General features: G+C 60.8%; 50 protein-coding genes (1 of these 50 running past the window's edge). 31 read left to right on the forward strand and 19 right to left on the reverse strand.

What is annotated here, in order from left to right; translation table 11 throughout:
* Positions 1-853: 853 nt before the first annotated feature.
* The gene (locus tag HUU46_14705) at positions 854-2,011 is read right to left on the reverse strand and encodes a YjgP/YjgQ family permease (GenBank protein NUM54894.1); all 1,158 of its coding nucleotides are present in this window, start codon (positions 2,009-2,011) and stop codon (positions 854-856) included.
* A gap of 188 nt (positions 2,012-2,199) precedes the next feature.
* Here HUU46_14705 and HUU46_14710 point away from each other — a divergent pair, with 188 nt between their 5' ends.
* From HUU46_14710 to HUU46_14720, 3 genes are all read left to right on the forward strand, one after another.
* Positions 2,200-3,501: a hypothetical protein gene (locus HUU46_14710; GenBank protein ID NUM54895.1), complete on the forward strand. Its 1,302-nt coding sequence runs from the start codon at positions 2,200-2,202 to the stop codon at positions 3,499-3,501.
* Between the two features lie 79 nt (positions 3,502-3,580).
* On the forward strand, positions 3,581-4,045 hold the full coding sequence (locus HUU46_14715; GenBank protein NUM54896.1) for a bifunctional nuclease family protein: 465 nt from the start codon (positions 3,581-3,583) through the stop codon (positions 4,043-4,045).
* 29 nt (positions 4,046-4,074) lie between these two features.
* A complete protein-coding gene (locus HUU46_14720) occupies positions 4,075-5,067 on the forward strand; it encodes a Gfo/Idh/MocA family oxidoreductase (GenBank protein NUM54897.1) in 993 nt (330 codons plus the stop codon).
* Here the strand turns inward: HUU46_14720 and HUU46_14725 are convergent.
* Complete coding sequence (locus HUU46_14725) at positions 5,057-8,134, reverse strand: DUF2339 domain-containing protein (GenBank protein NUM54898.1); 3,078 nt, start codon at positions 8,132-8,134, stop codon at positions 5,057-5,059. The genes HUU46_14720 and HUU46_14725 overlap by 11 nt on opposite strands.
* Before the next feature lie 68 nt (positions 8,135-8,202).
* Between HUU46_14725 and HUU46_14730 the strand changes: the two genes are divergently transcribed.
* The 9 genes from HUU46_14730 (at position 8,203) to HUU46_14770 (ending at position 16,535) form a co-directional block, all read left to right on the forward strand.
* A complete protein-coding gene (locus HUU46_14730) occupies positions 8,203-8,835 on the forward strand; it encodes an NUDIX hydrolase (protein ID NUM54899.1) in 633 nt (210 codons plus the stop codon).
* Positions 8,836-8,840: 5 nt separating this feature from the next.
* Positions 8,841-9,416 carry a nicotinamidase gene (locus HUU46_14735; GenBank protein ID NUM54900.1) on the forward strand — a complete coding sequence of 192 codons (576 nt, stop codon included), beginning with the start codon at positions 8,841-8,843 and terminating at the stop codon, positions 9,414-9,416.
* Positions 9,413-10,876 (forward strand): nicotinate phosphoribosyltransferase, encoded by a 1,464-nt coding sequence (locus HUU46_14740; GenBank protein NUM54901.1) that lies wholly within the window; start codon positions 9,413-9,415, stop codon positions 10,874-10,876. Before HUU46_14735 ends, HUU46_14740 begins: the two co-directional genes overlap by 4 nt.
* Before the next feature lie 81 nt (positions 10,877-10,957).
* On the forward strand, positions 10,958-11,707 hold the full coding sequence (locus HUU46_14745; GenBank protein ID NUM54902.1) for a hypothetical protein: 750 nt from the start codon (positions 10,958-10,960) through the stop codon (positions 11,705-11,707).
* 64 nt (positions 11,708-11,771) lie between these two features.
* Positions 11,772-12,635 (forward strand): NgoFVII family restriction endonuclease, encoded by an 864-nt coding sequence (locus HUU46_14750; protein ID NUM54903.1) that lies wholly within the window; start codon positions 11,772-11,774, stop codon positions 12,633-12,635.
* Positions 12,636-12,764: 129 nt separating this feature from the next.
* Complete coding sequence (nadE, locus tag HUU46_14755) at positions 12,765-14,705, forward strand: NAD(+) synthase (GenBank protein ID NUM54904.1); 1,941 nt, start codon at positions 12,765-12,767, stop codon at positions 14,703-14,705.
* A 48-nt stretch (positions 14,706-14,753) separates the two neighbouring features.
* Entirely contained in the window at positions 14,754-15,011 is a 258-nt protein-coding gene (locus tag HUU46_14760) for a hypothetical protein (GenBank protein NUM54905.1), read from the forward strand.
* 19 nt (positions 15,012-15,030) lie between these two features.
* Positions 15,031-15,882 (forward strand): hypothetical protein, encoded by an 852-nt coding sequence (locus tag HUU46_14765; protein ID NUM54906.1) that lies wholly within the window; start codon positions 15,031-15,033, stop codon positions 15,880-15,882.
* Between the two features lie 14 nt (positions 15,883-15,896).
* Positions 15,897-16,535: a phosphoribosylglycinamide formyltransferase gene (locus tag HUU46_14770; GenBank protein ID NUM54907.1), complete on the forward strand. Its 639-nt coding sequence runs from the start codon at positions 15,897-15,899 to the stop codon at positions 16,533-16,535.
* On the opposite strand, the gene HUU46_14775 is transcribed toward HUU46_14770, so the two are convergent.
* On the reverse strand, positions 16,536-18,323 hold the full coding sequence (locus tag HUU46_14775; GenBank protein NUM54908.1) for a hypothetical protein: 1,788 nt from the start codon (positions 18,321-18,323) through the stop codon (positions 16,536-16,538).
* A gap of 451 nt (positions 18,324-18,774) precedes the next feature.
* Between HUU46_14775 and thyX the strand changes: the two genes are divergently transcribed.
* The 4 genes from thyX (at position 18,775) to HUU46_14795 (ending at position 23,849) form a co-directional block, all read left to right on the forward strand.
* Positions 18,775-19,557, forward strand: a complete 783-nt coding sequence (thyX, locus tag HUU46_14780) for an FAD-dependent thymidylate synthase (protein ID NUM54909.1) — start codon at positions 18,775-18,777, stop codon at positions 19,555-19,557.
* A gap of 58 nt (positions 19,558-19,615) precedes the next feature.
* Positions 19,616-21,709 (forward strand): fused protease/ribonucleoside-triphosphate reductase, encoded by a 2,094-nt coding sequence (locus HUU46_14785; GenBank protein NUM54910.1) that lies wholly within the window; start codon positions 19,616-19,618, stop codon positions 21,707-21,709.
* A gap of 91 nt (positions 21,710-21,800) precedes the next feature.
* On the forward strand, positions 21,801-22,781 hold the full coding sequence (locus HUU46_14790) for a PmoA family protein (protein NUM54911.1): 981 nt from the start codon (positions 21,801-21,803) through the stop codon (positions 22,779-22,781).
* A 291-nt stretch (positions 22,782-23,072) separates the two neighbouring features.
* On the forward strand, positions 23,073-23,849 hold the full coding sequence (locus HUU46_14795) for an MBL fold metallo-hydrolase (protein ID NUM54912.1): 777 nt from the start codon (positions 23,073-23,075) through the stop codon (positions 23,847-23,849).
* A gap of 202 nt (positions 23,850-24,051) precedes the next feature.
* Here the strand turns inward: HUU46_14795 and HUU46_14800 are convergent, their stop codons facing one another.
* Together HUU46_14800 and HUU46_14805 are read right to left on the reverse strand one after the other, a co-directional pair.
* Positions 24,052-26,004 carry a serine/threonine protein kinase gene (locus HUU46_14800; GenBank protein NUM54913.1) on the reverse strand — a complete coding sequence of 651 codons (1,953 nt, stop codon included), beginning with the start codon at positions 26,002-26,004 and terminating at the stop codon, positions 24,052-24,054.
* Between the two features lie 11 nt (positions 26,005-26,015).
* Entirely contained in the window at positions 26,016-26,360 is a 345-nt protein-coding gene (locus tag HUU46_14805; GenBank protein ID NUM54914.1) for an STAS domain-containing protein, read from the reverse strand.
* 565 nt (positions 26,361-26,925) lie between these two features.
* Between HUU46_14805 and HUU46_14810 the strand changes: the two genes are divergently transcribed.
* Positions 26,926-28,638, forward strand: a complete 1,713-nt coding sequence (locus HUU46_14810; GenBank protein ID NUM54915.1) for a methyl-accepting chemotaxis protein — start codon at positions 26,926-26,928, stop codon at positions 28,636-28,638.
* A gap of 195 nt (positions 28,639-28,833) precedes the next feature.
* Here HUU46_14810 and HUU46_14815 read toward each other — a convergent pair whose 3' ends face one another.
* From HUU46_14815 to HUU46_14830, 4 genes are all read right to left on the reverse strand, one after another.
* Positions 28,834-29,556: a pyridoxine 5'-phosphate synthase gene (locus tag HUU46_14815; protein NUM54916.1), complete on the reverse strand. Its 723-nt coding sequence runs from the start codon at positions 29,554-29,556 to the stop codon at positions 28,834-28,836.
* 22 nt (positions 29,557-29,578) lie between these two features.
* On the reverse strand, positions 29,579-30,097 hold the full coding sequence (locus tag HUU46_14820; protein ID NUM54917.1) for a hypothetical protein: 519 nt from the start codon (positions 30,095-30,097) through the stop codon (positions 29,579-29,581).
* Positions 30,094-30,960, reverse strand: coding sequence for a tetratricopeptide repeat protein (locus HUU46_14825; protein NUM54918.1), 867 nt, complete (start codon positions 30,958-30,960; stop codon positions 30,094-30,096). The genes HUU46_14820 and HUU46_14825 overlap by 4 nt, the downstream gene beginning before the upstream one ends.
* Positions 30,961-31,041: 81 nt before the next feature.
* Positions 31,042-31,857 carry an RDD family protein gene (locus HUU46_14830; protein NUM54919.1) on the reverse strand — a complete coding sequence of 272 codons (816 nt, stop codon included), beginning with the start codon at positions 31,855-31,857 and terminating at the stop codon, positions 31,042-31,044.
* A gap of 202 nt (positions 31,858-32,059) precedes the next feature.
* Between HUU46_14830 and greA the strand changes: the two genes are divergently transcribed.
* The 4 genes from greA to HUU46_14850 all read left to right on the forward strand — a co-directional run bounded on the left by greA (position 32,060) and on the right by HUU46_14850 (position 38,142).
* Positions 32,060-32,527, forward strand: a complete 468-nt coding sequence (greA, locus tag HUU46_14835) for a transcription elongation factor GreA (GenBank protein NUM54920.1) — start codon at positions 32,060-32,062, stop codon at positions 32,525-32,527.
* A 218-nt stretch (positions 32,528-32,745) separates the two neighbouring features.
* On the forward strand, positions 32,746-36,003 hold the full coding sequence (gene carB / locus HUU46_14840; GenBank protein NUM54921.1) for a carbamoyl-phosphate synthase large subunit: 3,258 nt from the start codon (positions 32,746-32,748) through the stop codon (positions 36,001-36,003).
* A 52-nt stretch (positions 36,004-36,055) separates the two neighbouring features.
* Complete coding sequence (gene rsmI / locus HUU46_14845) at positions 36,056-36,892, forward strand: 16S rRNA (cytidine(1402)-2'-O)-methyltransferase (GenBank protein ID NUM54922.1); 837 nt, start codon at positions 36,056-36,058, stop codon at positions 36,890-36,892.
* Complete coding sequence (locus tag HUU46_14850; GenBank protein NUM54923.1) at positions 36,889-38,142, forward strand: PAS domain S-box protein; 1,254 nt, start codon at positions 36,889-36,891, stop codon at positions 38,140-38,142. The genes rsmI and HUU46_14850 overlap by 4 nt, the downstream gene beginning before the upstream one ends.
* 392 nt (positions 38,143-38,534) lie before the next feature.
* On the opposite strand, the gene HUU46_14855 is transcribed toward HUU46_14850, so the two are convergent.
* The 5 genes from HUU46_14855 to HUU46_14875 form a co-directional block, all read right to left on the reverse strand.
* A complete protein-coding gene (locus tag HUU46_14855; GenBank protein ID NUM54924.1) occupies positions 38,535-39,437 on the reverse strand; it encodes a DUF1559 domain-containing protein in 903 nt (300 codons plus the stop codon).
* A 101-nt stretch (positions 39,438-39,538) separates the two neighbouring features.
* Positions 39,539-39,859: a DUF2946 family protein gene (locus tag HUU46_14860; protein ID NUM54925.1), complete on the reverse strand. Its 321-nt coding sequence runs from the start codon at positions 39,857-39,859 to the stop codon at positions 39,539-39,541.
* Between the two features lie 225 nt (positions 39,860-40,084).
* Positions 40,085-40,456: a MerC domain-containing protein gene (locus HUU46_14865; protein NUM54926.1), complete on the reverse strand. Its 372-nt coding sequence runs from the start codon at positions 40,454-40,456 to the stop codon at positions 40,085-40,087.
* 76 nt (positions 40,457-40,532) lie between these two features.
* Positions 40,533-41,414, reverse strand: coding sequence for a DUF1559 domain-containing protein (locus HUU46_14870; GenBank protein NUM54927.1), 882 nt, complete (start codon positions 41,412-41,414; stop codon positions 40,533-40,535).
* A gap of 742 nt (positions 41,415-42,156) precedes the next feature.
* Positions 42,157-42,360, reverse strand: coding sequence for a hypothetical protein (locus tag HUU46_14875; GenBank protein NUM54928.1), 204 nt, complete (start codon positions 42,358-42,360; stop codon positions 42,157-42,159).
* Positions 42,361-42,438: 78 nt separating this feature from the next.
* Here HUU46_14875 and HUU46_14880 point away from each other — a divergent pair, with 78 nt between their 5' ends.
* The 5 genes from HUU46_14880 to HUU46_14900 all read left to right on the forward strand — a co-directional run bounded on the left by HUU46_14880 (position 42,439) and on the right by HUU46_14900 (position 47,074).
* The gene (locus tag HUU46_14880; protein ID NUM54929.1) at positions 42,439-43,035 is read left to right on the forward strand and encodes a carbohydrate-binding protein; all 597 of its coding nucleotides are present in this window, start codon (positions 42,439-42,441) and stop codon (positions 43,033-43,035) included.
* Between the two features lie 38 nt (positions 43,036-43,073).
* A complete protein-coding gene (locus tag HUU46_14885; protein NUM54930.1) occupies positions 43,074-44,516 on the forward strand; it encodes a hypothetical protein in 1,443 nt (480 codons plus the stop codon).
* Between the two features lie 106 nt (positions 44,517-44,622).
* Positions 44,623-45,015, forward strand: coding sequence for a hypothetical protein (locus tag HUU46_14890; protein ID NUM54931.1), 393 nt, complete (start codon positions 44,623-44,625; stop codon positions 45,013-45,015).
* Positions 44,985-46,352, forward strand: coding sequence for a radical SAM protein (locus tag HUU46_14895; protein NUM54932.1), 1,368 nt, complete (start codon positions 44,985-44,987; stop codon positions 46,350-46,352). Before HUU46_14890 ends, HUU46_14895 begins: the two co-directional genes overlap by 31 nt.
* 47 nt (positions 46,353-46,399) lie before the next feature.
* The gene (locus HUU46_14900; protein NUM54933.1) at positions 46,400-47,074 is read left to right on the forward strand and encodes a prolipoprotein diacylglyceryl transferase; all 675 of its coding nucleotides are present in this window, start codon (positions 46,400-46,402) and stop codon (positions 47,072-47,074) included.
* A 15-nt stretch (positions 47,075-47,089) separates the two neighbouring features.
* Here the strand turns inward: HUU46_14900 and HUU46_14905 are convergent, their stop codons facing one another.
* A complete protein-coding gene (locus HUU46_14905; GenBank protein ID NUM54934.1) occupies positions 47,090-48,544 on the reverse strand; it encodes a hypothetical protein in 1,455 nt (484 codons plus the stop codon).
* Between the two features lie 407 nt (positions 48,545-48,951).
* On the opposite strand from HUU46_14905, the gene HUU46_14910 reads away from it, so the two are divergent.
* From HUU46_14910 to HUU46_14930, 5 genes are all read left to right on the forward strand, one after another.
* Positions 48,952-50,358, forward strand: a complete 1,407-nt coding sequence (locus tag HUU46_14910) for a hypothetical protein (GenBank protein NUM54935.1) — start codon at positions 48,952-48,954, stop codon at positions 50,356-50,358.
* Between the two features lie 31 nt (positions 50,359-50,389).
* On the forward strand, positions 50,390-51,928 hold the full coding sequence (locus HUU46_14915; protein NUM54936.1) for a sugar isomerase: 1,539 nt from the start codon (positions 50,390-50,392) through the stop codon (positions 51,926-51,928).
* A 112-nt stretch (positions 51,929-52,040) separates the two neighbouring features.
* Positions 52,041-52,733, forward strand: coding sequence for a class I SAM-dependent methyltransferase (locus HUU46_14920; protein ID NUM54937.1), 693 nt, complete (start codon positions 52,041-52,043; stop codon positions 52,731-52,733).
* 114 nt (positions 52,734-52,847) lie between these two features.
* Positions 52,848-53,753 carry a TIM barrel protein gene (locus tag HUU46_14925; GenBank protein NUM54938.1) on the forward strand — a complete coding sequence of 302 codons (906 nt, stop codon included), beginning with the start codon at positions 52,848-52,850 and terminating at the stop codon, positions 53,751-53,753.
* A gap of 78 nt (positions 53,754-53,831) precedes the next feature.
* Positions 53,832-54,440: a hypothetical protein gene (locus HUU46_14930; protein ID NUM54939.1), complete on the forward strand. Its 609-nt coding sequence runs from the start codon at positions 53,832-53,834 to the stop codon at positions 54,438-54,440.
* Here the strand turns inward: HUU46_14930 and HUU46_14935 are convergent.
* From HUU46_14935 to larB, 4 genes are all read right to left on the reverse strand, one after another.
* On the reverse strand, positions 54,422-55,558 hold the full coding sequence (locus tag HUU46_14935; protein ID NUM54940.1) for a site-specific DNA-methyltransferase: 1,137 nt from the start codon (positions 55,556-55,558) through the stop codon (positions 54,422-54,424). The genes HUU46_14930 and HUU46_14935 overlap by 19 nt on opposite strands.
* Positions 55,559-55,653: 95 nt before the next feature.
* A complete protein-coding gene (gene coaD / locus HUU46_14940) occupies positions 55,654-56,142 on the reverse strand; it encodes a pantetheine-phosphate adenylyltransferase (protein ID NUM54941.1) in 489 nt (162 codons plus the stop codon).
* Positions 56,143-56,304: 162 nt separating this feature from the next.
* Positions 56,305-57,480, reverse strand: a complete 1,176-nt coding sequence (larC, locus tag HUU46_14945) for a nickel pincer cofactor biosynthesis protein LarC (protein NUM54942.1) — start codon at positions 57,478-57,480, stop codon at positions 56,305-56,307.
* Between the two features lie 98 nt (positions 57,481-57,578).
* On the reverse strand, positions 57,579-57,671 hold the end of the coding sequence (gene larB, locus HUU46_14950) for a nickel pincer cofactor biosynthesis protein LarB (GenBank protein ID NUM54943.1). Its footprint extends 666 nt past the window's final position; the window shows 93 of its 759 coding nt (coding positions 667-759); its start codon lies beyond the right edge, outside the window; its stop codon occupies positions 57,579-57,581.

Raw genomic sequence — 57,671 nt, forward strand, 5'->3', positions numbered from 1 at the left:
TCCGTCTGCTGGGTCACCAAAACCTCCGTCCCTCGACTGAATCCAAGCATTATGTTTATCGGCAGTTTCCATAAATGCTTCACTCGGCTAAAGAATTACACATTTCCGAGTTCCGCGAACTATTTGTTTACTATGTGTTCCTCCTCTATGCCGTTCGGCTCGCTGCTCGTCCTGCGACTACGTCTAAATGAATCACTTTGGGGCGGTGCAAATCGAGTGTGCGATTACGAGTCGTCATGAACAGAGTTCCCCCTGAGATTATGAAGACTTGAGCGGTGCGCTTTCCGCGCGCGGTGAAAGGGGCGTGGACAATTTCCACGGGCGATCCCCCTGGCTAGGGTTGCGTTGCGCCATTGGCGCGCGGAATGAACGGTGCGTTTTCGGAGTAGCCGTCATGCCCTTTCGGGTAGTCAGAAGCCATGAAAATGCAATTTCAGATTTGAAATCTCGTATTTCAAAGCAACACGATCTGGATGTCTTAAGAACTTCTAGCAATAACGACGTCTTTGCGTTTACCCCGAAGGGGTTTCGGCGCGCAGCCCAGGGTTGGCCCGCCGAAGTCGCTTCGACGTAGGCGGGGCTACCCTGGGTACCAACCAGAATGTACCCTGAAGGGGTTTCGGCATTAATGTTAGAGGCTCTAAAGGTCTACTTTCGGAACAGGACGATTACGATTACGAGAAATCCGCACGCGATTATTTGCAGGGACGAGTAGATTGCGGGATCGATTGTGCGACTACGTAATTTACGTAATTGCCCCGGCGCCGCAGGTATTCCGTCCATTGCGATCGCAGCCGCGCGCTCGAGGGAGTCGGAATCGAAGTTGCGCAGGGGAAAACACTATGTTCCGTCACTACACGCGGTCGACGCGCCAGAGTGCCCACACTCCCAGGGCGGCAAGCACGGCGTTTGGCAGGAATCCGCGGACGAGGTAGTCTTCCAGGGGGTGGACGGACTTCGTTTCGAGAAGGATACGCATGAGGTAGTACCCGCCGAGCAGCAGGATGCCGATCGCGAAGCTGTAGGAACGCCCGCCCCGCCGCGCGCGCGCGGCCAGGGGCGCCGCGGCGAGGCTCACCGCGAGGCACGCGAACGGTAGCGTAACGCGGTTCGCAATCTCGGTGCGGATTTTGCGCAAATCTTCGGCATTGGGTTTCGACCGGTTGCTCTTGTAGCGCCGCTCCGTTTCTTTTTCGTCGGCGATCAGTTCCCGAATCGTCATTTCTTCGCGCCGCCCCGGCGCGGGGGCAAGCGGGTTCGCCGTCAACGGGACCATGACATTTTCGGAGAACTGTGTGGTCACGTCGTCACCGGGTTGCGGCTGTACCATGTGACACTTGGTGAGGACAAGTTGGGCGCGTTCGCCTGTGGGTTGGAACTCCGCCTTCTCGGCGTAGTAGATCGTGTCGCGCCCGGATTCCTGCTTGACGACGACGACGTCGCGCAGCGTCTTCGTCGCTGTATCGCGGTCTTTGAAATAGACGCGCACGCCCCCAAACTCGTTCATGACTCCGACCGGCAGCACGTCGAGTGTGATGCGTTGCGGCAATTCCGAATACAGCAGATCGTTGGCGCGGCCAATGGCGCGTGGCTGGACGCGGTCTTGGAGGAAGTAGGTCGCGACGCTTAGCAATGCACCGACGATGACGACCGGGGCGACGAGTCGTTTCACCGGGATGCCCGCCGCTTTCATCGCCGTGATTTCATTGTCCTGTGCGAGCCTGCCGAAGGCGAGCAGGATGCCCATCATGAACGCGATCGGGACCAGATACGCGACGAGCGTTGGGCTGTAGTACAGGATTAGGCGCGCGACGTCCCACGCGTCAATGAATTCGAGTTGGATCACCTGGCGGCGTTCGCGGAGCTCGTTTGCGACGCCGACGAACCCGATAATCAGCATGGCCAACACGGCCGGCACCGCGATCTCCGACAGACAATACCGGCTCAAACGATCGAAGACGACGCGAAATCCACGCGTGCCCGGCTCCGCCGAAGGCGAGGAAGTTAGCATAGTTGTGCCGCGGTGCGCCCCATACGTGTTTGCGCGATTATACGCGGGGCGCGCGGTACCGCACCACTTTTCCCGATCCGCGCGGCCGGCACCGGGCTAAAGTCCGCGGCGCATCCGCCGATAAGGAGTACGGCGTTATTAAGGGATGACGTAGGGGAAGGGCCGCTCACGGCCCGGAGGGCACCGCTATGGGTACCGGCGTATTGTCATCGGCGTTGAATCCGTCGTTATTCAACAAGCCGTTCACCGCGCACTTTCCGCTGTTCGGCCAAGGGCCGCTCTTCTCGAAGACCGGACCGCTCGACGCGGCTGCCAGCGGCGAGCAAGAAGACGCCGTCACTTCCGATCATTCGAATGCCATCGCCGATCAGTTCGAGGGCATTGTGTATCGATCGCAGGTCGAGCGGTTGTCGCTGAGCCTCGCGTATCACGAAGCCGCGGCGAAGCTGTCCAATGATGGCGAGCAGACAACGGCATCGGCCACCGCGAAGCAACTCACTTTCGAGTTCCTCGCGGAGTCCCGTACGGAGGAACTGGTCCGATTCAACTCCCGCACGGATGCCGTCGCGGACGGACTGTCCGGCGGGCAGCGCGCGCAGTACCTCGAGGCGAGCCGCCTTGTCGCGCAGCGGTTTTCGTTTTCGCTGACGATCTCCGGCGCCACGCTGAACAGCTTCGCCGGAGCGTCCGAAGAATTGCAGCAGGCGAACAGCGCGGACGGAATCAACGAACTGCTGAAACTCACCAACGAAGCGCTGACGGACAGTGACGATGTCTTGAACAAGATTTTCGACTTGCTCGACGCCTTCTTCAACAACAGTACCGACGACTTTCAGACCCGCTTCCAAGAGCTATACGAGGGCCTGACCGGCCTCGGTCTGGTCGGATCGCCGTCCGGCACGGCGAACGGGACCGCGCGGTTGCAGGCGACGAGCTTCTCGCTTCAACTCGAGTTCAGCTTCGAGTCGGTGGAATTCACACAGGTGCAGCAATCCGATCCGATTGTACTCGACCTTGACGGCGACGGGTTTGAGATCACACACCACAACGACGGCGCGCGGTTCGATATTCGCGGGAACGGCAAGGCGGCGGCTACTGCGTTCGTAAACGGCGGAGATGCATTTCTGGCCCTCGACCGCAATGGAAACGGCCTAATCGATAGCGGCCGCGAACTGTTCGGCGATCAGCACGGCGCGGCGAACGGCTTCGAGGAACTGCGCAAACTCGATTCAAACGGCGACGGCGTGATCGACGCGAACGACAAGGGCTTCGACAAGCTACTCGTCTTTCGCGACAACGGCAACGGCAAGACGGAACCCGGAGAATTGCAGTCACTCGCCGAGGCGGGGATTAGCCAGATCGATTTGCGATACGCGAACGTGGACGAACACGCCAGGGGCGGGAACAGACTTGCCCAACGCGCGTCCTTTAGCTACGCCGATGGCCGACGCGGCCACGCCGCCGACGCGTTGCTGAACTTTATCGCGTAGCGACACGGGAAACCGTTCCAACTCAAAACGTGACACGACCGCCTTTCGGGGTATAAGATGCGCCGGAAGGAGATCGGTCATGATTAAGCTTGATGTGATGGGCGTGAGCATGGACAGTCACCACCAGCCGGTGGTGCTGCTGCGCCACGAAGACCGCGTTCTCCCGATCGTAGTGGGCATGTTCGAGGCGGAGGCGATCCACGCCGGTCTCGTGAACAAAGACTATGGCCGTCCCATGACGCACGACCTCATCCGCAACCTGCTCGCCGGCCTGCGCGGCACGGTGCAGTCCGTCACCATCTATAAACTCGAAAACGAAACCTTCTACGCGCACGTCAACATCGAACAGAAATCGTCCGGCGGGCAAGTCGAGCAAGTGCTGCGCGTCGATTCGCGTCCGAGCGACGGCATCGCGATCGCCTGCAGGACCGACGCGCCAATTTACGCTACGCAAGTCGTCATGGACGCGGCGTCGCAGGACATCTCGATTCTTGGCGGTTCCGAAGAGAACGAAGAAGGCGAAGACCCTGAGTTCGATTCGTGAGCGCGGAAATTTCGTGAAGGGTTCCTGTAATGCGTGAGTTGCGCGTTGGACTTGTCGGTTGTGGCCAACACGCATTGATGTACCTCCTGCCCGCGCTCCACTATGCGCCCATCCAACTGGTGTCCGTTTGCGACACGAACGCGGAGCGGCGCCTCCGCGCGAAGCGCCAATTCGGCGCGGAAGCGGACTTCGAGGGGATCGGCGCAATGCTGCGCGGGCCGACGATCGACGCGGTGATTGCATGCGGTCCGCCGGATATGCATCGCGCGGCGGCGATCGCCGCGATGGACGCGGGCCTGAACGTGTTCGTCGAAAAGCCTCCCGCGAACGATCTGGCGGGGGCCATGCAGATTGCCGAGGCCTCGCGCGCGAACGGCCGCCATTGCATGGTCGGGTTCATGAAGCGTTTTGCGCTGCGCTACAGGCAGGCGCGCGAACTCGCGCAGCGGCGCGCGTTCGGCAAGACGACGCATGTGTCCATCAAGTACGCGCACTGGAACTGCCCCGACCTGCATTGGATGCTTGTGTATATGACGGTACACACGCTCGACTTGATGCGGTTCTTCGCGGGGGAACTCGCGCGCATGTCGATCGAGCGCGCGGAAACGGCGGGGCAATTCACGTTCACGGTGCAGGCGGTCTCCGCGTCCGGCACACTGGTTTCGCTCGTCACCAGCAGCCAGGAACCGCGCGTGAAAGAGCATGTCGAGATCACCGGTGAAGGAGAAGTCGTCGTCGTCCGAAACGTGATCGAACTCGAATACCACCGGCGCGTCAGCCCGACCAAGCTGTTCACGTCCGACTTGCACGACGTACAACTGCTGCGTCCCGACTTCGCGATACCGAACCCGGAACAAAACACCCTCTTTTTACAGGGCTACGCAGGAGAGATGCAGGAATTCGCGAGCGCCTGCATCGAAGAACGCGCACCATCGGTGACAATTGCGGATGGCGTGCAAGCCATGCGCCTCGCGCAACTCCTCGCGAGGAATACCACCGGCAGCTTTGACCTCATGGAGTAGGCGGCGGCGCGGGTGGGACCGGTGGCGGGGCCGTGTCGTGCGCGCCATCACCGTCCCCATTGCCGTTGAATTTGCGCGCGTCGATCAATCTCGAGGCGTAGTAATAGCCGAAGCTCACGATGAGCATGAGTATTGCCAAACCGATGAAGGCCAGTGGACGATAGATACCCTCGAGATTGCGCGCGTCGTAGAAGAGACGCGCAATGCCCAACAGGAACACGGCCAGCGCCGCGTAGCGGTAGAACCGCTGCCACGTGAGCAGCGCCGCTCCAAACAGCGCCATTCCCAGCACGCCCCAACTGATTGCCAGAAAGTTCGCGGAGAGGCTCGGCACGCGTTCAATCATGATTACGAGCAACAACGATGCTACGCCTACGCAGACGCCACACAACGGATCGACGAAGGGTTCGAGTTTCTTCGATTTCGATCCCGCAACCATTTGTTCGCATAGCGCCCAGAACACGGCGAGAGCGGCGAACGCGCACACCAGTGGAAGCGTACCCGGTCGGTCAACGGCGCGATACGATTCCGTGACGGCCGCAAACGAAACGAGGGCCCCGTTCAATGCAGCCAGTGCGATAGCGGTCCGCGAACGTGTGAGCGCCGCATATCCCGCGAACGCGAAGGACACCATCGCGAGCGCAAACGGCTCCCAGTCGGAATCGAAGTAGCCGAATCCCTCGATGGGCGCGCCGGCGCTCGCCGTGCCGAGCGACGCCACGTATCGAAACGCGATTGGCCAGCTCAACACCAACGCCGCCGATCCCCACGGGGACAACGCCGGTTCCCCGCCGCGCGCGAAGAACCGGTCTGCAAATACGCATGCGGCCGCCGCTGCCACGGCGCACAGGTGCCATTCGCCCGAGGCGACAGCTTTCCACTCGCTCAGCCATGACAAGGTGCTGAATGCGAGCAGCATGATCGCCGCAGTCGCCACGGCGCGCCGGTGCAACGCGACGACGAGCGCCGTCGCGGCCGCGCCCGCAATTGCCAGGTAAAGCGCGGCGCGCACGTTTGTGCCGGCGTGCGCGATGACGGACACGCCAAGCATAAGCGCCGACGCGCAATACAGGAGGTACGGCGCGGCGCGCATCTGGTGAAAAGCGAGGCCCTCGCGCTCGCCGGTAATGCGCCGATCGGCGAAGACCGCGGCCGCCACGATCGTTCCCACGGAGATCGCGATCAACCAGTGCGGCGTCTGGTCCTTGCCCGCCGTGGAAAGTATCGTGCCTGCCACGGTTGGCAGCAGCCCCAACATCGCGACGAGGCTGAACGGCCGCGATTGCAGTGCGCAGCCTGCGAGTGTCACGACCACCACAAACGCGGCGAACGACGCGACCCGGTGCGCGTCGTGCACCAGCATCGTCGCATACGCGTAGTACAAGATGCAGCCGCCCATCGCGTACACGAATGGGAATTGCAGGCCGCCGTACGGTTTCTTGCGGCCCTGCGTGCCGGGTCCCGCGACGAGATCGAGGTCCCAGAGCGAATCGATTGTGGATCGGGAGAACGGCAGCGTCTTGGGCGCGCGCACCGACCAGTCCGTGCGCTGATACAGTTGCGACGCCGCGAACAAGGCCGCCACGGCGAGTCCCGATTCCACAACGCGGCGCCAATACAGCGGATCGGCATACGGCACGGACCACGTGGTGAATACGATGAATAGTCCGTGTGCGATTGACAGTGCCGCGACGCCGAACGCCAGCACGCGCGTGACCACGAGCCCGGAGCGGCGCGACGAGTACAACAGCGCCACGCTCTCGACCGCCATCGACGCGGTAAGCGTGCCCTGTCCGTAGCGCACCGCCAGGAACAGCGTGAATGCGGATACCGCTTTCGTAAGATACGCGTTGTACAGCGGATCGGCCTTGCGCAGCCGCAAGTACCCCAGTCCAATCAGCGAAAGCACTACGGCGTACAACGCGAGAAAATCGTCCCGATACGCCTCATACATGTCCTCGTACCGCAATAGCGTCAGTGTGGCGAGGACGAAGAAGAAGACGGTGTTCGTGGTGACGAACATGGTCCGGAATTTGGTGGGAATCGTCGAGCGCCGCAGGTCTTCCCCGCAGAACAATTCGGCGAGCGCAAATGTCAGCATGTAGACCCACAGGAAACCGAACGAAAGCCGGAAGCTTGGAATCGGCGATGCGTCGAGGAAGTGCAGCGTCCATAGCGCATCGTTCAGGTAGCAGCCGACGAGGCCCACGACGGCGACGTAGTACCAGCGGTTGTACAGCAGGAAGAACGCGCTGCCGAAGCCGAGAATGGCAACGCCGGCGATCGAGTACTTCGCGAGATCGCCGGTCGTGAAGAACGCCAACCCCATCGTCAAATGGCCGAGCATCGTTACGAGCGTCGCCACGATTCTTGATTTGCGCACCTGCGCGACAATGCCCCATGCGACGACAACCGTCACGAGCAGGCCGATACCCGCGGATTCGCTCTCGATGACGCGCGCGGCGGAGATGTAGTGCGCGGCGAACGACACGAAGTAACTGACTCCAATCGCCGTGGCGTACAGTACGCGGGCGTATTGGAGATACTTCTTCTCGAGCCACCAGCCCACGCCGATCAACGCGATGGATACGGCATACCCAAAGCCGACGCGCATCAACGGCGTCGTGAGCGGACCGACGTAATACAAGGCCCACGCCACGCCGACCGCCAACACGACGCTTGCGACCCGCGGCATCCAATACTTCCATATCCGCTCCTCGACACTCGCTCGCGGCAGCGCGGTTTCCGCTTCGCGTTGGAATTCCTTCGCCTTCGGTTTTTCCGGGGCGGCCGTGAACGAAGGGCTTTCCGCCGCCGACACCTTGGATGGGGTTGGAATGACGATCGCGGCTTCTTTGGCCGGAGTCGTTGACGGAAGCGGAGGCAATGGCGGCGGTTGGGCCGCGGGGGCCTGCGGTTCGACGGGCGGTTCCGCGTGCGCGCGCGAGATGGATTCGAGTTTAATCTCGCGCTCGACTGCCGCGATGCGGTTCTTCAAACCCGCCGCGCGGTTCAACAGATCGTCGAGATCGCGCCGGAGCGCCTGCAATTCGTCGTCGTAGTGCATGAACGGCCCCGAATCCCCTTAGACCAACCCCAGTGGATCATACGGCAGCCGGAGATCATTCGCAACGAATGCGCGCGAAGTGGAAACACGCGGCGCGCCGCATTCACTATGGTGTGAACAATTCAGGAGGCCGAATGTCATCTGCCGCATACACGTATTCGCACCCGCGTCCCATACTTGCCGCCGACTCCGCCGTGTTTACGCTGCACGACGGGGCGTTGAGCGTTCTCCTGATCGAACGCGGGCAACCGCCGTTTATCGGCACGTGGGCTCTTCCGGGCGGCTGGGTGGAAGAAGAGGAACCCGTTGACGAGGCGGGCGCGCGCGAACTTCGTGAGGAGACCGGACTTTCCAACGTTGACCTGCGCCAGTTGTTCACCATCGGCGACCCGGGGCGCGACCCGCGCGGATGGTGCGCCACCGTTGTGTACGTGGCGCTGATTGATCACCGGGACCATCCCGTCCGCGCGGGCGATGACGCGGCGCACGCGGCGTGGTTTTCGCTCGATGAACTGCCACAACTTGCGTTCGATCACGATAAAGTGATGCGCGTCGCGGTCCAACGCCTGTGCACGCACTTCGCCAATCCCGGCGCTCGCCTTGTGTCCACCCCGGAGCGGTATACTGAAGACGAGCTCGACGCGCTCTGGCGCGATGCGGAGCGTTTTCTGCGGAGCCGCGCGGCGGGCGACGAGGGGTGACCGCGATGAATATCAATCCCACCGACGCGCTGATCGTGGTGGATGTTCAAAATGACTTCTGTCCCGGCGGGGCGCTCGCCGTCGCGGATGGCGACGGTGTCGTGGCGGGGATCAACAGGTTGTTGCCCTTGTTTTCCGTCACGGTGTTCACGCGCGATTGGCACCCCGCGAACCATTGCAGTTTCAGCGATCATCCGGAATACGTTGACAAGAGTTGGCCAGCGCATTGTGTCGCGAATACGCCGGGCGCCCGGTTCCATACCGATTTGACCTTGCCGGATGACGCGATGATCGTCAGCAAGGGCACCGATGCGTCGAAGGAAGCGTACAGCGGGTTCGACGGTACGGCGCTCGCTGAATCGCTTCGCGACGCAAACGTGGGCCGCGTGTTCGTGTGTGGTCTTGCTACGGATTACTGCGTCAAGGCGACGGCATTGGACGCGGTCCGCAACGGGTTTGAGACGTACGTCATCGACGATTTGTGCCGTGGCGTGGATATTCCACCGGGCACGGCGCGCGCCGCGATCGAGGCGATGATGTCAGCGGGTGCGCACGTTATAGTTTCCGGAGAAATCGCATGAATCCATCGCACCCGTGGCGCACGCGGGAGGGCCTCGCGCTGCTTACCGACTTCTACGAATTGACCATGATGGCCGGGTATCTGAAGGAGCATCGCGCGGAAGGCCGCGTCTGTTTCGAGTACTTTTTCCGGCATCTGCCGCCGAACGCGGGGTTCGGCGTCGCCGCGGGGCTGGGTCCGTTTCTCGATTACCTCGAACACCTTCGTTTTGCCGACGATGATATCGAATACCTGCGATCGCTCAAGATGTTCGACAGCGGTTTTCTCGATCATCTGCGCCAGTTCAAACCGGCGTGTACCGTCCGTGCCGTGCCCGAGGGCACGCTGGTCTTTCCGCACGAGCCGATCGTTCAAATCGAAGGCGCGATATTCGAGGCGCAACTCCTCGAAACGGCGCTGCTCAACATGCTCAATTTCCAGACGCTTATCGCCACAAAAGCGGCCCGCGTGTGCCTTGCGGCGGACGGCGACCCGGTCATGGAATTCGGACTGCGCCGCGCGCACGGTCCGGACGGCGGCCTCAGCGGGTCGCGCGCGGCGTATATCGGCGGTTGTTCGTCGACCTCCAACGTGCTCGCGGGGAAGATTTACGGCATTCCCGTTGCGGGCACGCACGCGCACAGTTGGGTGATGAGTTTTCCGAACGAGCTCGATGCGTTTCGCGCGTTCGCGCGGAACTATCCGGAGCGGTGCGTGCTGCTAGTCGACACCTACGATACGGTCGAGAGCGGCATTCCCAACGCGATTCAGACGTTCAAGGAAATGCGCGCGAACGGATCGAACGTGCGCCCGGCGATCCGGCTCGATTCCGGAGACCTCGCGCGCCTCAGCAAGATCGCCCATCGCATGATGCGCGAAGCCGGCTTCGAGGACCCGCTCATTGTCGGCTCGAACGATCTCGACGAAGACCTTATCGCCGATCTGAAGCGGCAGGGCGCGAAGATCAACGCGTGGGGCGTCGGCACGCACCTTATCACCGCAAGCGACAGCCCCGCGTTGAGCGGCGTGTACAAACTCGTCGCGATCGGCGACGGCGGCGCGTGGCAACCGCGCATCAAGATTTCCTCGAACATCTCGAAAGCGACAAACCCCGGGCGCAAGCAAATCGTCCGTTACTACGATCCGAACGATACGCCGCTCGGCGACGTGCTGTACGATATCGACGAAACCTATCCGCACGACGGACGCATCGATGGCCGCGACGCAACGCTCCCGCACCGCGAGACACGTCTGCGCAACACGGCCCGCGCCGAAGTGCTCTTCGATACCGTTTTCGAAAGTGGCAAGCGCACCAGGCCCCAACTGCCCATTCGCGATATTCGCGCGCGATACCTCGCCCAACGCGCCATGCTCCCCGACGAATACAAGCGTCTGCGCAATCCCGAAATCTACAAAGTCATGCTCTCGACCAAGATCGGCGAATTGAAGGAAGAGTTGTTGAAGAACCCGGATAACCAATGATTCCAGATGCATTGCTGTCCGTTGGTTTCTGGACGATGCTTGTTCCGAAAAGTCATACTATGAACGGACAAAGGTAGAAATATGACCGCATCAAGACATCGTTTGGCCGAACATTTTGGTCATGTTGCCAACGACATGACAGACGTTGCGGAGCGCTATCGCTTTAACCGGCTATGCCCGTATAACGGAGATTTGCCGAGTTGTACATGGCAAAAGGCAGTGAGCCCCCTAGGTATATGCAGCATGTACCACGGTGGCGAACCGGAAATCGTCTGTCCGAAACGCTTCAGGCAAGACTGGATTGTCGCTGTTGATGCTGCTTCGTTTTTCTTTCCGCCAGGCACAAAATGGAGTTCTCTGACAGAGGTAGCGTTGAGTGACCCAATAGGTAATTCAGCAGAAACTTTCGACTTAGTGTTGGTTGCGTATGACGGGTTTGGCGCAACTCTTGATTTTGGTGTATTGGAGATGCAAGAGGCATATCATACGCTGGTCTCCCGCGACGAGCTTTTACCGAAGCTCCCAAAAGCACCAATCTGTCCAGTACAAGATCAATTCTCCGAATCACGCAAGCGCCTGAACCAGCGACTGCTGACAAAAGGCGTAGTAGTGCATCGCTTGAAAAAGAAACTGGCTTTGGCTATCGACAAGCGATTCTTTAGCGCGCTACCGAATATGGCGAAAGTCCCCAAGGAGGGAGCGGATCTAGCTTGGTTGATCTATGAACTTATTCCTCAGAAGAAGGGCGGACATGTTTTTCGGTATCAGCAGAGAAAGGTCAGGGAGGTCTACACCCGCTTCGAACAAGTTCTATCGGTTCTAACTCAATAGATATCAAGACGTGACCAGTCGATGCCGGACTTACTGTGACTGCAATAGGAATTGAGAGCACAAATTGTTGAAAGTAACGAACAGAGCTCTGGTCTCTCCATGGACCGAGGCCTTTGACGAATTACTGAGTCAAGCGTCAAAGAATTTGTTAGTATGCTCCCCCTACATTGGTAAGGGGCCATGTAAGCGAATTCTTACGCTCCTTCGGGAAAGAAACCGCACGGGCATCTCGGTGCAGTTGCTCACCGATCTTTCACGCGAGAACATGTTGAGCGAAGCAACTGATGTAAAGTCCATCCTTGAACTATGTGGCGCGCTGCCAAACATGGATATACGCTTCTTGCCAAGAATTCATGCCAAGGTGTACGTGGCGGATGAACGTACTGCGATCGTAACTTCCGGAAACCTGACGGATAGCGGCCTAAGCCACAATTTTGAGTACGGAATTTATCTAACCGATAAGCGTTTGGTTCGGCGGATACGATGTGACTTAACGCAGTATCATTCACTTGGAACAGTCATCCAGCAATCACAGCTTAAGGTTTTCGATGAGATTGTAACTGAACTCAAGGGCATGCAGCAGAAAGCCGAAAAGAGCCTAAAATCACGGCTTCGTGAAGAATTTGAGGCGAAACTTCTGATGGCGGACGAGGAAATTCTCAGAGTAAGGGCAGAGGGATTGAGTGCACATGCGGCGTTTGCTGACACTATCGTCTACATCTTGAGGCGGGGACCCCGAAATACGAAGGGTATATACGCGGAAATGAAAGCAATTCATCCGGACTTGTGCGACGATACAATGAAGCTCGTGATCCGGGGTCAAGCGTGGCCTCAAGCGCAATGGCGCCACAGAGTACGGCATGCGCAGTTGTATCTTGCAAGGCAGGGAAGAATTGTTCGTAAAGACGATAAATGGCAACTTGTCTAATGTCGAAGCTCAATTATTGGATAAAACTCGTGAGGACTTGCCAATAGGGTGTAGAGTGAAGTGTTAGTCACAAAGTCGACTTCCAACGTGTCGTGCGTTTCGCAAAAAGGTTAAGAAGGAACACTCGCAGTGCGATTGGTGCGCATAGGTGTTGCGGCGGTTTCGGTGAAGGTGGGGGATTTTGCCGGGAACGCGGCGCGGCTAAAGGCGATTATCGCCGAGGCGAAGCGCCGGAAGGTGCACCTTCTGGTGACGCCGGAGCTATGCGTGTCGGGCTACAGTCTCGAAGACCGCGTGTGGTGGCCGGAGATTTCGAGGCGCAGTTGGGAATCGCTGCTCGATCTTGCGAAGGCGTGCAAAGGGATCACTGCATTTTTCGGGTTGCCCGTGCGCATCGACTCGCTCATGTACAACGCCGCCGCCCTCGTTCATGACGGGAAGCTGCGCGGCGTCATACTCAAGAAATATCTTCCGACCTACAGCATTTTTTACGAAGGGCGCAACTGGACCGCGTGGCGGCGCGGCGTCACCGAGGCGGGCGGAGTGCCCGCGGGCGACCTCGTGTTCGATCTACCGTTCGGCAAGGTGAGCGCGGAGATTTGCGAAGACCTCTGGTCGACGAATTCGCCGGCGCACGCACGCGCCCGTGCCGGCGCGGAAATCATCTGCAACGCCAGCGGCTCGCCGTTTACGCCGCTGAAAAACGAACACCGCCGCAAACTTATTCTTGGCGCGTCGAGCAGCCTCGCGTGCGTGTACGCGTACTCGAATATCCTCGGGCTCGATAACAGCCGCCTCGTGTTCGACGGCGGCGGCATCATCGCCACGCCGGAAGGCGTAGTCGCCGAGGGGCCGTTGTTGTCCAAGCAGTATTGGACACTCACCACCGGCATCGTCGATCTCGACGACATCGCGCGGCAGCGTTCGGAAAACACGACGTGGCGGCTGGACGCTACGGCGCCGGGTACGCGCGACGGCATCGAACTCGTCGACGCGTGCGACGGTACATTTATCCCCGCGTCGGTGAAGGACTACGCCGCGCAATTGCCCAAGAGTTTCTATGTGCCTGGCGCGTCGTGGACCGTGAACGATGCGACAAAGTATCTGGATGAACTGTTCGACGCGCTGGTTCTCGGTTTGCGCGATTACTTCGAGAAAGTCGGCGCGTTCGACAAGTTTCTGGTCGCCCTGTCCGGCGGACGCGATTCCGCGCTGTGTCTGCTTCTGGCCGTACACGCGGCGATGGCATTGCGCGAAGGTAAAGACAAGAAGACGCACTGGGACCGCGTCGAGACGGTGTACTTGCCCAACAAGGCGTACAGCAGCAAAGCGACGGAAGACGCGGCCCGCGCGCTCGCACACGAGTTGGGCGTGCCGTTCAAGGTCGTGTCCATCGAGGAGGAGTCGGGAATCGCACTCAAGAAAGCGGGCGAGATGGCCGGCAGCCCGAAGAAGGTTTCTGCACTCGCGAAACAGAACTTGCAGGCGCGGGTCCGCGGCAACATGATGCTGAACTGGGCGAACAGCGCGAACGCGTTGCTGTTGGTTACGTCCAACCTCAGCGAAGCCGCGGTCGGCTATACGACCACCGGCGGCGACAACCAGGGCGGATATTCGCCGATCGCCAACGTGCCGAAGACGCTGGTCTCGCGGCTCATCGAACACATTGCGCACAGGGACGGTATCAAGTCGATCCAGAAAATCCTCGATATCCCGCCGAGCGCCGAGCTCGCGCCCGATCAAAAAGACGAAGCGGACCTGATGCCCTACGTCGTGCTCGACGACTTGCTCTATCTTTTTGCGCGCAGGCGCATGTCGCTCACGGACTGCTGGCGCGTTCTCGTGCATCGCCACCCCGGCCACTCGGCCGATCAACTGAAACAATGGACCGCGCGGTTCGGGAAGCTCTTCGTTTACAGCCAGTGGAAACGCGAGCAACTGCCCGTGACGATGAAAGTGCTCGACCTCGATCTAGATCCGAAGACCGGCTTCCGCTTTCCCGTTACACAAAGTATCGACGACGAATTGCGCGATCTTGCGAGTGCAAAACTGGAACCGACGCGGCGCTGATACTGCCAAGCGCTATGGGGACCGATGACACGCAATATTGGAAGGGTCTTGTCCCTCATAGTTGCGGCGTCGTTTGTAGCCGCCGCTTACCGCTACTCCGGCGACGAGAACGCATTCAAATGGGCGATGTTCTATGTTCTCCCATTGGCGCTCATCTGGTTCCCCGACGAATTGGCGAATTTCACGGGCTCGCTTGGCGGCCAGCCCATCACCGAGAGTTCGCCGCCGGGTTGCGTGTACGCCGCCGGCTGGGTAATTCTCTTTCTTCCGGCAATCATGGGCGCTATTGTATGGGTGCGATCGTAGGAACGGGCCGGGGGGCAGCATGAATTCATCCGAGTATTCGACGAAACTTCGTGAACTTCCCCTGATTCGTTCACTATCCGCGAGTGCGATGTCGGGTGTCATCGATGCGCTTCTCGATGTGTCGCAACCGGCGACGTATTCGGATGGCGAGCCGCTTATAAAAGTGCGCGCACTCGGCGGCCGGGACGGTTACGTTTTACTCGCTGGCGAAGTGGCGGTGCATAAAGAAGGAACTCCGGATGTCGTCGTCAGCGCCCCGGCGCTGCTAGGTGAAATGCTGCAATTCAATCCCCGCGCGCAACGTACGGCCACGGTCAGCGCGCACGGACCTGCGACCGCCCTCAAGTTTGCGTGGGAGGAATTTTACGCCCGCCTTAAACAGCGTCTGCCGGCAGCCGAGCAGGACGCCGTACTGGAAGCCATAGAACGCAGCGTTTGGGAGCGGTTCGGCGACGACACCATCATCAAGCTTTCTCTGTTTGCCGGCCTGCCCGAACGGATCAGGCTGCGCGCGAGCCTGGTGCTGCAATCGGTGGTCGAGCGCCGCACGCTGTCCGATGGACAGGTGCTGTTTGAGCAGGACGACTTCTGCAGCGCGACCGGTTACATCGTCCTGCGAGGCGCGGTCCGCGTCGTCAAGACGAACTTCCCACCGCGAATCGTCTCGGCGCCGGGGATTCTTGGCGTGATGCTTCGTTTCGATCCCAATCTTCAGTGGTCCGCGGGCGCCACGGCGCAAGGTGAGGTGGAACTGTTCCGCTTTAACTGGCAAGACTACCTGGCGATATTGAAGCGCCGCCTCTCGGAACCGGAAATGGCGCAGTTTGCGGCGGCCATCGATTCAAACGCGCCGTCCCATTTCATTCACTAACGCGGATAGTTTACATGCCGGACAACACGCCACGTACTTTGTCGCTCGCCGTACTCCTCTCGGGCTCCGGATCGACCCTTCAAAACCTTATCGACCGCATCGCCGACGGTTCGCTCGACGCGCGCATCGCGTGCGTCATCGCGTCACGCGCGGACGCATTTGGCATGGAGCGCGCGCGCAACCACGGGATTCCCGCGATTCTCGTCGCGCGGAAGCAGTTCGAAACGGCGGAGGCGTTCAGCGACGCGGTGTGGGCCGAAATCCGCAAGCACGACGTGGACCTTGTTGTGATGGCCGGGTTCATGTGCCTGATCGCAATCCCGGACGATTTCGAGAACCGCGTGCTCAACGTTCACCCCGGGCTGATCCCTGCGTTCTGTGGCAAGGGCATGTACGGCCACCATGTTCACGAAGCCGTCATCGCGTACGGTGCGAAAGTCAGCGGGTGCACCGTACACTTCGCCAATGCGAAGTACGACGAGGGCCCCATCATCATGCAGGGAACGGTCCCGGTTCTCGACGACGATACCCCGGATTCCCTTGCCGAACGCGTGCAGGCGAAGGAACGCGAGCTTTATCCGCAGGCCATCCAACTCATTGCCGAGGGGCGAGTAACGGTGGAGGGCCGGCGCGTGCGCATTCGCGCCAGGTGATCATTGCGCCGGTCGGGCGGGTTCCGTCCGAAAAGGTCCGTCTTCCTGTGGAACGAGGGTCCTGTCCTCCAGGATCGGCAACTGCGCGCCGATAGTCTCATTCAGCACCACGCGGAAGACATTGACGAGGCTCAAATCGTCGCGCCATTCGCCGGCTGCCGCGGTATTTTCGGGGAAGCGGACCATCAGCAGGTTTCGGAACCTTTCCTCTGCCGGACCGGCCTGTCGCTCGAGCGCGGGAGGCGCGCCGCGCCCGGAGAGCACGATGATTAGCGCGGGCCGTTTCGACGACTCGATGATCTTTGTCGTTGTCTCGATCAAGCGTTCGTTCGTGTAGTGGATTTGTCCCAGATAGGACTCGCGGTACTCCGATTCGAGCCCGCGAAACCGTCGGTCTCCGCCCAACGACCCGGGGCCGTAGGGTTGCGCGCGGCCGCCGTCCCGCGTGAACAGGTACGGCGGTTCGGGAATCAGTAAGTTGGCGAAAACCAACCGCGGCGCCCCGTGGTCTTCCTTTGCCCGTCGCGCCATCTCATCAAACGCGTACAGAATGCGCGCGCGCCGGAACGAGTACCTCCAGTACGCGGGGTTCTGGTAGCGGACATAGTAATACGCCTGCATGATGCGTGATGCGAATGTGCGGTCCAACAACACCATCTCGAATTCGCCGATGGCGCCCTCGGGTTCGAGCCGCACCACGTCCGCGCGCCGCGGTTCGAGCGACTCGAGTCCCGGCGAAAACACTTCGATGCGGTAGCCGAGCGCACGCAGCGCATCGAAGACGCTGTTGTGGTGGTAGAATGCAAATACGTGGGCCATCGATGCATCGTTCCGCGCTGACTGATCCGGGATGAGGCGATCGAGGTAGTCCGCGTTCAACAGCGCCGTGAGGGAAAGCAGCGACTGCGGATAATTCGCCGTGCTCTTCTCCGCGAAGCGGAACCCCAGCGCCTTCATTTCCTGTTCGAACGGCAGGTTGTTGTACGCATATGCGGACCGCAACACGTCGGCGCGGGCGTAGCCGTCCAGCGCGATGAGATATATGTCGGGCAATTTGTCGCGAGAGAGGCCCGTCGCCGTCGCGGCGATCGGCAATTCAGGCGGCGTGACCGACGGTTGTACCGGACGGTTCACGGCAAGTACCGCGGTGTAGAGCACGAGCAGGACCGATGCGAACCAGTTTAAGGACCGCGTGGCCGCCTGGTAATCGCCGTGGTACTTCCATACGGCCCGGAACCCGAGCACGGTTGCGACCGTGTACCCGGTGATCAGCCACGCGGCCCGCCGGCCGAACACGGGCGCCAATGCAAACGTGGCCGCGGCCAGGCTCACAGCGATTAAGACGATGACGAAAACCAGCGCGCTGCGAAGCGCGGACTTGTCCGTGCGGTAGCGATACGCCGCGCCGCCGATTGCGGCGACCGCCACGACGGCCAGCACGAAGTAGAAGAACGATCGTGACGTGGACTCGTACATGGGTATGACGGCGCGGATCGCCTCCTCGAGCACCCCCCACACCACGATCATCGGAGCTATCAAGGCCGACGCAAGGAGCCCCCCGTGATAGCGGTCCCTGCGCAGCGCCGTGAACAGCAGCCATAACGCGATCGCGCCAACGAGCAGAATCGCCGCAGGCCGCGCGAGCGCGGACAATGGAAGAAGCCCCGCATTCCGATCATAGGCATAGGTACCCCACAGCGGGATGAGTGCGAGAAGCATGGGATGGAAAACGCGCACAGGGCGCAAATCCCTGAGCGCACGTTCACCCCTGCTCGTTTCAGTTGCCATGGCCCCTTCCGCATAAGGTTGGCGGAAGTGTTCCGCACGACACCTACGGCATCGTTTATACCATAATTCTCAAAATCCTCTCGCTATGCGCTCAAGGACGTACTCGTGAGCATTTCTCACCGCACCGAAGACGTTTGCTTTCACTGCGGCGTCGTGGCGCGGTGAGAAAAGCGGGATATCTTCGCGAAACCGACGCTGGATATGCGGGATTTCGGAACCAATAAACCCAATATATTGTGGTGCCGTTTCTCATCATACAGCATATTGATTTTTTCCGCGTTCGCTGATACTATGCCCGTTGCTCGACGCAACCCCTTGGCGGGGGTTCGTCGCTGGGGAAGCCAATGTTAGTTCTCGACCGCGCACCCATCCGTCCTCGATTTTGTGGGCCATTTTGTAAGTGTATAATTCGCAATTGGTTATGTTTTAGCTAAGCACCTTGGATACGTAGATGCAGTTTGTTGAACCAAAGGTTTTTCTTGTTGGCGAAACGGCGGTTGTCGAAGAAGGCCTGAGGGCCTACCTCGAGCACGTCGGCGCACCAAGCTGGACGACGGATGCTCCGTCGGGTTCGGAACGGCTTTGCGAGGTGTACGGACGCCTCTGTTACCGATCTTTCGAGCCGGGCTTGAACCCAAACGTCACGCGCGTGCGAAAGGGGAACGCGAATTACCTTGGCCACGTGCTCGAGGTCGGGCACGGCAGCGTCATCGAGCACGCCGTGTTGAACTTCATTTTCGCGGACGTAAGCCGCGTGTTCACGCACGAACTGGTGCGGCACCGCGCGGGTACGGCGATCTCGCAGGAATCGCTCCGGTTCGTTCGGCTCGACAAGTTGTCGGCGTATGTGCCCACGCACATTCGCGAGAGCGAACAGGGGATGGAGTTGTACGCGAGGACCATCGAACAGCTCGAAGAAGCGCAGCAGTCCCTCGCGAGGATATACGCGATTGACGACGAGAAGAAGTTTGACGTAAAGAAGAAACTCACCTCCGCGTTCCGCCGCATTGCGCCGGACGGCGTGGCGACTACGATCGGCTGGTCGTGCAACTTTCGCGCACTGCGCCACGTGATCGAGATGCGCACCGCGCCGGACGCCGAAGAGGAACTGCGGCTCGTGTTTGGCAAGGTGTACGAAACGGTGAAGGACCGCTATCCGAGCCTTATGGGTGATTACGAGGTCGAAATCGCCGACGGCCTGCCCTGGGTCAAAACGGCGCACAAGAAGGTATAAACGGAATTTTGTCTGCATAAATTGGGGTTGGTAGTAATACGCATTGAGGTGACTGAATATGCTGTTCAACGCACGCGAGCGGTTCACGCTGTCGGACAAGTTCATCGATCAATACCGCGGCAAACAGCCCAACTGGGGGCCGCTCGGTTACGTCACCTTCAAACGCACGTACGCGCGTGTCGTGCCCGGCGACGGTGGCCGCACCGAGGAGTATTGGGAAACCGTCCGCCGCGTCGTCGAAGGCTGCTACACGATCCAATGGAACCATTGCCGCAGCCTGAAGCTCCCGTGGAACACCCAGAAAGCCCAGCGTTCGGCGCAGGAAATGTTCAACCTGATGTGGGAGTTCCGGTTTCTGCCTCCCGGACGCGGCCTGTGGATGATGGGTACGGACTACATCTACGAACGCGGGTCCGCCGCGCTCAACAATTGCGCGTTCGTCTCGACCGACGAAATCAGCTTCAACTTCTCGGAGCCGTTCTGTTTCCTGATGGACATGTCGCTGCTCGGCGTTGGCGTCGCGTTTGACACCAAAGGCGCGGGCTCCGTCGTCATTCACGATCCGCGCCCGTCCGACGCCGCGTATATCATCGAGGACTCGAAAGAAGGCTGGGTGGAACTGGTTCGCGTCGTTCTCGAATCGTACGCGGGCCGCGGCAAGAGGCCTGTGAATGTAGACTACTCGCAGATTCGTCCCGCGGGTTCGCCGATTCGCACGTTCGGCGGCATTGCTCCGGGTCCCGCGCCGTTAATGGATTGCATCAAGAATATCGACGACGTGTTGCGCCCGCGCATCGGCGAACGCATCTCCTCCGGAGACATTACCGACCTGATGAACGTGATCGGTAAATGCGTCGTGTCCGGCGGCGTGCGCCGCACGGCGGAACTTGCGCTCGGCAGCGCCGACGACGGCGAGTACCTTCAGTTGAAGGACCCCGACAAAAACCACGAGAAGCTCATGGCGTGGCGGTGGGCGTCGAACAACAGCGTCACCGCGGCCATCGGCATGGACTACCAAAAAGTCGGAGAACAGACCGCGAAAAACGGCGAGCCGGGGTACTTCTGGCTCGAAAACGCCAAGGCGTTCGGCCGGCTGAAAGACGGCCCCAACTGGATCGACGCGAAAGTCGCCGGCACGAACCCCTGCGCGGAGCAGAGCCTCGAATCCTACGAGATATGCAACCTCGTCGAGACGTTTCCGTCCCTGCACGATAACTACGAGGAATACAAGCGCACGCTCAAGTATGCGTACCTGTACGCGAAGACCGTCACGCTCGTCCCGACGCACAACGAACGCACCAACGCGATCATGCTGCGCAACCGCCGCATCGGCCTGTCGCAATCCGGAATCATCCAGGCGTTCGAGAAGCACGGGCGCCGCGCGCATTTCGAGTGGTGCGACGAGGGGTACAAATACATCAGTCAGCTCGACAAGATTTACGCGCAGTGGTTGTGCATCCCCGAGAGCATCAAGAAAACCAGCATCAAACCCAGCGGCACGGTGTCGTTGCTGCCCGGCGTTACGCCCGGCATTCACTATCCGCACTCCGAGTTCTACTACCGCACGATACGGCTCGATAAGACGAGCCCCCTGGTCGAGGCCATTCGGCGGGCGGGATATCGCATCGAGGACTCGGTCTACGGCGACAACACGCTCGTCGTCTACTTCCCCGTGAAATCGCCCGACTTCGAACGATCGAAAACCGACGTTTCCGTTTGGGAGCAGGTCGAGAACGTAGCGCAGATGCAGTACTTCTGGGCGGACAACCAGGTGAGCGCGACGATTACGTTCAAGCCGGAGGAAGCGAAAGACATTCCGAAGATACTCGAATTGTACGAGCCGCGCCTGAAATCGATCAGCTTCCTTCCGCTCGTCGAGCACAACTACCCGCAGGCGCCGTACCAGGAAATCACCGAGGAGATGTTCGTGAACGCCGCCGCGCGCATCCGCGATCTCGACTTCGAGAATCTCAATACGAAGGAGACGGCCGATCTGTATTGCGATGGCGAGAAATGCGAGGTGGTGCTGCCGACCATCGAGCCGGCCGTCGTTCCGCAGGAAGAATTCGAATTCTCGTTCGAGAAGCCGAACGGTGGAAACGGCCAGCAGACGCGCAAAGAAAAAGAAGTGGAGACGCCCGTCGGCGTGTAGCGCGACCTTGGCGGGCGCCATCGACCGTGCCGCGGTCCGCAGTCAATTGCCGAATTCGGTTGAACGAGGGTGATACCGTGGGGAGGGTTCCATGCGTCTCGACCGCCGCAGTTTCCTGACCGCAACTACCGCCGCGCTCACGGCGTCGTGCGCTACGCGCTCGACTGCGGAAAGGTCTGCATTTGGACTCTCCAACGACGGCAAGCGCGTCACCGTGCTCGACCGTGGAAGTCCCGTCTTCGTGTACAACTACGCGCCTGTCGATCCGCCCGCAGGCGTCGACGCGCGTTTTCGCCGCGCAAACTACATCCACCCGCTGTACAGCCCCGATGGCGCCATCGTCACCGAGGACTTTCCGAAAGATCACTACCACCATCGCGGCGTATTTTGGGCGTGGCCGAACTGCCGCGTCGGCAGACGAAAGCTCAACGTGTGGGAGTTGGAGACGGGCCGCAGCGTATTCGAGACGTGGGCCGAACTCGCGGTCGCCCGGAATGAAGTCCGGCTCGAAGAACACAGCCTGTGGAAGTTCGATGATGGCGGGACTGCGCCCATCGACGAGCGTGTGTCGATCGTTGTCCGCCCGGAATCGAATCGCCAGCGCGCGATCGATTTCGCGTTGACCTTCAAAAACGTTGCTGAAACCGACGCAACGTTCCAAGGTTCCGATGCCTCGGCCGGAGCGGCGGGCACGGGCGCGAAAGGATACGGCGGGTTCTGCTTTCGCCCCGACGCGAACAACAAACCGTTCGTCTTCACCGCAAGAGACGGCGTCATTCCCGAAGACCGCATGGCCCATGAAACCACTTGGGTAGACATCTCGTGGGGAACGAAAGAAAAGCGCGGCGTGGCGATTGTCCAACACCCGTCGAACCCGGGTTACCCGCACCGCGGCTGGATGATCCGTCACTATGGCTTTCTCGGCGCGTCGTGGCCCCACAACGATCCGCATACCCTCAAACCCGGCGAGTCGTTCACGCTCCGCTACCGCCTCATTGTCCACGAAGGCGACGCGGTCGAAGCAGGCATCGGAAATGTTGCGGAATCCCTCGCCGGGAAACCCGACTGGTGATTCGTAGCATGACCTTGAAATTCCCGCGTCGTGTGCGGGAATTTCAAGGTGAGCTATTTCATCGCTTGGCGCCCGGGAAGATGCCTGTGTCACCTGCACCTGCGCATTAGCGCGCGTGGGCGTCCGCGTGACAATGGCCTGTTTCTCGCGCATGTGGAATCCGTCCGCGGTCGAGCGCCACGCCCCAAGCCGAGAGACTTCATGTTGACGCGCCGCAAACACATCGCAAAGGGCGAGCATTTCCCCGCCCCCGCCGCGAATTGATATGCTGCAACACGCACTCACTGAATTATGGCGAGCGATAATTACATCAAGTTCATGGGCACGGCGGGTTCCCGCTGGGTGGTCGCACGGCAGTTGCGCGCGTCCGGCGGCGTGTATCTCCATCTGTGCGGGAAGCGCGTGTATCTTGATCCCGGACCCGGCGCGATTGTGCGCTGCGCGCAGGCCGACCCGCCCATCGATCCGTCGTATCTCGATGGCATCATCCTCACGCACAGCCACATCGATCATTGCAGCGACGTGAATATTCTCATCGATTCGATGACAGGCGGCGGTTACAACAAGGGCGGCACGCTGTTCGCCCCGCGCGCGTGCCTCGAAGGCGAGGACCGCGTCGTGCTGAGTTACCTGCGGCCTTTCCTCGACGAGATCGTCACGATCGAGCCGTCCCACGCGTACCGTCTTGGCGACCTCGTATTTACGACGTCCATTCCACACCAGCACGGAACCGACACGTTCGGTGTCACGTTGAACATTGGCGAGACCAAGCTCTCGTTCCTCGTCGATACGCGATACTTTCCGGAACTGCCCGCGGCCTACGCGGGAAGCGACGTGCTCGTAATCTACGTTACGTTTCTCGACCCGGTTCCGCACCCGCGCATCATGCATTTGTGTGTCGACGACGTGAAGGAAATCGTCCGCAGCGTCCGGCCCCGCAAGGCTGTGCTCACGCATTTCGGCGTGAGTATGCTCGAAGCGGGGCCCGCGCACGTTGCGCGATCGTTGACGGACGAACTCGGCGTAGAGGTAGTTGCCGCGGAAGACGGAATGTCGCTCAGCCTATAGACACTTGGTATTGCGCGCTGTGGTCGGCGCCATATTGCCGCCGGCAATTTAGGAAGCGTTGTAGCCGGTATGTCGCGCAGGTCTCGGTGCGAATCGAGTGTGCGATTACGATCCTCCTTCGCCTGATCGGCTTCGGACGACAAGTCACGAGTACGAGCGCGACAATTGGCGCGAGTTTCAAACTCATCACACCGGAATTGCTTTAGATTTGGTCTGCGGCATCCCAGAACCACTGTTCGTCGCGCGTGAGGTGGCGCGGCAATCGGTCCGGATAGCCGAGCAGTTTCGCGCACTCCGCGATGCGTTCCGCCTCGTCGGAGTCCGCGACACACTCGTTGTCGGCCAATTCGCCCAGCGCGTTGGAAAGCCACGCCATGTCCGCGGAGAAATCCGGATAAACGTCCAGTTCGGGCCAGACCGCGTGCTCGGCCAGCCGCAGCGGCGCGGTATCGCACTCCGGCGCGATAATCGCGAGCACGCGCGACAACACATCCGCGTCGCCGTCGACTTCCCACCCCACGCGATCGCCCTTTGAAACTTCGCCAAGCTTCTGCGCGATGGAAGCGAGGATCGCGCTCACCTGCCCGCGCCAGACCTGGGCCGCGTCCACGCAGCGGCATTGCGCGCGAAGCAGCGCCGCGCGCAACAGGCCCGTCCTCAGCGACGGCGGCTGTGAATCGAGCAACTCTTCCGCTTCGCGGAATTCCTGGCGCACAATGCGCACGCCGATGGCGGGTTCGAGCAATCGTTCGATCGCGCGCGGGTCTTCGCTCAGGAAGGAATCCAGCACTGCGTCCGCCCTGCTGAATTCCCCCTCCTGGAGCCACAACTCGGCCAAACGCCGCGCGGCCTCGTAGCCCTCGTTCACGGTGCGCGCGTTCACCGCCTTCTCGAGTTGGCGCCGCTCTTCGTCGAACTCGCCGGCGCTGCGGAAATACGACGCCAGCGCGAGGTGAAATGCGTACGGACTTGTATCCTGGCTGTCCCGCAAGTCTTGCAGCCGGACGGCGCGATGGTAGCCGTCGAGCAAGGTCAGCGAGCGCAATTGGCGGCCAACCGAGTCCGGCGTAGGCTCGCTGTACGCGCGGGCCGGTATCGGCAACTGCAGAACGTTGTCCTGCACGAACGCGAATTGAATCCGCAATTCCTCGAACGACTGCCAGCGGTCGTGTGGGCTCTTTTCGAGGCAGCGCATGATGATGCGGTCCACGTCCTGCGGGCAGTTGCGCACGAGTTCGCGTAACGGCGCCGGCTCCTGGGATTCATGCATGCGCCGCAACTGCATCATATGGTGAATTGCATTGTCGGACTGCTCGACTGTGAACACGCGCGCGCCCGAGATGGCCTCGTACATGCAACATCCAAACGCATAAATGTCGGCAGTTTCGTTGACGTCGTCCGCGGCGGCGAACTGCTCGGGTGCCATGTACGCAGGCGTTCCAAATGCCGACCCGACGTGCGTAATGTTCGGACGATTGATCGCGGAGACGTCGACGAGCGATTCCAATCCTTCAATCGACCGGCAGCGCACCAGACCAAAGTCCGTGATCTTCAGCGTACCATCCGGCGCAATAAGCAGGTTCTCGGGCTTGAGGTCCCGGTGGACCAGGCCCGGCACGGACAGCGTGGCATGCGCCATTCCGTCGCAGCACTGAATGGCCCAATCGAGCGCCTGTTCGAGCGGGACCGGCCCGTTGCGCAAGTAATCCGCCAACGAAAGACGGCCGTCCGCGTCCGGCTCGACGTACTGCATGAACAGGTAGGGGACCGCGTTGATAATCTCGATGAAATACGCATGGACAATGTTCGGATGGAATCCGGTCAACATCCACGTGCGTGCCTCGCGAAGAAAGCGCTGCACCAGCGGAAGGTTCCGCGCGAAATGATGCTGAAACGTCTTGGCCGCGTACGGTCCGTCGTCGCCATCGACGATGTAGACGATCCCCATGCCACTGCGGCCCGGCCCGCCTTTCACGTCGCGAACGCGGTAGCGGCCGTCCAGCATCGAACCGATTGCAGCGAGGCGAAAACTGTCCGCCGCGTCGCCGAACGAATCTACGAACGTCGCCTTATCGCTGATGTCGTTGGGTGTATAGGGCGTGGTTGGGGCGTCCGCCTGATTGGAAGTGACGGACTGCACGCCTGGCTCCGCCATGGGGCCTCTTCCTATGATACGGCCGCAAAGGCCGACAGCGCCTCGTCGCGCGAACCGCAGATGTCGTATCGCTTCGCCAGGTTGGTGATCTTGAAGACTTCCGAAACGAAGGGGCTCATCCCGCACAACTTCATTTCGCCGCTGACGCGTTCGAGCGCCTTCGTCAACATGATGATCACGCGCAAGCCGCCGCTGCTGATGTACTCGACGCCCGACAAGTCCAACACGATGCGGTTCATGCCATCTTCGAGCAGGGTACGCAACGTGCGCTCGGCCTCCGGCGCCGACGGCGCATCGAACCGGCCCCGCATCGTTACGATCCAAATACCGTTGTCGATTTCGTGTTCAATTTCCATGCGTGCTTCCGAAATCTACGTTGCCACCAGCGTGTTGCAGTTTAGCGGAGACAGGCCGCGCCATGCCAGCGTGCGAAAACTTCTGCGGACCCTTGGCCTTGCTCATGGTCCATCGCTGCGTGATGGCAAGGCTCGTCGCCCACTCGAGCAACTGTCAGAACGGTCAAGGCCGCAAGATCGCGGAAGTGAAGCTCAACCTCAATATACGAACTTATGACAATCAATTACTATTGACTTTATCGAATATTTCGCGTATTATGCTGAATAAACGGCGGAATGCTAGCAGCTTATTCCGCTTCAAATTGACGAACATTCGGAACGCCCGGAGGTTCCATGCCAGACGTTACACTGGTCTCTGTCGCTCCCGGCAGATGCACCTCCCGGCCAGCATGCCGGGCGGCATTCGGCGAGGTGTGGACCGTTTGGGTCGTCGAACATGTGGTGAGGTGGTAATCCAGCTCGACGACGAGACTAAAGACGTGTCAGTGCCCCGCAGCACGGTGGCTGCGGCGCCGGATGTGTCTCACGGCGGGCGGTTGTGTTCGAGCGGAAAAGGGGCAATTGGATGGGACTGGGCATTCAAGGACTTTCGCTGGCGAAACAGTTCAGTCTGGTGATCGCGCTGTTGGTGGGCGCGATCGCGGTCATCTCGGGGTATGGAGTTGTGACCCTGAGAGATACCGCCACGGGCATTACCGCGATGAACAAAGAAGTCCAGGTGAACGGGCCGCTGTACGGGACTATCGTGGATTCCAAGGACGCGCTCGCGGACGTGCTGCCCCCGCCGCTCTACATCATCGAGTCCTATCTGACGGCGTATGAACTGATCGATGCGAAAGACGCGGAAGAAGCGGGGCGGCTTCGGGAGCAGATGGAACGCCTTCAATCCGAGTTCGAGGCCCGGGAACAGTATTGGGCCAATAAACTACAGGATGGGTCGTTGAAGTCCGCGTTGACGCAGGAAATTCCGGCGGCAGCGGACCAGTTCTTCGAGTGTGTAGACAAGGAATTCTTGCCCGCGATTACCAAGGGAGATTCCGCACTGGCGAAGCAGATTCTCCGTGGCGAGCTCCGCAGATACTATGTCGAGCAGCGCAAGGCGGTGGACGGCGTGGTCGGGTTGAGCAACGCGATCTACGAGACGACGCAATCCGAGTTGGACAAGCAGGTCGCGCAAATCGACGCGACCGTCGCACAGGAAGTCGGTACGAGCGCGAAGACCTACGCCGGAATCGCCATCGCCGCGGTGGCCGGTTCGGTTGCATTGGCGTTTCTTATCATGCGCAGCGTGACGCGCCGCGTAAACGCCATCGTCAACTCATTGGCGGTAGGCGCCGCCCAGATTAATTCCGCGTCGCTCCAGGTGTCCGAGTCGAGCCAGCAGATGGCGGCGGGCGCGAGCGAGCAGGCATCGTCGCTCGAGGAGACTTCCGCCTCGCTCGAACAAATTGCATCGATGATCAAGCAGAACTCGGACAATGCGCGCCAGGCCAGCGGAATGGCGAACACCGCGCGTGACGCCGCGCACGACGGCCGGGTCGCGATGGAGCGTATGTCGGGGGCAATACAGAGAATCAAGGGGTCGTCGGACGAAACGGCGAAGATAATCAAGACCATCGACGAGATAGCGTTTCAGACGAACCTCCTCGCGCTGAACGCCGCGGTCGAGGCCGCGCGCGCGGGCGACGCGGGCAAAGGGTTCGCGGTCGTGGCCGAAGAAGTGCGCAACCTGGCGCAGCGCAGCGCCGAGGCGGCGCGCAGCACGTCGTCGCTGATTGAGGAGTCGCAGAAAAACGCGGACAGCGGCGTATCGGTGTCCGGCGAGGTCGGGACGAAACTCGACGCGATAGCGGCATCGATCGAGAAGGTGAGTCAATTGGTTGAAGAAGTCGCTGCGGCGAGCAACGAACAGTCGCAGGGTATCGGCCAAATCAACACGGCCATGTCGCTGATGGACAAGGTGACGCAGTCGAACGCGGCGGTGAGCGAGCAGTCCGCGGCGGCGAGCCAGGAGCTCAACGCGCAGGCGAACGAACTGAACACGATGGTGGCTGAGCTCGTTGCGCTGATTGGCGGCAGCGGCGCGGCAACGGCCCCGAATGGACGGCCGATGCTCGGCGGGCCAAAGCGCCCCGGTCTGCCTGGGCCGAATGGCAATGCCGCTTCCGCGCCCAAAGAGCGCCGCGCGTCCGCAAAGGTTGGCGTCCCCGCCAGGGCGTCGGTGAAGAAAGCGGACGAGGTCATTCCGCTCGATGACGAGGACTTCGGCGACTTCTAGAGCGAATCGAGAAGCGTCGAAGTCGGTATGTCCCGTAGGTTTCGGTGCACATCGAGTGTGCCTTTACGATCACGAGAAGGCGGCAGCAGGGGTTTATTCGCAGAGTGGATCGATTGTGCCGGCCACATGATTGGTGCAATTGTCGTAGCCGATCGGACTAGCATACAAGGCTTGCAGGTCCCCGATATTAACGGTTCACGCCGAACACTCGCGCAGGATTGCGAGAATCTCCTCGACCGCGGTCTCCAGCCCGATGAACACCGCGCGGGAGATAATCGAGTGGCCGATATTGACTTCATTAAGCCCCGGGATGGACGCGATCGGACGCAGGTTGCGCACGGTGAGGCCGTGGCCCGCATTGAATATCAGACCGTTTGCGATGGCGCGCGCGGCCGATTCGGCGATGCGGTCGATTTCATTTACGATGTCGCGCTCGTCGGCGTTCGCGTACGCGCCCGTGTGCAGTTCGACGAAATCCGCGCCAACGGCCGCGCTCGCGTCAACCTGTGACAACTCGGGATCGATGAACAGACTCACCTTGATCCCCACGTCGTGAAATTGCTTCGTCACTTCGCGCAGCCGGGCCACCTGCGACGCAACGTCCAACCCGCCTTCCGTCGTCACTTCGCGGCGGTTTTCGGGAACCAGGCAGACCGTATGCGGCTTTGTTTTCAGCGCAATCGCGACGATCTCGTCGACAGCCGCCATTTCGAGATTCATCCGCACCTGCAACACGTCCATTAATTGCGCTACGTCGCGGTCCTGAATGTGGCGGCGATCCTGGCGCAGGTGAATCGTGATCTGGTGTGCGCCGGCAATCTCGCAAATCTTGGCCGCCGCGATGAGGTCGGGCTCGCGGCCTTTGCGCGCCTCGCGCAACGTGGCTACGTGGTCGATATTGACACCGAGTTCAATCATGCGCCGTGAATTCCAATGCGTGTCAGGAAGGCGAGTTCTGTGCCGCGGCCTCGGCACCCTGCCGGAACGCCTCCCCGGCGCGGTCCAATGCGGCTTTCATTTCGGCCAGCGCGTTGTAGAGGCCTTCCAGCAATTCCGTCTTCGCACCCGCGGAACCTTCTTTGAATTCCTTCAGCTTCTGCTCAAAAGCTTCCTTCTTCTGATCGAACTCTATGCGCAGTTTCTCGAATTGTTCCTTGGCTTCTCCCTGAAGCTTGCCCGAATCGTTGGCGAGGTCGTCCGCAATCTCCTGCAGTTGTTTGGCGATACGGTCGATTTCCGCTTCCGCGTTCTCGGAAATCTCCTCCTTGGCCGCGTCGGCGGCCTCTTTCAATCCGCTCTTCAGCTTCGAGATGGCCTCGTCGATTGACGGCGCCTTCGTCTCCGCCGCGGGCGATTCGGTCGCAGGGGGCGCTTCGGCGGGCGGCGCGTCAACAGGCTTTTCGCCACAGCCAGCGCCGCACAGCCAGGCTAGCGCGATCAGTAACGCAAGGTGCTTCATTCGGGCTGGTCCTTCAGGCCGCGAACAAGCTCGATCAGCTCCTGGGCCAATTCTTCGTCAATCGCATTCAACGCGGTGTACTCGCGCATCACGGCGTCGCGATTTCCCATCGCGGCGTAAATCTCCCCGCGCGTCATGTGCGCGACGGCGTACCCCGGCTGCACGCGCAGGGCCTCCGTGCAGGCATCGATCGCTTCCTGATGGCGTCCCAACTCGATCAGGGCCGCGGCGCGGTTGTTGTGCAGCTTTGCGTTCGCCGGATCGAGTGACACCGCTTTGCTCCACGCGGAGAGCGCCGCCTCGAACTCGCCCTGCTCAAACAATTCGTAGCCTTTGGCGACCAGGGCAGCGACCACGTCCGGGCTGGTTGCGGGCGCCGCGGCAGCCTTGTCTTTCGCGGCCGGCTTCGCCGGCGCGGGTGGCTCGGGCGCGGGGGGCGCCGGCGCCGGCAGTAGCGCGGCAAGGCGCGGGTCGTTCGCGGGGATGTTCAGATCGACCCTAACCTTCTCGAGCGCGGCGTAGGCTTCCTTGTGGTCCGGCTCCGATTTCAGCGCCTCGATGAAACAGTCGAACGCCTTTTCCTTCTGGCCGCTCGTGTAATACACGCACCCGATATCGTGCGCGTGCTGCGGGTCCTCCGGTTCGAGCGCGCGTGCGCGTTCGTACGAGGCGATGGCGTCCGCCGGTTTACCCAGCCGGTACAGGCAGAAGCCCGCGTTCGCGTGCGCAAGCGCCATGTCCGGCGCGCGCTTGGCCACTTCCTGAAAGATGCGCAGCGCGCCGTCGAACTCGCCGTCTTCCGCGCGCCGGACTCCGCGTGCGAACAGGCGGTCGACTTTCAGTTTCTCGATATATCGCAACATCGCCCAGACCTCAGGCTATTGGAATTCCCACCACCCCGTATTGTACCGACCGGGTCCCCAGCGCGCCACTGGCGGCGTACGTCATGCCGCGCCGCGTTGAGCGGCGGAGGCGTCGCGCTGCGGCCGGAACAGGCAATCGACGACATTGCGCACGTACTGTTCATCCGCTACGCCGAGTGTGGCTTCCTCCGGGAACGGGGCGATCGCGCGGAACCGGTTGGCGATCTCGGCAAAAAGCTCGACGCGCGCCGCGGGCTCGAGCGTGTCGCGGCGCATGACCGCCTGCAGCGCAATGCGCGCCTCTTCCGGCGACACCCGCTGGCGCAGACGCGCCTCGATGTGCGGGAAATCGCGAAGCGAATTGTATTTCCCGCCGAGAACGAGTTCGAGGTCGGGTTCGGCGATTTTCGGCGTGTAGGTCACGATCGTGTTCGCCGCGAAATCGCCGAGCCGCTGGCAGCGCTTGCTCAAGACGCACGCGATGCCCCCCACCAGGTAGAAGACGGGGAGCGCGTCAACCGTGCGCATGAGGTTGCGAATCACGATCTGCGAGAATTGCAGCCGCAGGCCCTGTTCGTCGATTACGCGCAGGCGCATCGCGTATTTCCCAACCGTCTGCCCGCGCCAGAACCACTCGAGCGCGATCCCGTACCCGATATTGACGATGAACATCAGCACATACATGACCGCGCTCAAGAAATCCTGCATGTACTCGAACGCGAAAAGTCCAAGGCTGAGCAGGAGGTTCACGGCATAGCCCGCCATGACGTAGAGCACGGCGATGACCGCCAGATCGATGACCCACGCCATAAATCGCGTGGTCGGCCCCGCGAGCTGCATTGAAAACACAATGCCCTCGGGCGTCTTGATGGTCATCACACTCGTTCGGTTGTCCATTCCCTGCCCTTCCGCCGGTGGAGTCAGCCTACTGAACCTATGGCCCGGATACAAGCCCAGCCGGCAGTGGGATTGGCTCGCGGGCATCTGATATACTTCGCCCCTAGCAGCTTGAATTCTTTATTTCCCGCGGCGCCCGGAAGGGGCAGTCCAGGCGGTACTCTGTGCCGCGCGGGGCCAATCCAAGGCGAACGGAACGATCGTGGACAAACTATACGTATCCCGCGAGGGGCTGGAAAAGCTGAAGGACGAGTTGGCGGCGTGTAAATCGCGGCGGATGGAAGTGGCCGCGATCATCGAGCATGCCCGCGGCTTCGGCGATCTGCGGGAAAACGCGGATTACCACGCCGCGAAGGAAGAGCAGGCCATGCTCCATGCGCGCATTCGCGACCTCGAAGACAAGGTTGCGCGCGCCGAAGTCCTGGACGACAAACAGGTGGATACCAGCAAGGCGTTCATGGGTTCCGTCGTGCGCGTCCTGAACACGAAAACAAAGAAAGAGTTCACGTACACGCTTGTCAGCCCTGTCGAGGCAGACATGGCGACGGGCAAAATCAGCGTTCGTTCGCCCGTCGGTGAGGCGCTCCTGGGAAAAAGCGTAGGAGAATCGGCCGTAGCGATAGTCCCAGCGGGGAATATCGAGTTCAAGGTGTTGGATATTTCGAGGTGAAGGGGTCAGGGGATAGGAGACAGGAGACAGGAGACAGGAGACAGGAGTCAGGAGTCGGGAGCAGAAAGTGCGAAGCTGAGAATTTGTTTGACTATTACCCTCAACTATGTGTTGGCTCTTTCGAAACCCGAAACCCGAAACCCGAAACCCGAAACCCGAAACCCGAAACCCGAACCGTCCAATGATACGCATACATTGATTATGGATACCGAGAATTAATGCCCAGGCGCGCGGACATACACAAGATATTCATCATCGGCAGCGGGCCAATTGTGATTGGCCAGGCCTGCGAGTTCGACTATTCCGGCACGCAGGCGTGCAAGGCGTTGCGTGAAGAGGGTTACGAGGTCGTGTTGGTCAACAGCAACCCCGCGACGATCATGACCGACCCGGAGACCGCCGACCGCACGTACATCGAGCCGCTGACCGTCGATATGCTCGAACGCATCATCGAGCGCGAAAAGCCGGACGCCCTGTTGCCCACCGTTGGCGGCCAGACCGCGCTGAACCTCGCGGTGAAACTTGCCGAAGCAGGGATTCTCGAGAAGCACGGCGTCGAGCTGATCGGCGCAAAGTTGCCCGCGATCAAGAAAGCGGAAGACCGCGGCCTGTTCAAAGAGGCCATCCTCGGCTGCGGACTAGAAGTGCCGCGCAGTCTCGTCGTCCACTCGCTCGAGGAGGCGCGCGAGTTCGGCGCGGAATTGGGCTACAAGGCGATCATTCGCCCGGCGTTCACGCTTGGCGGCAGCGGCGCGGGCGTATCGTTCAACCGCGAAGAATACGAGAAGGTCGTCGAATGGGGCCTCGAGTGCAGCCCCGTCACCGAAGTGCTCGTCGAAGAGTCCGTACTCGGCTGGAAAGAGTATGAGCTCGAAGTGATGCGCGACTTGAAGGACAACGTCGTCATTATTTGCTCGATCGAAAACTTCGATCCAATGGGCATTCATACGGGCGACAGCGTCACGGTCGCGCCGGCACAGACGCTGACGGACAAAGAGTACCAGACGATGCGCGACGCCGCGATCAAGATCATTCGCGCCATCGGCGTCGAGACCGGCGGATCGAATATTCAGTTTGCGGTCGATCCAACGAACGGCCGAATGACGGTCATCGAAATGAACCCGCGGGTGTCGCGCAGTTCGGCGCTCGCGTCGAAAGCCACAGGTTTCCCCATCGCCAAAATCGCCGCGAAACTTGCCGTCGGCTATTCGCTCAACGAAATCCGGAACGACATTACACGGGAGACACCCGCATCGTTCGAACCCACCATCGACTACGTCGTGACAAAGGTCCCGCGCTGGGCGTTCGAGAAGTTTCCCGGATCGAACTCGACGCTGACGGTGCAGATGAAGAGCGTGGGCGAAGCGATGAGCATTGGCCGCACATTCAAGGAATCGCTGCAAAAGGGCCTGCGTTCGCTCGAAACCGGCCGGCACGGCCTCGGCGCGGACGGCAAGGACAAGACGCTAACCGGCGATGCGTGTTCCGTCGAAGAACGCGAGGCGCTTATCCGCGCGATCCAGACACCGGTGCCCGAACGGTTGTTCCAAATTGCGCGCGCGTTCCGCGCGGGCGCGACCGTCGAGGAGATTTTCGAAGCGACGGCCATCGACCCGTGGTTCCTGCGCAATATCCGCGAGATCATCGTCGAAGAGCAAACGCTGCGCAATGCGAATCCCGACGACCCGCAGGTCCTGCGTCGCGCGAAAGAGATGGGCTTTTCCGACCATCAACTCGGCCACCTCTGGGGTCTCAGCCCGATGACCGTGCGCGAAAAGCGCAAGAAATACGGCATCGTACCGACGTACAAGCTCGTCGATACCTGCGCGGCGGAATTCGAAGCGTACACGCCGTATTACTACTCGACCTACGGCGACGAGGACGAAGTGCGCCCGGCGGACAAAGAAAAGATCATGATCATCGGCGGCGGGCCAAACCGCATCGGGCAGGGCATCGAGTTCGACTACTGCTGCGTCCATGCCTCGTTCGCGCTGAAGGATGACGGCTACGAGACCATCATGGTCAACAGCAATCCGGAAACCGTCTCGACCGATTACGACACCTCCGACCGGTTGTACTTCGAGCCGGTGACGCTCGAAGACGTCCTGAACATATACGAGCGCGAAAAGCCAAAAGGCGCGATCGTTCAGTTCGGCGGTCAAACTCCGCTGAACCTCGCGATGGCGCTGTCGAAGGCAGGTGTGCCGATTATTGGCACGACGCCGGAGAGCATCGCGCGCGCGGAGGACCGCAAAGAGTTCCGCGATCTCGTCGAAAAGCTCGAACTGCTCCAACCGCAGAACGACACCGCCACGTCGCTCGACGAAGCGCTGGCGATCGCCGAGAACATCGGTTATCCCGTCGTGGTACGGCCCTCGTTCGTGCTCGGCGGACGCGCGATGGAGATCGTATATGACCACGTCGCCCTCGCGCGCTACATGACCCACGCGGTCGAGGCGTCGCCCGATCATCCGATCCTCATCGACAAGTTCATCGAAGGCGCGATCGAGATCGACGTAGACGCGATCGCCGACGGCACGGACGTAATCGTCGCCGGCATCATGCAGCACATCGAGGAGGCCGGCGTCCACAGCGGCGACAGCGCGTGCATTCTTCCACCCTACGATCTGGATTCCGGCTTGATCGAGCGGCTAAAGGACCAGACCCGCGCGCTTGCCCGCGAGCTTAACGTCATCGGCCTGATGAACATTCAGTACGCGATCAGCGACGACAAGATTTACCTGCTGGAAGTGAACCCGCGCGCATCGCGCACGGTGCCGTTTGTCAGCAAGGCCACGGGAATTCCGCTCGCCAAACTCGCCGCGCGCATCATGGCTGGAAAGACGTTGCGCGAACTCGGCCTGACCGACGACCCGCAACCCGACTTCGTCAGCGCGAAGGAAGTCGTCCTGCCGTTCATCAAGTTCCCCGGCGTGGACATTCTGCTTGGCCCGGAGATGCGCAGCACGGGCGAGGTCATGGGCATCGACTATACGATGGGCATGGCGTTCGCCAAGAGCCAAATCGCGGCGGGCAACCGCCTGCCCGAGGGCGGCGCCGTATTCATCAGCCTGAACGATCGCGACAAACGCAAGATGGGAACGTTGGGCACGGACATCGCGTCGCTCGGGTTTACCGTGCTTGCCACCGAAGGCACCGCGGCGTTGCTGCGCCAACAGGGCGTCGAGGTCGAGCGCGTGTTCAAAGTGGGGGAGAAGCGCCCGCACATCGTGGACCGTATGATCAACGGCGACGTGCACTGGGTCATCAACACGCCGTTCGGCGGAGAATCCGTGTTCGACGAAAAGGCCATTCGCCGGACGGCGCTCGAGCGCGGCATCACGCACATGACGACGCTCGCCGCCGCGCGCGCCGCCGTTATGGCGTTGAAGGCCGAGCGCGAGGGAACGATGGCCGTGCGGTCCCTGCAAGAGTATCACGCCGACGCGGGCACCCGGCCCGCGCTTGCGACCTGAGCCGCGCTGCGAAACAATAGTCCCGGAGAGGCTGAACGGACTGGGGAGTCGCATGGCAACGGGACGCCTGTTTGTGGTGGCAACGCCGATCGGCAATCTGGACGATATCGGCGCGCGCGCGTTGCGCGTGCTCACGTCCGTTTCGCTCGTTGCCGCCGAAGACACCCGCCACTCGAAGAAACTTCTCGACCATTTCCAGATTCGCACCCCGCTCACGAGCTACCACGATCACAACGAAACGGAAAAGGCCGGCGCGTTGCTCGACGCGCTGCGCGAAGGCCGGGACGTTGCGCTGATTACGGACGCGGGCACGCCGTGCATTGCCGATCCCGGCTTTCGCGTCGTTCGCGCCGCGCGCGACGCCGGCATTCCCGTCGAGACCGTGCCCGGGCCGAGCGCAGTCGTCGCGGCGCTTTCGATCAGCGGATTGCCGTCGGATGCGTTCGCATTTCACGGTTTCTTCCCACGCAAAGCGAAGGACGCGGATCGGGCGATCGAGAAGGCGCGGTCATTCGGCGGGACGCACATCTTCTACGAGGCTGCCAACCGCGTGCTCGATACACTATCGCTCCTCGCCGCAAAAGCGTCCGATGCCGAAGTCTGCGTCGCGCGCGAACTCACCAAAATGCACGAGGAAGTCGTTCGCGGCACGGCGAAGTCTGTCGGAGAGCATTTCGAACACAACCCGTTGAAGGGCGAATGCGTCATTCTGATCTACTTTGGCGCGGCGGCCGATTCGGCCGCTTCCCTTACCGACGACGAAATCCGCGCGGCGGTCGATGACGTTATAGCGACGCAATCCGTTTCCCGGCGCGACGCGATTCGCGCCGTCGCATCGCGGACCGGCATTCCACGCAACCGGGTGTACGACGTGGCAGGTAAAGCATGATTCCCGCAGCCGAACTTGCGCACAGCCTTCCGGTGACCGTCGAGCGCAGCGCGCTCATCATGCGGTACCTGATCGCCTTGATCATCGGGCCCATATTCCTGCTCGGCTATTTTGGCGGGGAGTACTTCGATTTCTTCGTCATCACCGGCATGGTCATGGCGCACAACCTCTACGTCCACGTTGTGCTGTGGGCGCGGGCGTACCGCCTCTTCTTCACGCGAACGAACTTCTTCATTTATCTCGTGCAAATCAGCATCATCATGGCGATCACCGGCGGCGAAAGCAGCGACGCGTATCTGCTCTATCATTTGCTGATCATCGGCTTCAGCGCCTACGACCGGCGGTTCGGACGCGTCATCACCGCCACGCTGGTGTGCCTTGCAGCGTACATCGTGGTGATCCTGATAGAGAAATACCGCTCCGGCTTCTCGCTCACCCTCGGCGCGGTTGTCGTGCGTCTCCTGAGCACCTTCATCGTCGGGTGGATGATTGCGTCGCTGTCCGAACGGCTGCGCCGCGCGGAGGTCACCGCGGCGGAACAGACCGCGCAAATTGCCGCGTCCGAAGCGACGCTGCGCGCCATTCTCAACAGCGCGGGCGATCCCATCGTCGTGTTCGACGACAATGAGTACATCGTGGAGGCGAACGAACGCGCGTCGGAGTTTCTGGGAGTTCCGCGCGTTCAACTGGTCGGGCAGCGGTTGCGCGCCTACCTGTTCGACGACGGCGCCCTCCCGCACAAGCTCGCCGACCTTCGCGCCCGGGGCCAGGCGCACACACACGAAATCGCGCTTCCCCGCTCCGGCGAAGAGCGCGCGGTGGACATGATCGCGCGGTCGTTCATTCGTGAGGGTGTGCGCTACTTCATCGTGTTGCTCCGGGACGTTACGTACCAGAAGAACATCGAGGAGGCGTCGCGCGTGCTCGAGGCGCGGCTCGAAAAACTCAACACGGACCTGCGGCAACTCGACCGCCACAAGTCCGAGTTCATGCACGCCATTTCCGCGGGCATACGCACGCCGCTCGCGGCCGTCGCGGGCTACGTCGATATGCTTATCGACGGAGAACTCGGCGACGTCAATCCCGATCAAAGCAAGGCGCTGCAAACCTGCCGGCGCGCGTTGCAGCGGGTGTTTCGTTTGGTTGAACGAACAATCGACGCGTATTCGCCACGGTTTGGCAGGGAATCGACGGCGGATAAGGACGCGGTGGCGGCTGCCGCGGCAGAACAAAAGCGGGAACCGAAATAAGAGTGGAGCCAGCGGCCCGCGCCGGGGGTGGCGGCGCGGGCCCTGATAAAACGAGGGGGAAGAGGGGTAGTGGGGAATCTCGTTTCGGCGCGGCGGCTGTGTTTGGGGAAGAGGGGGTTGCCCTCCGCGCCGTGTCACTTGGGGTGATTCAACTCACTGGCTCCGTATAAGTAATTCAAATCATGCGCACTTTATTTCACGCATGCGTAAGTGTCTGTGAGGCAATATGTTCCGAACAGCGCGCCAACCCCGATCGCGAGAAAGCGTTGCGCCCTCTGTTCGCGAAAGATGTCACAGGTGCTAATTCGGAAATCGTGGAATCGGGCTGATGCCAGCCACCCCCGCAAGCGCCGGGAACTTGCGGGGGTGGTCCTTGTCAAGAGGATTACCGACTACGGGTACAGAATATGGCTGAACTCGTGGAAGACCAGTCCGCCTTCGTTCACCGGGAACGTGTTGCCGCCCGTACCGCTGTACTTCAGGAATTCCACGTGGCCGTCCATGTACAGCACGTTGCAGCCGCCCGGAATGTGGTTGAAATGGGTCGCCTCGTCGGCGGAAATCTCGTCCCACATGATTGCGAGTTGCGACTGCGCTACGGCGCTGCCCGCGGGATTGTTGATATCCGTGATCATGAACCGCTCGATGCCTTCGCGTAACCGCCGGTTGGCGTCGCCGCCCGCGTTGCCCGTGCCCGGCACAACCGACCAGTCGCTGTTCGTGCCGTCGAGCGCGTCTTGGGGGGATGTATTCAGCAGGGTGAATAAGTCGGCGACGTTTGTCTCGAGGGCAGGTATCGCGGCAGGCCCGGTTTGCGCGTTTTCGATCGCCCACCCGAGGTAGATGTACGGATGTTCGTACACTTCGCACGGCTCGACAGTCCCGTTATTCGCGAACGGTTGGACGAATGCGCCATCGCCGTTCCACAATGTCGACGGCGTGTTTCCCTCGTCCCAAAGTTCGATTGCGTTCCCGCCCGACGGCGCGCTCGGGCAAACGAGCACGTTCAGATCGGTCAAATACTCCGGGTATGTCGATTCCGCGCGAAAGATCGTCGCGCCCGGGGCCGGGTTTCCGTTGCAGTCCAGGGCCTTCATCGGCGGAAACTTTTCCCCGCGCGATTCGCCCGAGTACATTTTGAAGATAATTCCCATTTGCTTGAGATTGTTCTGGCAACTTGCGCGGCGGGCGGCCTCGCGCGCGCGCGCAAGCGCGGGCAGCAGGATCGCCGCGAGGATCGCGATAATCGCGATGACGACCAATAACTCGATCAAAGTAAATCCATGACGTTTCATGGCTGGCTCCACTCCATAATGTGTAAATGAATGCAATTCGTTCGCCCCGGAATACGCGCATTCGCGCCGTTCGCGGGACACAGCGATGGATAAAATTTGGATTAGACGATCGGGAGAGTGGGGGGAGCGCGGCGCAAGTGCGGGAAACACGATTCGTCCCGCACGGCCGGCGTCAGACAGGACGCCAGGTTCTCGAACTCAAGGGAGACTTGAGGAAGAGGCAAATCGGCGGCAAGCGTCGGGAGCGTCGTCGCCCCCGCGAGCTCGCACAGGGCGCACGCGTGGTCTTGATGGTGAACGGGGGCGGGAGTAGATGGCGCGTGCGAGGAGCCGCAATGCGATTCCGTCGCGGCCATTTCGAGCAATAGCAGCGTCTCGTGCGTCGCCGCGATGGCGATGAAAATCGCCAGAACCACCGCCATACCGCGAACTATTTGGTTGTATTGGTGATACATCGCGTCAAGAGGGCCTTTCCCACAGCACTTCACCGGCCCAGCAAAACCAGTCATTACACTATAACACAGTTTTCCCGGCAATGAAACTCCTCGGGTCGCGATGCGCATGGGAGCGCCGGGGAAGGAGTCCAGGCATGGACCGCCTTCCCCGGCCTTGAGGAGTGGACAATCGGAATTGGGCCTTTCGTCCCGTCAGTGGGTGCAGCTCTCCTTCCTGCACAAGAGATAGTTTCGGAGGTGTCCCACGGAAAGTATGCCGCCGCCGGCGACAGTCAGGGCGCGTTCGCCCCATTCGCCGAAGGTTTCGTGCCCGTAGAACGCGGCATACACGAGCAAGCCCAATCCAAGCAATCCCATCACTACGACCGCCACGTCCTTGTGCTTGCGGCAACCCAGAGTGACCGCGACCGCGCTGGACGGCAACACGAGCCACAGCATGAACGAATGGAACCGTTCCTCGCCGACGAGGCTGCCGGCAAGTGCGGGGATCAACGTAAGCGCGATCGGCATTGCCGCGCAATGCACGACGCAGACGGCGGTGAGGCAAATCGCGATCCGATCCAATGCGAGTTGTACTTTTCCGGCTGACATCGTCACGCCATCCGTTCCGCGGACGGCCATTGTTGAGGTATCATTGGGTCTACTCCGTGTCGCTGAGTTCGTGGAAAACGAGCCCGCCGAAATTCATCGGGTACGGGCCGATCCCCGCGTTCCATTTGACGAACTCCACGTGCCCGTCCATGTACAGGACCGTTGCCCCGCCGGGCACGTGCACGAAGTGGGTCGGTTCGTCGGATATGCCGGAGTGCATGACAACGACATCGGACTGCGCCTGTGCGCCGCCCGCGGGGTTGTTGATATCCGTGATGAAGAACCGCTCGATGCCCTCGCGCAAGCGCTTGAGTTCGGTGCGCCCGTTCGGCAGCGCAAACCCGAGATCCCAATCGCGGTCGGGCGCGCCGGCATCCCCTCCCAACTCGACTGCGTCGTCCACGACAAGCCCCGCGGCGAACAGCGGATCGAAGTCCGCTTCCGTCGTCCATCCGTCAAACGTGTTCCTCGATACGGCATAGCCGTTGTAATAATAGGGCTCCGTATTGACTTCGCACGGCTCCACGGTCCCGTTGTCCGTAAATCCGGGCATCGCCTGCCACAGTTCCCACGATGTATTTCCTTCGTCGTAAACGACCTCGGGATCGTCGTGGTGTACCCAGCTCGGGCTGAGGAGTACGCGCCAGTCCGACAGGTACTCGGGGAAAATCGCATCGGGTTTAGGTATCTGGTTCCACGCGACCAGGGAACCATCGCACTGGAAAACCTTCATTTGGGGATACTTCTCGCTTTTCGATTCGCTCGAGTACATTTTGAAGACGATTCCCATTTGCTTAAGGTTGTTCAGGCACGACGCCCGTTTTGCCGCTTCGCGCGCCCGCGCGAGCGCGGGCAGGAGGATCGCGGCGAGGATCGCGATAATCGCGATGACAACGAGCAGTTCGATTAGCGTAAATCCATGACGTTTCATGGTATGAGTTCTCCATAGTTTGAGTGCGCGCCAGCGCACGAACGCCGTCGCAGTTGTCGTTCGTTTCACGCGAGATGCAGTTCGAGAGACGGACTTTCCCCAGTTGACGCGGAAAGTGCGCCAACGACTTAGAACTTCTAACAATACTGACGTCTTTGCGTTTACCCCGAAGGGGTTTCGGCGCGCAGCCCAAGGGTTGGCCCGCCGAAGTCGCTTCGACGTAGGCGGGGCTACCCTGGGTACCGACCACCCCCATTTGGGAATGTACCCTGAAGGGGTTTCGGCACTAGTGTTAGAGGCTCTTAGGGATATTGCGTCTTTACGCGGGAAGAACGCGGGAGGGAGGAGCGCGGCGAAGGTGCGGGAAGCATGATGTATCCCGCACGCCCGGCGTTAAGCGCGAGGCGATGCCTACGTTCTCAACGCCATCGAGGGGGAGTGGCAGTTCCGCCGCCAACGCCGGAAGCGTTGGCGCACCCGCCAGCACGCACAAGGGACACGCGATTTCTCGATGATGCGTGGGGGCGGACGAACCGGGCGTGTGCTCCGAATCGCAATGCGAATGCGCGAGAGTCAAAGGGATCGCAAGCAGTGTCTCGTGCGCCGCAGCGACAGCCACAAACGCTGCCGCCAGAAGCGCCACGAAACGGATCGCGCCGCGCACAGAACGGTCCGCTTGATTCATGTGAAACACCAATCGCATTGTGCTTGCAGTCCTAGAGCGGACTATAGAGTATCGGCCTTAGCTTGTCAATAACGCAGTAACGAAGTGCCCACGGGCAAGCGTGTCATTCGCCCCGACGTCGTCCTCGACGTAGCGGTGCGGATGCTCCTCGTCGAGCTGGCCTGGCCCGCCGCAGTGGCCTTTCGAGTCGTGCAATAGCCGTACGGCAATGATTGCGATATTTGGCTCGACGCATAGCCAGTCGAATTGCGATCCGTACAATGTGCATACTGTAATCGGGTCGCAAGGTGTGTCCGTCTTCCGACCAAAGAACGTTCAACGATCAGCGGAGAATCGTTCATGTCCAAACCATGCTGCGTCACGACCGCCGTTGTTATTGCGCTCTCACCGCTGCTCGCTCCCGGCTGCGCAACGTCGCCGATGGACGCAGGCGGGCGCGGCGTACCAACGCCCTTCGGCGGGAACGCCCATGCCATCCCGGGACTGATCGAAGCGGAACATTTTGACGACGGCGGCCCGGGGGTCGCGTACAGCGACGTGGACGAAGTGAATCACGGCGCGCCGTATCGCGGCGTCACACACGTGGATACCGAACAACGCGCCGACGCGTCCAACGGCTACGGTATTGGCTGGTCCCGTGCGGGCGAATGGCTGGCCTATACCGTCGATGTGCAATCGAACGGAACCTATACCATCGAAATTCCCGTTGCCTCCCAAAAGGAAGGCGGTGTTTTCCATCTCGACATCGCCGGCAAGGACGTGACTGGACCGATCCGCATTCCGGACACCGGCGCGTGGACCAAACTGGCGACACTGCATGTGAAAAACGTTCGTCTTGAGAAGGGCGTTTACGTGATGAGGCTGATCATGGACATCAACGGCGCATCGGGCGGCATCGGCGATGTCGATTATTTGAAGTTCAGTCTCGAACGCTGACGCGGTACCGGTTCGACTGTCCAGCGGAGAACCTCGCGATGTTCATCTGTGAATCACTGGAGCGGCGCGGCAATGACACTTGCGTCCTACTGGCGACCGCAATCACCGTCGGCTTCGTTTGCGTGTCCCTCGCGGAAACGACTGCGGTCACCCAAGACTTCGCTACGGACCCAAACTGGGACGGACGCAACAACGTGCGCATGGAACAAGGCCGCGAGAAGAAGCAGGACTTCGGATTCTCGCAAACCAACCACGCGGGCGGCGGCATTGGCGAAATCGGCGGGTCGGTGTGCCGCTCGGTGAAGCCCGCTACGTATTCGGTCGCCATCGAGCCGAAGACGCTTGATGATCAACTCAAAGCGTCGGGGCGGTTCAACGTGACGCACTCCGAAGGCGGCAGCGGGCTCCTCGTCGGCTGGTTCAATAGCACGTCGCGCGGGTGGCGCACGCCGAACGCGCTGTTTATGCGCATCGACGGCGAATCGAATTCGTTCCGAATCTTTTACGAATACGGCACACAGAACTGGAAGACCGGCGGCGGCCAGACCTTCGAGGGCATGTACCAGACAAACCCGTCCTCGAAGATTCCAGTCGGCGGGAAACCGCACGAGTGGTCGATCGAATACGACCCCGACGGCGCGGAAGGACGCGGCGAAATCGCGCTGACACTCGACGGCGAAGTATTCAAAGCGCCGCTCGACGAGGGCCACAAGGCCGACGGCGCGACCTTCGATCGGTTCGGCATCATGAACCAACAAATCTACGGCGACCACCTCACGGCATACTTCGACGACATCACCATTGACGGCAAGCGCTTCGACTTCGCGGCGGACCCGAAGTGGGAGGGAGCGGGCAACCGCGACACGTTTAGTGACATTGCGATTCGTCCACACCACGATTTTGGCCATCGACCGACAAACTTTGCGGGCGGCGAACCGGGTGAAATCGGCGGGTTCATCTGGCGCATCGAGAGCGTCGATCCAGAACACGCGGGGTACTACGGCGCGCCAACCGGCCGCCTGACGATGAACGACAAGCTAACCGCAAGCGGCAAGGTCAGTTTTCGGCGCGCCGCCGTGGACTGCGGCCTGCTCATCGGCTGGTTCAATTCGCACACCGCCATCGGCGCGCCGCCCAACAACTTCGTCGGTGTGCTTGTCGAAGGCCCCAGCCGCATCGGCCACTACTTCCGCCCGGTATACGGCGCCTCCGACGACCAACGCGGAATCCAGGACGAAGGCCCCATCTTCAATCCCGACGGGAAGCAACGCACGTGGTCCGTTGTGTACGACCCCGACGCCAACGCAGGCCACGGCAGAATTACCGCCACGCTCGATGGTGAATCCGTTGACATGGACCTTCCGGAAACCGCCCGCAAGGGGAACGCCGTCTTCGATCGTTTCGGCATCGTGTCGTGGCAGCGCGGCGGCCACTACGTCGAGATGTATTTCGACGACATCACGTATACCGCGGCAGAGTGACGCGTGGCGTGGCGCGGCTGCAATCCGCTATGGTACTGCGCAGTGTTGCGAGTATTCGTAAAAACCCGCTCGCACGGGGAGGCGTCGATATGGCGATGATTGCGCTATGACCGAACAACTCGATCCGAACTCGGCCCCGCCGCCGCTCGATGTCCCTCCGCCCGTTCCACCGCGCCAAACGCTTTGGGCGCGAATCGGAGTCGGGTTTGTCCCGGCCGCGGTGATGTTGGTCATCATGTTCTTCTGCTTCGTGTTCGATCGCAGTGGCGACACTGCGCTGCCCGTGCTCATCATTTCCGGCATTGCCTTCGTTCTGGGCACTCCCATACTCATGATTCCGTGGTCCGTCCGCGCGCTTCGCAAAATCCACGGACCGGTCGCGCCTGACGCCCGCGGCGCCCGAACGGGCATGGTGGTCCTCGTCACCGCCGGGATGAGTTTTGCCAACTACGCGATCGTCTTCGCCGAATGCTCGGCGATACTCATGACGCTCGCGTGAATTCCACCCTCGACACGAGCGCGATTCTCAAACGCACGACCAGCCGTTGTACCGTGTGCGGCCGGCCTGCGCCTGCAACGGCGATCGTCGAATCAGGCCGCGTGTACCTGGACCGCGAGTGCCCCGTCCACGGATTTCAGCGCCGCTGCATCTCCAGCGACGTCCGGTTCTATCACCTGTCCAAAGGTTCCTGCTGCTCGCAAAATGATTGCTGCAATTCCGATTCAACGGGGCCGGACCCGTTCCAGGCGCTCTCTACATGCCTCGCGCTCATCGAAATTGTGGATAGCTGCAATCTCGCCTGCCCGACCTGCTTCGCCGATTCGCCGGTTTCGCGCGATGTCGAATGCGTCTCGCTCGAAGACTTCCAACAGCGCGTGAACGATGTAGTTCGGGCGAAACGCAAGATCGAAGTCCTGCAACTCTCGGGCGGCGAGCCGACGATCCACCCGCAGTTTTTCGAGTTGCTCGATTGGTGCCAGCGGAACCCCTCGATCGAGTACATACTGCTGAACACCAACGGCGTGCGCATAGCAAAGGACGCAGAATTCGCGCGCGAACTCGACCGCATGTACCGGCGCCGCAAACTGCAGCTATACCTTCAGTTCGACGGCGTACAGGAAGAAGGACAGAAGGAACTGCGCGGCGGCGATCTGCGCGCGACGCGCCAACGCGCGATCGAAGTGTGTGGCGCGTTTGCCGGCGGCGGCCTCCCGATTACGCTCGCAATGACCGTCACGCGATCGACAATCGACCACGTTTGGGATGCCGTCGAGTTTGGACTGCACTATCCGCACGTCCGCGGCGTGGCATTCCAGCCCTACTTCATGTCCGGCCGCGCGCCCATGCGCAACGACGACCCGCTGAACACCGCCGACGTGATCCACGCGCTTATCTCGCAATCCGATGGCGCACTCACTTTCGACGATTTCACGCCGCTGCCGTGCGGCGACCCGAACTGCGCCACGATCGGCTATCTGCTCAAAACCGAAGACGGTCTGCGCTCGATCGGCGAGTTTGTCGATTTCTCGCGGCTTCAGGGCTTTCTCTCGGACCGCCTCAACTATTCGCTCGCCGATCTCGCGCAGTGCGGCTGCGAATCGGAACCGCTCGGCGCGCTCCTCAAACAATTCGAATTGAACGAATCGAGCACGTTCCGCCTCTTCATCAAACCTTTCATGGATGCCAACACCTGGGACGACGACCGCATCGATCGCTGTTGCACGCACGTGATTCGTCCCGACGGCAAACTCGATTCCTTCTGCCGCTACTACTCCGGCCTGCCCGGCACCTGGCATGGACCAAGGGCCGCGCAGCGTGCGATGTCCATGAAGTGAGCGCTACCTACTTCGCATACCCAGCCCTGGCCCTCGCCGGCATCGTGATGTCTACAGTCGTGTGGACCCGCGTCCTGCGCCGCGATGCCGCCGCGGGCGATCGCCGCCTCGAACTCATCTATATCGCGGCGCTGTGTGGCGCATTCGTTGGCGCAAAGGCCGTTTACTTCTTCGCGGAAGGTTGGCGCGTGTTTTTCGATCCGTCAGTGACGCCCGAGCAACTCTGGCTCGGCCTGCTCACCGGCAAGACCATCACCGGCGCCCTGCTTGGTGGCTACATCTCCGTGGAAGCGGCGAAGAAAATGCTTGGTTACGCGAAAGCTACCGGCGACTTTTTCGCAATCGTCGCGCCGTTCGGTCTCATGCTCGGGAGGATCGGCTGCTACATTCAAGGCTGTTGCCTTGGCGTCGAAATGGACCGTCACTGGTACACGTTGTCCGACGCGCACGGCATCGACCGTTGGCCCGCCGTCCCAATCGAATTCACGTTCAATCTGGCAATGTTCGTAGTCGCGCTGACCCTCTACCGCCGTCGCGCGTTCAACGGTCAACTCTTCCACATCTATCTCATCGCATACGGCGCCTTCCGCTTCGCGCACGAGTTCGCCCGTGACATACCGCCGCTTATCGGTCCCATTACCGGCTATCAGGTCGCCTCGCTAGCGATCCTCGTACTGGGCGTCGTGCGTTACCGCCAGCGCGCGGCGCTCGCGCGCCAGTGAAGAAGACAGCCACCGCTACGTCAATGTCGGCGCGTATGACGGACCCTCCTCGATCACCTTGAACCCGGTCAGCGTTCCGAGGTCCTTCATGCTTTTCGTGTAATTGCCGTAGAACACAACGCGGTGCAGCAGCGTCATGGCGTCTTTGCCGCACAACCCCGCGCCCCAGTTCTCGAAAATACTGTTCGCGTCCTTCACTTCCGTAACGAACTGCGTCCGGCACCCGAGTTTGTCGTGCGTCACGTCGATGATCTTGCCCGTCGAGATCAGCATCGAATCGAGATTGACCAGTTTCGCGCAGGTCACTTCCTGGCCAATCCGGTTTTCGACGTCGAGCGACACGCCGCGATGGCTGTCGGTTTGCGTGCGAATCGTGAAGGGGCGGCGCTTGCCGTGTGCCCCGTCCATTTTCGTCGCGGACGTGCAATGGAAGTGGATCAACGCGTTGCGCGCCGTATCAACCACCGGATCGCTGATGAATCCGGGAACGCCGAACGCATAGGCGAACATCAGCATGGTCAGCGTCGAGTCCATGTCGCCTTCGCACGCGCCGACGTAGCCCATATCGTTCAGTTTGCTGAACGCGAGACACCCCTTTGCCGGGTCGCCCATGCAGTTCGAACTCGTAATCGCCGCGGCCTTATGCGCCATCATCATGTTCTTCAGCGCGAGATAAAACCGCGCCGCCGCGATCACCTCGTCGCGCGTCGGTTCCACGACATCCTTTGCGGGCCGAATCCAGTACTTTTCCGCTTCCGCTTCGGCGGCCTTGACGTCAACGGCGTTGAACGCCTCAATCGTTTGCTCGACGGTAACCGGTATCAACGCCGCGCCAAACTTCTGTTTGACCTGTTCGGCGCTGCACGCCGCGGGCGTGCCCATCGGCCCGCGGACGACCATGATGCGCGTTTGCTTGAGCCGCGCGGGAACGCGCATCAGTGCGCTGATGCGTTCCAGTTCGCCCCAATCGCTCGTCGGCAGGAGGACGACCTTCTTGCCTTCTTTCTGCCATTGCGGGAAATACATCCAACCGTGCCCGCTAAACGGTTGCGTGAATACCGCTGTCGGCAATCCAACCTCAACGATGCGTTGCATGGCTTCCTGCGGCGCGCCGCCGCCATGGCCCGAAAGGTGGAACATCAACACGCCGTCGGCGTCCGCCATCTTCGCGACAACCGTAGCGACATCCTCCGGCGGCACGGTTTCGCCGCCGACGAATTTGACATCGCCCAGTTTTTGTTCGATGCCCGCGAGGTATTGCTTGAACTTCGCGATCTCCTCGGTCGGACGCGACAGATATATGTCGCCCGTGCGGCCGACGTAAACGGTATGAATCTTGACCGGCGGGCGATCAATCCAGCCTTCCTCCGCCGCCACGGACCTCGCGCTCGCCGCGAGCGGCGTCATCAGCAGCGCGCCGCCGACAGCGCTGCACCCCAGGAATTGACGGCGGGATACGTCTGGACACATGAGCACCTCCCGGGATACCGGGCGGAATCGAACGGGCCTGCGCGCCGCTCATCAAGGGGAGGCTGTCGATGGCGTAGTACGGTCGTTTGTCGCGGATGCCGCTCGCCGCTCCGACCCCCATCTGTTGTAAAACGACAACTCGTCAATCGAGCGGCTTTTAGTATACGAGCGATTCACGATTCCGGCAATGGCAAAACCGAGCGAACATGTAGAACGCAGATACGTTTTGTTGCGCGCCATGCGAAGGTAAGCCGCGCAAATCGGCGAAAAACATGTACAAAGAATTCGTGCAGCGTTATACTTCTCCCAGAGGTAGGTGCCTCATTCGTGAGGGGGGAGGCCAAATGCAGCACCTACCGTCCGCCAAGTGTTCCTGTTGTCCCTTTACCCGCCGTTGTTTTCTCGGAATGTCCATCGCCGCCGTCGCCGCGCCTGCCATTGCGGCGCACGCGCGCGAAGCTCCGCGCGCCAATGACTACATCGACATCGCGAGCTTCCGCCCGCGCCCGCGCATTCAACTGTCGGTTGCCGTTGTGCGCAAGACGCCGCCGTACTGGCTGGGTTGGCCCGGCGCGTCGTACGACGTCGAGGGCGAGCGCAAACGGTACCTGAACGCGTGCCGCGATTCCGCGCGCGACGTCGGTGCGGACATGCGCGAGCTCGATATGCCGATTGAAACGGTCGAAGCCGCCAACGCGTTCGCCGCGTCGCTGGCAGCGGACAAGCCCGATGCGGTCGTGCTGATTCTGCAGCATCTCGATGTGTGGCCCTGGGCCGACATCATCTCGAAGTCGGGCGTACCAACAATCGTCTTCGCGCCAATCGGGACTGCATTCACCGGCCACGTGCTCAAGATTTCGCGCCAACCGGGCGTGCACGTCATCTCGTCGCTGGAAACAAACGCGATCGCGCAGGCGATGCGCATGGTCCGCGCGAAGAAGCAACTCGCACAGACCTGCCTCCTGGTCATCGCCGGAGAAGAGCGCAAAGAGGAGGTTATGGACCACCTCGGCGTGCGCGTAAAGCGCGTGCCGCGGGCGACGTTACACCAGCAGTTCGAACAGATGCCGGAGGACGACGAGACCTATGAAGTCGCGCGCATGATGCGGCGTGGCGCGGAAAAGGTCGTCGAGCCGACGCGCCAGGACACGATGAATGCCGCACGGTCGTACCAGACGGCAAAGCGAATTCTCCGTGACGAGGGCGCGAACGCCGTCACCAGCGACTGCCTCGGCATGGTGACGACGAAAGTCGTGCCGACGCCGCCGTGCATGGCCGCCGCGCTGTTCCAGGACAATGGCGTGACCTACGCGTGCGAGGCCGACGTCATGGGCGCGCTGTCGATGTTGCTGACCAGTTACCTGTTCGACAAGCCCGGCTTCATGAACGACCCCGTGCCGGAAACGGTGAAGAACGTGCTCATCGCCGCGCATTGCACGTCCGGCACGCGGCTAAACGGGTTCAACGAAGAAGCCGAACCCTACGTCCTGCGTTCGCACTCCGAATCGAGCATTGGTGTGTCGATGCAGGTGCTGTGGCGCGAAGGGCAGCCGGTCACGCTCGTGAGTTTCAAGAACCCCAAGGAACTGATCGTGGACGCGGGCGCCGTCGTGGCAAACGTGCAAACGCCGCCCGCGGGCGGGTGCCGCACCAACTTCGAGATCGCAATGAACAACATCGAAGATTGCCGCGACGTGGCGGGGTTCCATCAAGTTGTCTTCTACGGCGATCACAAACGCGATGTCGAGGCTTTTTGCCAGATGCACGGGATCGCGCACGTTCATTCGCCCGAGAGAGCGCCCGTAAGCGCGTGAGTTGGATTATCGTCCGAAAGGGGGGAGAAGCATGACGCACACACACTCCGGATGCTGCGGTTGCCACGGATTGGAAATGGGACGCCGCTCGTTCCTGGCCGCTGCGAGCGGTACCACACTCGGCATGACGGCATCCGCCGTGGCTGCGCCGCGTGGCCGCGGCACAAAGCATGAGCGGGTACAGCCGGTGATCAAGAAGCAGGAACTGGTGGTCCAGCCGGTGCTGCTGCACCAGCAATTCGTTCGACGCGAAGCGACAAGCTGGCGGCCCTGGGGTGGTTTGCAAAATGCAGGCGGCGTCGCCCGAGAAGGCGCACGCATCGAATCGGAACTGAAACAGCTTCGATCCGTTGCGGAATTTCCGCTCCGGGTGCTGCCGTTGCGCGGTGTGACGTCGAAAGCGGAGGCAGAATCCGTTCGCGCAACGCCGGCGGACGTGAACCTCATTTACGCCGCCAGCGGCGATGGCGGTGTCCTGGAAGCCTTGCTCGCCCCGGAACGCCACAACATGGTGTTTGTACGTCACGAGAGCGGCCCCGTGTACCTGTGGTACGAGATCATTCACCCGCGCATGCTGCGTAAGACGGTCGATGAATACGGCGAGCCGGGACTCACCAACGACGACATCGTCGTTGACGACACTGACGATCTCCTGTGGCGATTGCGCGGGCTATACGCGCTCAAGAACAGCGTCGGCTCGCGGATCGTCGCCATTGGCGGCGCATCCGGCTGGGGCCATGGCGGGCGAAACGCGCCACAACTCGCTCGAGACAAGTGGAAACTCGACATCGTCGATGTGAGCTACGACGATCTTGCCAAACGAATTACGGCGATGCGCGGCGACAGCGCAAACGTGGATCGATACCGCAGCGAAGCCGCGGACTATTTACGCCTTCCGAAAACGAAGTTGGAAACGAAGATGGACTTTGTGTCGGGTGCGTTTCTGTTGCGCGACGTGTTCGAGCGGGTCATGGCCGAAGCCGATGCGGCGGCCATTACCGTAAACGAGTGCATGAGCACGATCATGCCGATGGCTTGTACGACCGCGTGCCTTACGCTGACACTGATCAACGACGCAGGCATGCTCGCATTCTGCGAATCGGATTTCGTCGTCATCCCGTCGGGAATTCTGCTGCATCACGTCGCGTCCACGCCCGTATTCCTACAGGACCCGACCTATCCGCACCACGGCGTCATTACCCTCGCCCATTGCACGGCCCCGCGCAAAATGGACGGCAAGCGCCTCGAGCCCGCGCGCATCATGACGCATTTCGAGTCAGATTATGGCGCGGCGCCCAAAGTCGAAATGAAGGTCGGCCAGGTGGTCACCGTTATCGATCCCGATTTCGCGGAGGCCCGTTGGCTCGGCTTTCGCGGATACGTCCAGGACAACCCGTTCATGGACATCTGCCGCTCGCAGGTCGACGTCGAAATCGACGGCGACTGCCGCGAACTTGCGCAAGAGATGCGCGGCTTCCACTGGATGCTCGCGTATGGCGACCACCTGAAAGAAGCGGGATACGCGCTCGGTAAGCTCGGCATCGGCTGGCGCAATCTGAGCGTCGCGTAGCAGCTCGCGTCAAGCAGCCCTAACGCCTCCAGCGCGTACGTACACGCCCTGGAGGCGTTGACGTGTTTCTCCCAATCTCGGTATCGTTGCCGCGAACGGAGCGATAAGGTAGATGAACGTCACGAGCTTTCAAGATGCATTCAACGAGAAATTCAGGGGCCGCCTCCTAAACCTCCCCACCTATGAATACTGGGACCCAATCGTCAGCCACAAGCTGGATTTGTGTCCGGACGTCGATGGCAAGCTGTCGCTCAAAAAACAACAGTTGCTGAACCTCGCGTTCGGGTTTCTCGACGCGGGCGAAGCGTATTTCGAGGTCGGCACCTATCAGGGCAAGAGCCTCATCTCCGCAATGATCGAAAACGCGCCGCGCCCCGTGTTCGCTTGCGACAACTTCTCCCAATTCGACGACAACACGCTCGAAACGTTGCAGAAAAACCTGTCGAAGTACGGACTTTCAGACCGGGTGACATTCTTCAATTGCGATTTTCTCGAAGCGTACACCGCATCGAAACTGACCCTGCCGATAGGACTCTACTTCTACGACGGCGCGCACGACTACACTAGCCAGTACGAAGCGATTAAACGCGTCGAGCCGTTTCTTTCGGACGAGGCGCTTGTGCTGGTGGACGATTGGCGCCACGATTTCGACTCGGATTCCCTCGCGAAGGATGCAACGTTGCAGGCGGCCGCGGAGTCGACCGGCAATTGGACGTTGCTGTACGAACTGCCCGCGCGGTTCAACGGCGACCGCGCCATGTGGTGGAACGGCGTCGGCGTCCTGTCGTTTCGCCGCGCCGTTTGACCGGCGGTCGATCCCTGCGGCACTATTCCATTTTCGGCGCTGCATACCAACGGGGCTGCACTCGCGCCCAAGGAGTCACACACGATGAGCACGCGTATCTCGAGGAGAACTTTTATGAAGACGACTGGAGCGGCCGCGGCGGGCGCGGCGGCATTGGGCGGCGCGGTACACGCCGCGCGCGACTACAAAATCTCGCTGGCGGCGTGGTCGCTGCACCGCACCATCGGCACCGAAACCGGCAAGACGCCGATGCTCGATATGCCCAAAATGTCGCGCCAGGAATGGGACATCGAAGGCATCGAACTCGTGAACCGAATGCTCGCCGAGTTCGACAAATCGTTTCCCGATATGAAGCCCTATCTCGACAAACTGGCGAAAAACGCCGCGGACAATAAAGTGTCCATCCTGCTGACGATGGTCGACGGCGAAGGCAACATCGGCGACGAAAAAGAGGACGCGCGGAAGGACGCGGTCACCCGCCATAAGAAGTGGCTCGACATCTGCGAATACCTCGGCTGCCACTCGATGCGCATGAATTGGGCCGGCGCCCCGAGGGACATCGCAAAGGACGCCGCGGCGCTCGATGCCTTTATCCAGCGGTCGGTCCCCGGCTTCCGCGAATTGTGCGAGTACGGCGACAAAAAGAACCAGTACGTCATCATCGAAAACCACGGCGGCGCGTCGTCCGACCCCGCCGCGATGGAAAAACTCATGGCCGCCGTTGACCATCCCCGCTTCGGCACACTACCCGACTTCGGAAACTTCCCGCAGGGCGCCGACATCTACGACGGCATCGACCGTCTCATGAAATTCGCGCACAAGGCCGTCAGCGCCAAGTGCCACGACTTCGACGACAGCACCGGCGAAGAGACCAAAATGGACTACAGCCGCCTCATCGCCAATGTCGTCGACAAACACGGCTACCACGGTTACATCGGCATCGAATACGAAGGCGACCGCCTCTCCGAAGCGGAAGGAATCAAACGCTGCAAGGCGCTATTGGAAAAACTGAAGGCGTAAGTTTTTTTACAGGGCGGGTCATGTCGGTGGCCCGCCCTCTGCAAATTGGCATTGTTGATAAAGGGAATTGCCAACGTCATGGGTGTGGCTCGTAATGTCGTTGACGGGCAGAAGTTCAATGCAGACGCGGTTCTTCCCTTCGAGCTGCGCATCGACGATTTGCGGTTGGCAATGCAAGACGTCTACGATTTCTTTTTTGATGTGAATTCACACCTGTCTAACAAGGGCTTGGAACGGCTGGACGATATGTTGCGGCCGGCAATTATGTCCGGGGTCTTATCCGATATGCTCACGGCCAGCCTCGCGAAGCACTCGCGTGTGCTGACCGAAAATCGGTATTTCAACGGACACCCAGACCTTGTCGTGCGTGGCATCTACCCGGGCAATTCCATCAAAGCTGGAGAGCAAGGAATTGAGATAAAGACAACTCGCAAGGCCGGTGGGGCCGTAGATACGCACGGGGCACGCGACCAGTGGATGTGCGTCTTCGTATACGAACGTGACACGCAAACTGAACCGGCTATGAACAGAAGCCCAATGTCGTTTACGGAAGTCTATCTCGGTCATGTCACAGTACAAGACTTCAGGAAGAACGCGAGAAGTGAATTAGGCACTCGCACGGCAACGCTTCACAAGGACGGCATACAAAAACTCCGGGAAAACTGGGTCTATCGAGTGTCATCCTGAAACCACGCATCGAGCCGCGCCAGCTTTGGTATCGCGGCACACGCCATTGCGAAGTACGACGCGTCGCGCTCGACCCCAACGCTCGAGTATCCGACGGCTTCGGCCGCCGCCAGCGTCGAGCCTGACCCCGCGAACGGATCGAAGACTGTGCCCTCGCCCAGCGGTAAGACCCCGCGAACAACCTCGCGAAGGAATGCCTGGGGCTTCAAACTCGGATGAGGCGCAAGTGCGCGCTCGTTCGCGCGCGTGGGCGAAGACCTGATTACATCGCCAAACGGTTTGTCCTTCGATGGCCGCCGGAATCCGCCGACTCCCCACTTCCGCAGGTTGTCCTGCACGCGGCCCTCGATAGGCCTGCGAAACAGCAACCACGGTTCCCACATCGACCGCGGCATCACGCTAACCTCCGCGAATTCGTCGTGCGCGGCTTTCGGTCGGTCGCCACCCCGCATGGTCATAACGAGCCGAATGATTTCTCCTCGTCGTTCCAGGCCCGCTCTACTAAGCGCATTGGACACGACGTACGAAAGCAGCGGGTTGGATGCGACAACCACGTTTGCGCCCGGAACGAGTTTGGGAAGCAGGTTGCGTCCCCATATGTAAAAAAAGTTCCCCAAGTCTTCGAGTTGCGGCGTTGTTAATGTTGTGAATCGCGGCAGCGGGGATCGCACGTGCCCGTCAAACGACGGCGGAATTCGCCACACGCCGCCCCTACCTGCCCGCAGTTTGGATTGTTGTTCGTCCGAGTATTCGTGCAGCCCGTAGGGCGGGTCGGTCACGACAGCGTGAATACTTCGATCCCGCTGTTGTTCCATCCAATCCAAACAATCGGCATGATGCAGTTTCGCATTCCCGTACGTGAAGGACGGCGACTGCGGCTCTAAGCCGGGGAGTTTTCGCTGGACGGCGGTCGCTCCATTCTGACGCACACGATACGCGCCGCGCTCTTCGCGCACGAATAGTCCCGGCGTATTCAATCGGAGGTAGGATCGCACCGACGACATCGGCGTTTCACCGATCGATTCGTTCACACGCCGCCCAATCTCCATCGGGGACAAGGCGACCGGACTCTCGGAAAGCGCGGTAACTATCGCGTCGCGCACGCGACCCGGAGGCATCTTCGCAGGTTTCTTTTTCACACCCCACACAATAGACGTCTGGACGTCTTTTGTCAACAAGGACGGTCGTTGATCGGGTATCGTCGCGGGCTCAATTATTTCCGCCCAAGCTTTTCCCTGATTTTCCGCTCGATTTCCGGCGGCACAAATTCCTTCAAATCGCCGCCGAAGAGCGCAATCTCGCGGACGATGCGCGAACTGAGCAACAGAAACTTCTCGCTCGGCATGAGGCAGACCGTGTCGATGGCGGGATTCAATTTTTGGTTCGCGATCGCCATCGTGATCTCGTACTCGAAATCGGACACGACCCGCAGCCCGCGCACGAGCGTGGTCGCCTTTCGTTGCCGCGCGAACTCGGCGGTGAGCCCCTGAAACGACGTCACCTCGATATTGCCGATGTCCGCCGTAATCCGCTTGAGCATCTCGATGCGCTCGTCGACCGTAAACAGGCCCTGCTTGTCCGGGTTGTGCGCAACGGCGACGATGAACGTGTCAAACAGTCTGTATGCGCGGGCAATGAGATCGAGATGGCCATAGGTCGGCGGATCGAAACTCCCCGGATAAATTCCAATGCGGTCAGCCATCAAGCGCTCTCCCTCACTACCCCCACGGCGATCGTGTACGATTTCGTGCTCGCTTGTCCTCCGTAGCCTCGGCGAAGGAGGATGCTCTTGCTCTTGCTCGTGCTCTTGCTCTTGCTCGTAATCGTAATCGTAATCGTAATCGGTGATCCACCCGCAGCGAATCTACGAGTCCGCTTCCGCCGCCCCCAACGCCGCTCGATACACCTGCATCACCGGCACGCCCGCGCTCTCCGCGACTCTTCTGCAATCCTCAAACTCCGGCGACGCCACAGTCCGTTCTTCGCCATACCGGCCAATCTTCACGCGCACCGCTCCCCACTGCGTCTCGACGGTCTTCCACTCGCGCTCCAGGCAGATGCGCCGTTCTTCCCGCATGCGCACACCCAGGGTCGTCGAATTGCGAAACACGACGCCGGCCATGTTCTCTGCGGTCGCGGTGTCGCACAAGATCGTAACAAGATGCCCCGGGCGCCCCTTCTTGCCGGTGACCGGCGTGATAAACGCATCCCGTGCCCCGGCGCTGATCGCTTCGTCGATCAGCACGCGCACAAGCTCCGGAATCATGTCATCCACGTACGTCTCGATCACGGTAATCGTCTCGGAGGCCGGCGCTTCGGTCGGTTCGCCCTCGATCACGCGCAACACGTTCGCGCGGTCCGGCAGATCGCGCGCGCCACTGCCGTAACCGCTGCGCACGACTTTCATCGCGGGCATGGGTCCGAATGACGACGCTATCTGCGCCAGCAACGCTGCGCCCGTCGGCGTAACAAGTTCCGCCAGCACGTCCCCGCCGTAGCAAGGGATTCCCTCAAGCAACAGCGCCGTCGCGGGCGCGGGCACCGGCATCACGCCGTGCGCGCACGCGACCGTCCCAGCGCCGACGTGCAGCGGCGACGCGGCGACGCGCTCGCACCCGAGTTCGCTCAGGCAAAAATGCGCGCCGACGACATCGACAATGGAATCGATCGCGCCGACTTCGTGGAAGTGCACCTTCTCGATCGTCGTTCCGTGCACCTTGGCTTCGCTCTCCGCGATGCGGCGAAACGTTTCCTTGCTCGCTTCTTTAACGCCGTCGGGAAGATTTCCCTTGTCGATGATCTCGACTACATGCCGCAAATGCCGGTGCGGCTGTTTCGCGTTCGGGTCCAGCGCGACGTTGAACTGCGTCGCCATCACACCCTTCTTCTTCACCTTCGTCGCGGTGACCGCGTAGCCCGACACATCGAGCGATTCCAGCGCGCCGCGCAGCTTCTCGAAATCGACTCCAAGATCCAGCAACGCGCCCACGATCATGTCGCCGGAAGCGCCGCTAAAGCAGTCGAAGTAGAGCGCCTTCATCTACGATCGCGCCCAAACCGGACAGAATTGCAGTGATTGGTACGTCCCATTGCTCCCATAACTCACATTGCTCTCATCATGCCCATCGCCACCGGAATTCAGTGCGGTCCCGCAATTCGGTTGATCATGCTCGCGAGCATTCCCGCGCCGAAACCATTGTCGATATTCACAACGGCAATTCCGGTCGCGCA

It is taken from the genome of Candidatus Hydrogenedentota bacterium (genome assembly GCA_013359265.1).
Taxonomy (GTDB): Bacteria; Hydrogenedentota; Hydrogenedentia; order Hydrogenedentales; family SLHB01; genus JABWCD01.

What these genes read in the sequence shown, in the direction of transcription:
- HUU46_14705 (NUM54894.1), bottom strand. Translation starts at nt 2,011, where the DNA reads ATGCTAACTTCCTCGCCTTCGGCGGAGCCGGGCACGCGTGGATTTCGC.
- HUU46_14710 (NUM54895.1), top strand. Translation starts at nt 2,200, where the DNA reads ATGGGTACCGGCGTATTGTCATCGGCGTTGAATCCGTCGTTATTCAAC.
- HUU46_14715 (NUM54896.1), top strand. Translation starts at nt 3,581, where the DNA reads ATGATTAAGCTTGATGTGATGGGCGTGAGCATGGACAGTCACCACCAG.
- HUU46_14720 (NUM54897.1), top strand. Translation starts at nt 4,075, where the DNA reads ATGCGTGAGTTGCGCGTTGGACTTGTCGGTTGTGGCCAACACGCATTG.
- HUU46_14725 (NUM54898.1), bottom strand. Translation starts at nt 8,134, where the DNA reads ATGCACTACGACGACGAATTGCAGGCGCTCCGGCGCGATCTCGACGAT.
- HUU46_14730 (NUM54899.1), top strand. Translation starts at nt 8,203, where the DNA reads ATGCGCGCGAAGTGGAAACACGCGGCGCGCCGCATTCACTATGGTGTG.
- HUU46_14735 (NUM54900.1), top strand. Translation starts at nt 8,841, where the DNA reads ATGAATATCAATCCCACCGACGCGCTGATCGTGGTGGATGTTCAAAAT.
- HUU46_14740 (NUM54901.1), top strand. Translation starts at nt 9,413, where the DNA reads ATGAATCCATCGCACCCGTGGCGCACGCGGGAGGGCCTCGCGCTGCTT.
- HUU46_14745 (NUM54902.1), top strand. Translation starts at nt 10,958, where the DNA reads ATGACCGCATCAAGACATCGTTTGGCCGAACATTTTGGTCATGTTGCC.
- HUU46_14765 (NUM54906.1), top strand. Translation starts at nt 15,031, where the DNA reads ATGAATTCATCCGAGTATTCGACGAAACTTCGTGAACTTCCCCTGATT.
- HUU46_14770 (NUM54907.1), top strand. Translation starts at nt 15,897, where the DNA reads ATGCCGGACAACACGCCACGTACTTTGTCGCTCGCCGTACTCCTCTCG.
- HUU46_14775 (NUM54908.1), bottom strand. Translation starts at nt 18,323, where the DNA reads ATGGCAACTGAAACGAGCAGGGGTGAACGTGCGCTCAGGGATTTGCGC.
- thyX (NUM54909.1), top strand. Translation starts at nt 18,775, where the DNA reads ATGCAGTTTGTTGAACCAAAGGTTTTTCTTGTTGGCGAAACGGCGGTT.
- HUU46_14785 (NUM54910.1), top strand. Translation starts at nt 19,616, where the DNA reads ATGCTGTTCAACGCACGCGAGCGGTTCACGCTGTCGGACAAGTTCATC.
- HUU46_14790 (NUM54911.1), top strand. Translation starts at nt 21,801, where the DNA reads ATGCGTCTCGACCGCCGCAGTTTCCTGACCGCAACTACCGCCGCGCTC.
- HUU46_14795 (NUM54912.1), top strand. Translation starts at nt 23,073, where the DNA reads ATGGCGAGCGATAATTACATCAAGTTCATGGGCACGGCGGGTTCCCGC.
- HUU46_14800 (NUM54913.1), bottom strand. Translation starts at nt 26,004, where the DNA reads ATGGCGGAGCCAGGCGTGCAGTCCGTCACTTCCAATCAGGCGGACGCC.
- HUU46_14805 (NUM54914.1), bottom strand. Translation starts at nt 26,360, where the DNA reads ATGGAAATTGAACACGAAATCGACAACGGTATTTGGATCGTAACGATG.
- HUU46_14810 (NUM54915.1), top strand. Translation starts at nt 26,926, where the DNA reads ATGGGACTGGGCATTCAAGGACTTTCGCTGGCGAAACAGTTCAGTCTG.
- HUU46_14815 (NUM54916.1), bottom strand. Translation starts at nt 29,556, where the DNA reads ATGATTGAACTCGGTGTCAATATCGACCACGTAGCCACGTTGCGCGAG.
- HUU46_14820 (NUM54917.1), bottom strand. Translation starts at nt 30,097, where the DNA reads ATGAAGCACCTTGCGTTACTGATCGCGCTAGCCTGGCTGTGCGGCGCT.
- HUU46_14825 (NUM54918.1), bottom strand. Translation starts at nt 30,960, where the DNA reads ATGTTGCGATATATCGAGAAACTGAAAGTCGACCGCCTGTTCGCACGC.
- HUU46_14830 (NUM54919.1), bottom strand. Translation starts at nt 31,857, where the DNA reads ATGGACAACCGAACGAGTGTGATGACCATCAAGACGCCCGAGGGCATT.
- carB (NUM54921.1), top strand. Translation starts at nt 32,746, where the DNA reads ATGCCCAGGCGCGCGGACATACACAAGATATTCATCATCGGCAGCGGG.
- rsmI (NUM54922.1), top strand. Translation starts at nt 36,056, where the DNA reads ATGGCAACGGGACGCCTGTTTGTGGTGGCAACGCCGATCGGCAATCTG.
- HUU46_14850 (NUM54923.1), top strand. Translation starts at nt 36,889, where the DNA reads ATGATTCCCGCAGCCGAACTTGCGCACAGCCTTCCGGTGACCGTCGAG.
- HUU46_14855 (NUM54924.1), bottom strand. Translation starts at nt 39,437, where the DNA reads ATGAAACGTCATGGATTTACTTTGATCGAGTTATTGGTCGTCATCGCG.
- HUU46_14860 (NUM54925.1), bottom strand. Translation starts at nt 39,859, where the DNA reads ATGGCGGTGGTTCTGGCGATTTTCATCGCCATCGCGGCGACGCACGAG.
- HUU46_14870 (NUM54927.1), bottom strand. Translation starts at nt 41,414, where the DNA reads ATGAAACGTCATGGATTTACGCTAATCGAACTGCTCGTTGTCATCGCG.
- HUU46_14880 (NUM54929.1), top strand. Translation starts at nt 42,439, where the DNA reads ATGTCCAAACCATGCTGCGTCACGACCGCCGTTGTTATTGCGCTCTCA.
- HUU46_14885 (NUM54930.1), top strand. Translation starts at nt 43,074, where the DNA reads ATGTTCATCTGTGAATCACTGGAGCGGCGCGGCAATGACACTTGCGTC.
- HUU46_14890 (NUM54931.1), top strand. Translation starts at nt 44,623, where the DNA reads ATGACCGAACAACTCGATCCGAACTCGGCCCCGCCGCCGCTCGATGTC.
- HUU46_14895 (NUM54932.1), top strand. Translation starts at nt 44,985, where the DNA reads ATGCTCGGCGATACTCATGACGCTCGCGTGAATTCCACCCTCGACACG.
- HUU46_14900 (NUM54933.1), top strand. Translation starts at nt 46,400, where the DNA reads ATGTCTACAGTCGTGTGGACCCGCGTCCTGCGCCGCGATGCCGCCGCG.
- HUU46_14905 (NUM54934.1), bottom strand. Translation starts at nt 48,544, where the DNA reads ATGTGTCCAGACGTATCCCGCCGTCAATTCCTGGGGTGCAGCGCTGTC.
- HUU46_14910 (NUM54935.1), top strand. Translation starts at nt 48,952, where the DNA reads ATGTCCATCGCCGCCGTCGCCGCGCCTGCCATTGCGGCGCACGCGCGC.
- HUU46_14915 (NUM54936.1), top strand. Translation starts at nt 50,390, where the DNA reads ATGACGCACACACACTCCGGATGCTGCGGTTGCCACGGATTGGAAATG.
- HUU46_14920 (NUM54937.1), top strand. Translation starts at nt 52,041, where the DNA reads ATGAACGTCACGAGCTTTCAAGATGCATTCAACGAGAAATTCAGGGGC.
- HUU46_14925 (NUM54938.1), top strand. Translation starts at nt 52,848, where the DNA reads ATGAAGACGACTGGAGCGGCCGCGGCGGGCGCGGCGGCATTGGGCGGC.
- HUU46_14930 (NUM54939.1), top strand. Translation starts at nt 53,832, where the DNA reads ATGGGTGTGGCTCGTAATGTCGTTGACGGGCAGAAGTTCAATGCAGAC.
- HUU46_14935 (NUM54940.1), bottom strand. Translation starts at nt 55,558, where the DNA reads ATGCCTCCGGGTCGCGTGCGCGACGCGATAGTTACCGCGCTTTCCGAG.
- coaD (NUM54941.1), bottom strand. Translation starts at nt 56,142, where the DNA reads ATGGCTGACCGCATTGGAATTTATCCGGGGAGTTTCGATCCGCCGACC.
- larC (NUM54942.1), bottom strand. Translation starts at nt 57,480, where the DNA reads ATGAAGGCGCTCTACTTCGACTGCTTTAGCGGCGCTTCCGGCGACATG.